This is a genomic window from Leptospira fluminis (assembly GCF_004771275.1).
In the GTDB taxonomy this organism is placed as follows: domain Bacteria; phylum Spirochaetota; class Leptospiria; order Leptospirales; family Leptospiraceae; genus Leptospira_B; species Leptospira_B fluminis.
In genome coordinates, this window is the sequence record NZ_RQEV01000018.1 from 56,171 (window position 1) to 113,841 (window position 57,671).

Genomic DNA, 57,671 nt, shown 5'->3' on the forward strand with positions numbered 1-57,671 from the left:
CGAGTTCGAGGCCGGTTTTCCTAAGGATAGCTTGGAAAGGCGACCTTGCCGCACAATCATTTTTCCTCAGGGAACCTCGGTCCGGATTTCCAAGGCGTGGATTTTCCTGGTTTTGACCGTGGATTCTAGGGTGGAAACGACAAGCCTGTGTTGTTCCAAAAGCGACTTTCCCCGAAAGGATTCGCAGGCGATCCGAACCCTCAGATGGGTTCCTTTCCGGCGACCTTCCGGATTTCCGGAGTGCCCCGCGTGTTCCGCGGAAAAATCCACCACTTCCAAAGCTAAGGGAGAGAATTTTTCCCGAAGTAGAAATTCCAGTTCTTCTTGCGTTTCTTTCATTTAAGTCCTCGTTCCGATTCCGCGGTTCAGTAAAAATACGGCTAAGCAATACAGTAAAATCGTTCCGAAGGCCAATAGACTCATGGCAAAAATCGGATCTATATCGCTCACTCCCAGAAAGCCGTAACGGAACGCATTTACCATGTACAGAATGGGATTGAACTTGGAGACGATCTGCCACGTTTCGGGGAGCATACGGATGGAATAGAAAATTCCTCCTAGATAGGTGAGCGGTGTCAGGATGAAAGTGGGAATGATGGTGACGTCGTCGAACTTCTTCGCGAACAAGGCGTTCAGGAATCCTCCCATGGAAAAAAGGAGGGCGGAAAGGGCCACAGTGATGAATACCGCCCACGGGTGGACGATTTTCAGATCGGTAAAAAATAGGGAAACGACGGTCACGATGACTCCCACGAGGATGCCACGGATCACTCCGCCGATGGAATATCCTAGTACGATCAAATGGGAAGGAGTGGGGGAGACGAGAAGTTCTTCTATGTTCCGTCCGAATTTCGCTCCGAAAAAAGAGGAAACCACGTTGTTATACGCGTTCAGAATCACCGACATCATTACGAGACCGGGAACGATGAACTGGATGTACGTGTGTTCCCCGATATTGCCGATCTGCGAGCCTACCAGTTTTCCGAAGATGAGAAAGTAGAGAGAGATGGTGATTCCCGGAGGGATCAGAGTCTGGATCCAGATCCGAAGGATCCGCACGGTCTCTTTACGCACTATCGTGGAAAACGCATTGAACTTTTCCCGGAATGTCATGAATTCTTCTCCACCAATTTCAGGAAGAGCTCTTCCAATCGATTCGCTTTGTTTCTCATGCTGGTGATTTTTATGCCTTCCTGGTCCAACAATCGGAACAGTTCGTTGATCGAATGGGTTTTATTGACCTCAACTTCGAGGGTCAAGTCGTCCACTTTCCTCAATAAAAAGCCGTTGAGTTTCGGAGGAACCGCTACCGCTTCCTGTAGATCGAGTATGAAGGTTTCCGTATCCAATTTTACCAGGAGTTCCTTAATGGAGGTGTTTTCCACAATGAGCCCCCTATCTATGATCGCTATTCTTTTGCAAAGCGTTTCCGCTTCCTCCAGGTAATGGGTGGTGAGTATGATGGTGATCCCCGATTCGTTCAGTTTGATCAGGAATTCCCAAAGGGATCTCCTGAACTCTATATCCACTCCCGCCGTAGGTTCGTCCAGGATCAGGATTTTTGGATTGTGAACCAAGGCCCTCGCGATCATTAGCCTTCTTTTCATTCCACCGGATAATCTTCCCGCTGACTCTTTTCGTTTTTCATAAAGTCCTAATTGTTTCAGATACTCGTGAGCCCTTTCAGTAGCGACGGATTTAGACAGGCCGTAATAGCCACCTTGGTTGATCACGATCTGTTCCACTTTTTCGAAGATATTGAAATTGAATTCCTGTGGTACGACTCCCAGGAAGGATTTGGCCAGAGGAAGATCCGTGTCGATGTCCGCACCGTAAATCCTGACTTTTCCCGAGGTTTTGTTCACCAGGGAACTCAGGATTCCAATGGTGGTGGATTTGCCCGCTCCGTTCGGGCCTAGGAGCGCGAAAAATTCGCCCTCTTCCACGGTTAAATCGATTCCTTGGAGAGCTTGGATTCCTCCCGAATAGGTTTTAACCAGATTTTCTATCTCTAATGCTTTTTTCATCCGTACGGAAATTGGCTCCTTTCATCATTCTACCCGGCGACGATCTTCTAGACGATTTTATGATGCTAATATCTCCCTGGCTTTTCTCGCCGCGTTCCTGGCGATTTCCGGAAGTGCGGGATGGATGTAGATCATTTTCAGAAGATCGTCCAAGGTGCCGCCCATAGTCATCAAAAGAATAAAAACATGAATTAGGTTCGAGGCTTCGTCCCCTAAAACGTGCGCGCCCAACAGCTTTCTGGATTTGCGATCCACTAGGATCTTTACGAATCCTTCTTCGGATCGTCGGGCCATTCCCGTGGCGCTGGCGGAATAAGGGTTGGTCGCCGAAATATAATCCGCTCCTTCCGAAATCAATTCCCGTTCGGTCTTGCCTACCGCCGCGACTTGGGGATGAGTGAAAACTGCGTGAGGAACGGGGGGATATTCCACGGGAATTCTTTTCTTGTCCACATACAAGGACTGGAAAAGGGATTCTCCCTCGAAATTCACGGAGTGTCTGAAAAAGTGTTTCCCGGTGATATCTCCCAAAGCGTACACTCCCTCCGCAGTCGTTTCCAGATATTCGTTCGTGAGAATGTACCCTTTCTCGTCCGTCCGGATTTGCGTATGATGTAGATCCAACCAATCCGTGTTCGGACGGACACCCGTGGCCACTAACAATGCGTCCCCTTCGAGTTCGAATTCCGAATGTTCCGCCTTGCAACGGAGACGGAATCGGCCCGAATCGTATTCCACTTTTTCCACCGTCGTTCCGAGACGCACGTCGTGTTTTTTCCGAAAACTTTTTTCGAACGCGTTGACGACGTCCTCGTCTTCGTGGGAAAGCATCCGGTTTCGAACTAGGAAGGTGGTTTCGGAGCCGAAGGAAGAGTAGGCAAAACCCAGTTCCAAGCCGATGTAACCCCCTCCGATGATCAGGAGTCGTTTCGGAAGTTCCGTTCTGCGCAAGGCTTCCCGGCTCGTCATAAACGGTGTACCTACAAGACCCGGTATGTCCGGTAGGAAAGGCCTGCAACCTCCCGCGAGAAAAATCCGGTCCGCAGTTAAAAATTCTCCGTTCGCTTGGATCACCTTGTTTTCTACGAAGCGACCCTCGAAAGGATAATAATCTATATTTGGATTTTTTTCGTATGCAGGGGCGATACTGTCCGAATCGGAATCCACCGTAGCCGAAATCCTCTGGACCAAGGATTTAAAATCCACTCGAAACGGACCCGGAATATCCAATTGAAATCTGTCGGCATCCGAAGCTAGGGCTAAGATCTCGGCGGGGTAGATGAGCATTTTGGAAGGAATGCACCCACGGTTCAGACAAGTGCCCCCGAGTCTGTCTTTTTCCAAAATTGCGACTTTATAGCCGAGTTTGGATGGAGGGGTCACTAATTTCGTACCACCTCCCGATCCGATTACGAGAATATCATATTTTTTCATTCGATTTGATTCGATCGGAGACGCCTCCGAGAAAAGGGAGAGCGGTTATCTTTTAGACCCTACCATTTGTCTCTTAGGGATCGTAAAGTCAGAAAAAGAGTTTTCTCGTCGGTAGGAAGATCCGTCTTTCCGGATCGATTTCGTATACCGGAAACTAGAGAAAGGGAAGGGTTCCTGCAGAGGAAGAAAGGATTGAATTCCCTTTCCTCTCCGAAGTCGGTCGTCCAAAATTCCTCGTTTTCCCGGAGACCTTCCGCTCGTTCCATAGCCGCCTTCGCTTTGGAATTCTCAGGATCCAGATGGAGGCTGAATCTAAGATTGTTCTTCAGATAATCGTGGCCCGGGTAAAGCCTGACCGTATCCGGCAGCGCATAAAAGATTTCGGAAACGGTTCGGTACAATACTTCGGGGTTTCCCCCGTTTTTGCAATTTCCCACTCCGCAATTGAAGATCGTATCTCCCGTAAAGACTGCGGTCGGAGTTTCGTTTTCGATCTGTAGAAGACAAATGTGAGCGAAGGTATGCCCCGGAGTATGCAGTACTTCCAAGTAAGAGAGTCCCGCCGGATCGGATAAAATCCTGTCTCCCGGAAGCAAGGGGCGGCTCGCGAAAGGAACGGAGTCCATTCCTTTGGGGTGGGTCAATACGACGGATCCGAATTCCCGGCAAAGCCCTTCGTTTCCGCTGGTATGGTCCCAGTGTTCATGCGTATTTACGATGAAGTTTAAACTCCAATGTTTATCCTTTAGCAGGGCGGAAATCTGTACAGAATCGAAAGGATCGATACAGACGGTCTCTCCCGAAGAAGTTTGCCGGATTACGTAGCTGAAATTTCTTAGCGGGCTGGCCGTGTAGATTTGGATGATTTCCAACATCTAAGGATTCAGGGAATAATATCCAGGTGTTTGTCTAGATTGGCGATTCTCAGGATGGTCATTACATCCCGACTCAGATTCCTTAATTTCAGACTTCCGTTCCTTTCGGTAACGTATTTTTGGGTATTGAAAATGGCTCCTATTCCGGAGGAGTCCAAATAAACGTCTCCCTTGAAATCCAGAATAATTTCTTTGCAACCTTCGTCGAATTGTTTGATAATCAATTCCTTTAACGAGAACGCATTTTTTAGGCTTACGTTACCCTGAATCTTAACGATACAAATTCCGTCCTCAAAGGACACATCTGTCTGAAAACCTTCCAATAGAAACGGCTCCGATTTTCTATTTATATGACCGTCCTCGAGATAGAAATTCTACCGAAACGCTTAGAAAATAAAAATTTCGAACGTTCGCTCGGGGAGGGAATCCGATCAATGAGAGTAATTTGTGGCAAAGGGGAGGTAAACTCTTTTTTTCCTTCCAAAATAGGGCAATTTCTCCGGCTGGAGAAAGAAGAAATGCTGGAAAAAACGGACAGGACGAGAAAATAGAGGTGGGCGTTTTCCATGACCAGTTTGCAAGGTTTTGGCCGATATTTGAATTGCGATGCGGATTAAATTTTGGGGAGTTCGGGGCTCCATTTCTTCCCCGGTAAAAGGCGATTTGATTCGGGCTAAGATTTTAAAAATCCTAAGTCTTGCTTCGCCTTCGGATCTTCAGAGTCCGGAAGCCATAGAAGACTTTTTGGATTCCTTGGCCTTGTCGAACTGGAGCACGTACGGAGGGAACACTACCTGCGTCGAAATCAGGGACAAGGAAGACAGACTCATCATTATCGACGGCGGTACGGGACTCCGGGAACTGGGAAATTCCATTCTGCACGAAGGCTATCTCCAGGGAAAGGGAAGCGCCGTTTGGATCTTTACCCATACCCATTGGGACCATATCCAGGGAATTCCTTTCTTCGTGCCTTTGTACACTCCGGGGAATAAATTCGAGTTCGTAAGCTCGGTGGAAAATCTGGAGAATCGGCTGAAATACCAGCATACGTTTACCCATTTTCCGGTTCCCTTCGAGGGCTTTCAGGCGGAAAAGACGTTTCGCCACGTACCTGAAGGAAGAGCCTTCCGTGCCACCGACTCAGTGACTTCCATTTCGAAGGCAGTGCGGCATCCAGGAGGAAGTTATTCTTATCGCTTCGAAGAAGACGGCAAATCCTTGATCTTCGCCTCCGACGCAGAATTCAATCTGGACGAGATGGAGAATATCGACGACTACTTGAATTATTTTAGAGGGGCGGACGTGCTCGTTTTTGATACCCAATATACGTTCGAGGAATCTTTGCAAAAAATCGATTGGGGACACAGCACCGCTTCGATGGCTACGGACATCGCTTTACGTGCGAACGTTAAAAAGTTGGTCATGTTTCACCATGATCCTTCCTATGACGACGAAAAGCTGGATGCAGTCTATTTACGAGCTATCAAATACAAGGAAATGTTCGATCCGGACAACCAGCTGGAGATCATTATGGCGAGGGAAGGTTTGGAGATTCAAATCTGAATCCGAGGATCTCGCCTAAAAATCGGAGGAAACGATGAGCGAATATATCATAGGTATCGATGCGGGTACCACGGGGATCCGTACGTTTTGTTTTAATCGGTCGGGCGGCGTGATTTCGAGCGCGTATTCGGAATTCAAACAGTACTTTCCGAAAGCAGGCTGGGTGGAACACGATCCGGAAGAAATTTGGGCTAAGACGGAAAAGCTCATCCTGCAAGCGATCCGAAAGGGAAAGTTGAAACCCGAAAATGCGGTCGCCATTGGAATCACGAACCAAAGAGAGACGACCGTACTTTTTGAAAAGGACACGGGGGCTCCGGTTTACAATGCCATAGTTTGGCAGTGCAGACGGACGGCGGAATTTTGCGGTAAATTGAAAAAAGAGGGTGTCGAGCCTACGTTCAGAAAAAAAACCGGACTCGTTGTGGACGCTTATTTTAGCGGAACCAAGATCCGTTGGATTTTGGAAAATGTAAAAGGAGTGAGAGCCAAGGCCGAAAAAGGGAAGGTATTATTCGGGACCATCGACACATACCTTTTGTATCGCTTGACCAACGGAAAATCACACAAAACGGATCATACGAATGCCAGCAGAACTCTAATCTTCAATATAGAAAAAAAGGAATGGGATAAGGAACTGCTAAAGATTCTGGACATTCCGGAAGCGATTTTGCCGGAGACCCACAATTCCAGCAATCTATTCGGAAGAACGGAGGGGGTCAAAGGACTCCCGGACGGAATTCCGATCTCTTCCCTAGTCGGAGACCAACAGGGTGCGTTGTTCGGACAATTGTGTACGGAACCGGGAGAGGCAAAGAACACGTACGGAACCGGATGCTTCCTTTTATTCAATACGGGAAACAAACTACAGATTTCTAAAAACAATTTGATCACCACTCTTGCTTGTGGTCCGGAAGGAAAAACCGTATACTGTCTGGAAGGTTCCATTTTTATCGGAGGTGCGGTCATCCAGTACCTGCGAGACAACCTGAAGTTTTTTAAAGAATCTAAACTTTCCGAAAAAATGGCCTCGTCCGTGACCAAAGAGGACGAAGTCGTTTTTGTACCTGCATTTGCCGGTTTGGGAGCGCCTTACTGGGATATGAACGCGAGAGGAGCGATTTTAGGTCTGACTCGGGATACGACTCAGGAGCAGATTGCCCGTGCCGCGTTAAAATCCATCGCTCTACAATCCTACGAATTAGTGGAGGCCATGGAAAACGATACCGGTTCCAAATTGAAAGTATTGAAGGTGGACGGAGGCGCGACGGCAAACCAGTGGTTGATGCAATACCAAGCGGACATTTTGGGTAAAAAAATCGTCCGTCCTTCGAATTTGGATACCACCGTTCTCGGAGCCGCCTATCTGGCCGGTCTGGAAAGAGGATTTTACTCCTCGGTATCGGACCTGAAGAAAAAGCAAAAAGCGAGTAAGGAATTTTCACCTAAGATGAGCGGGGCTCAGAGGGAAAAAGAGATCCGAGTTTGGAAGGAATCCGTTAAAAGAATTCTAACGGGAAACTGATTCAGTAATTATTGGAGAGTAGGGAAATTTCGAATGGATGTCGGTCCCCGGAAATTCCCCCTCCCACCACTAATTTCGTTTGGTCATAACGCGGAATCTCCACGATGCAGCGCTCCGGAATCCGGAATAATTCATAGGCGTCCCTCTCCTTTCGGGAGAGAAGGATATCGAATCTGAGGATTTCCAAAAACTTTACGGTGTAGAATAGCAGCTTGTCCTGGGTCACCGCATACAACTTGAGCCCATCGCCCCGAAAATTGAAATTGTATTTCTCCGCCGGGATCGACGAAAATCGAACTTCCCGCCTGAATCCGAATCCGGCTTGGGTTTCGTCCTCCTCTTCCCGATAAACCGGAAAGGTTCCTTCCTCGTAGTAGATCTTTTTGGAAAATCTTCTGAAGATCTCACGCTCCACGATTTCCGGAAATGATTCCCCGGGCTCTGGTTTTTTGGACGGTCCGTTCAATATCTGCTTCCAACGATTTTTGGAAACGTTCCTTTCCACCATTTTTCTGACCGGACCGGATAGTTCCGGAACGGAGAACTTTACGATTCTTTCATCTACGGAGTTTAAAACGGAATTTAAAAAAGGACCATGAATCAGGGGAAGAATTTCGATCGTAAATATGGTGTCGCGGAGAAAAACCGCGAATTCCGGCTCGTGAGAGAAGAGATTCGAAACGATGGTTTGTTCTTCCGCAGGAGTTCCCGCGTACAGGATTCGTAATAGACGGAAAAGGTAGTTTTTGTTTTTCGGATCGAAGTACAATTCCTCGATTCTTCGGGAAACGGACTCTTCGTCCAACTCCGGATTTACGATATCTCTCAAGGAAAGATAACGTGTTGCGACCATTTTGGTCCTGCTTTGTCGGAACAAAAGAAAATCGCCGGAAATCATGGGACCGATCTGAGTGGATTCCTGGGGAGAACGAAGGAATAGAATGGGAGGTTTTCCCTTCGCTTTGTACGGGTTTTTTTCGATTTTGAAGAGTGTTCCTTCCCAATTTTCTCTGGCACCTTCCGGGAACTTTCCGTCTTCTTTTCGGATTTCCCCGTCGTTATAGGACAGGTAGGAGGGACTGTTCATGGGACGGGTAGGGAAGTTTCTTCGTTCGTATTCGATTTCGTATAAAAAAGAGGGAATCAGGGCCGGTTGGGAGTATAGAAAAGGTAATTCTTCTATGGTTTCCCCGGGAAAATCGTAAAAAGGTCGGATCTTGGTTTTTACTCTCGCTACGGAATCCGAATTGCAAAGAAAGAAATGATAATTTTCCCCTTCTACATGGATCATTTCAAGAATGGGTTTATTCTTCCCTCAAGTCCGGATGCAAAACCGACAATCCGGGGGGTTCATGCGTCCTTTTGGAGAGCTTGCCGACGAGTCGGTTCTTAAATTTACTCCAATCGTACGTTTGCTTTAGTTCGGAGATTTCCTCCTCGAAGCCGTACTGGATGAAATCCACCACTTCCTGTTCCGTCATTCCAGTCAGAAGGGATGTGTCGGACACGACCCGTAGAACTTTACGAACATCCCGTTCGTTCCAAATTAGGACGGAAGTTAGTTTTTCGATCCATTCGCTATGACTCACGAATACATACTGCATGGGCGGGGGGCGAATTCAACCAGGAAAAAGAAATGCAAGTTAAAGTTTTCGTATCGCTAAAATACTCATATCATCGCGGATCCTACCCCCTCCGTACTGAGTGATTTCCTCGAAAAGAGTATCGATCAGTTTTTTGAGGTTGTTCTTCGGGGCGTTCTCCAGGAATTTATAAAGGTTTTCGCCGTAATAGCTGTTTTTCATCTTGCTCTTCTGCTCGAAGAGTCCGTCGGTAAAACTGAACAACACGTCTTCCTTTTCCATTTTCAGGCTTCGGCAAGGTCTGTCTTTTTTTCCCGGAGGGTTCATTACCGTGGATAGAAAGAACCCGTCGGTATCCAGGATCTCGTTCCTGTTTTCCTTGGAATTGAATAATACGGAACTAGGATGAATCCCCGACAGAAGGAAATTTCCGGAAGGGTCCGCCTTCATCAGCAGGAATGTGGCATACAGGCTTCGGTGAATGGTAGGAAAAGTTTTGGTTCTTTCCTCCAGATGCTCGTTGATTTTTCGTATGGCCTCGTCCGGCCGAGAACTACTGTGTATGACGTCCGACATTTGATTCATCACCATCATGCTGAACAGACCGGCGACATATCCGTGTCCGGAAGTGTCTCCGATGCCGAACCAATAGTTCCCTTCGGTGTCCCTCAGAAAATTGTAAAAATCGCCTCCGATCGGATTGTAGGTCAAACATCTTCCGTAGACTTCGAAGTGCTCGTCCTTAAAATCCAAGGGAAGGATGTAATTCTGCATCCTGCTGTCCCCTTTACGGAACCGCTTGATGATTTTTCCCGCCTCTTGTTCTTCGGGCAATATTCTCTCCGTGAGATATAAAGCGAAGGCCACATAGTTTAAAAAGAGAGTGAAGGCAATCGCCGCCAACGCGAGGACCGGAATGGAGATTAGAAAATTATAAAAATAAAAACCGAAGACGAAGCAGAACAGAAGGGAAAGGTTCAGGACTAGAATGATTTTCCATGCCCCCTTTAAGTATTGCTTAATTGTAAACGCCGCTCTCATCGTATTTTATAATATGCGTGGGTCTGGTATTCTTTCTTCGAGAAATTTTTTCTTGTTATCCGAAACGCCTCGTCTTCCGAGTATGGAACTCGGATTCCTTCCACAACGCCGAAGGGTTTTTCCTTGTATCCGGTTTCGTACAGCATAGGAACCAAGGATAAGGACTCCGCATCGTAGTGATACAATAACCTGTGGTTGCTCCTGGACGTTTTGGCGCCGGAGGTTTCCGGTTTTTTGCCTCTTTCCCATACGAATTCCTCCGTAACTAGGGATTCCGTCATGAGCAGGACCCAGTTTCCTTTGGTTTTGAATCTGCCTTTTCCCTCCACCCGCATCTGACGAAATTTATTTCCCTCTTCAATCTCCCGATTGTACGTTTTTCGAAACGTTTTTTCCGCATCTGAAAACTCGATGGATTCGGAATGGCTTTCTATGTAGTGTAAGGAAGTTAAAGGAGACATGCCCGGAATATTTTTTCGAAACGTTCCGGATAAAATCACGTCGGGCCCGGATTGCTTCTGAGCGGGAAGTTCCCGGATCCAGCTAGGAGGAAAACAGGCGATCAGACTAAAGCAGGCAAAAGACAGGAATAATCGTCGAAGGATTTGCATCTGTGATCCCGGTACGCCGGTGGAAAGGAGATCCGAACTTCGTTTCTTACGGGACGCCTAAGCCGGGGTACATATTGGAAAAACGCCCTGCCTAGGGCAAACCGAATCTCATTAAAATTGGAAGTAGATGAAGTCTCCTCCTCCGTCTCCGAAGATTCCCAGTAAAAGCAGGACCACCACGGAGAAAACGGGCAAAAGCGAGGTAAATCTAGAGCGAATCCTGTCACGCAAAGAAGGGTAATATTGCACTGCATTCCAAAAAAAGGCAAGAAGCACGAATAGAAACAATTCTTCCCAACGTGGAATCGGCTTCCCGGAAAAGAGATTCCCGAAACCTAAAAAGTACTCCTTCGTCAAACGTAAAGATTCCTTTCCCATCGCCGCGGTTCGGAAAAAAATTCCGGACAGGGAAAACAAATGAACAGTCAACGCGATCCTGAAAAAACGTCGGAGCCCTTTGGGTTCGGGTTGGTCTTTCGGATTTCCCGGAGACAAGAGTCTTTCCGCACCCAAAATGATCCCTAAATACGCGCCCCAAATGAGATATCCGAAATTCGCCCCGTGCCAAAGTCCTCCCAAGGTCATCGTTAGGAGGGAATTCCACTGGGTTTTCCAAACTCCACCTCGGCTTCCGCCCAAGGGAATGTACAGATAATCCTTGAGCCAAGTGGACAGGGTTACGTGCCAACGTCCCCAGAATTCACGAAATGAAGGGGAAAGGAAAGGACCGCGGAAGTTTTCCGGAATATCGTATCCCAAAAGAAAGGCCGAACCGCGGGCGATATCCGTATATCCGCTGAAATCGCAATACACTTGGCTGATGAATCCGAACAGGCCTAAATACAGGGCGCCCGCGTTGTAAGCGGACGGTTGCGTGTAAATCGGATTTACGATGACCGCAATATTATCCGCGAGCACCACTTTTTTGAATAGGCCGGATAATATGAGAAACACTCCCCATTTGATTCGATCGAAGTCGATCCAAGGCCTGTCGAGTTTTGGGAGAAAATCCGTGGTCCGCATGATCGGGCCGGCGATGAGTTGCGGAAAAAATAATATGAAGAGGAAGTAATCGGAGGCTTTGATTCGATCGGGTACGTGATTCCTATGGATGTCCACTTGTAACGCCACCAATTGGAACGTATAAAAGCTGATGGCAAGCGGGAGAGGTATATGAACCCCTTTCCCGAAATCGGAAAAGGCGGAACCTCCTTTGAATAAATCCAAAGTTTCCAGCAGGAAATAAAAATACTTAAAAAAAGCTAAATTCAGAAAGTTTAATGCTATGACCCAGAATAAGGTTCTGGAAGTGGATCGGCCTTGGGATTTCTCTCTCCATAGTCTTAGGGAAAAGAAGAAATTCACGGCTATGACCGTCAGAAAGTGAGCGGTGAACGCGAGGCCCGAATAAAAATAAAAGAGTAAGGAAGCTAGGAGCAAAAGGTCCTTTCTCCATTTTTGCGGAAAGGACCAATACAGCAGAAAAGTTACGGAAAATAGCGCGAGATACGGAAGGGAATTGAATAGCATGCGGGAAAGTTACCGAAAGTTCCGAACCGATTTCCTTTTCAAGGAGAGAACATATATAAAAAGCGGACCCGATTCGCCCCGAATCCGACTCGTTCCAATAGAGTGGGGGATTCGGGAGAGAATCCTTGGATATGATAGAACGTTTCCGGTTTTTCTTTTGCGTGGGAATAAAATACCACCCTCGGGTTTGCATTTCCGGGAGTCATTTTGTATCCGGGCAAACGCATCGTTACGGTGACTGCGTCTTCGAAATAGCCGATGCCATCCACTAATCCGTGTTTCATCGCTTGCGATGCCGTAAAGATCCGTCCGTCGGCCAACTTTTTGAGATCGCCTTCCTTCACTTTCTGCCTTCCTGTTTTTACGACTTCGAAGAAGCGATCGTACAGGTTGTCCACGATTCCTTGCAATAGTTTTCTCTGCTCGGAGGTGAGTTCTTCCAAGGGAGAGCCGACTGCCTTATTTTCCCCGGAACGTATGGACTGGTCCTTGATACCGATCTTATCCAGACCCTCTTTTACATTGATCCCTTGCATAATCACGCCGATAGATCCGGTTACCGTAGTAGGGTGAGCCAAGAGGTAATCCGAAGACATGGAAATATAATATGCTCCGGAAGCCGCCGTATCCATGAAAAGCGCCAGAACGGGGACATGTTTCTTTTTCTTAAATTCCAGGATTTCCCGATAAATGATATCGCTCGCGGTAACCGTTCCGCCGGGGGAATTGATTTTTAAGATGACCGCTCTGAGGTTCGGATCTTCCATCGCATAGGACAGTTGCAATTTGACCGAGGAAAGTACCGAATCCTTTTCTCCGGTAAATATATTTCCTTCTCTCGAGTCGTCCGAAATGATTCCTTCTATCGGCAGAACTAAAATCTTGTCCTTATCCCGACCGGAGACGGTCTTTTCCACGGGAACCAGCTGCCTCGTTTGCGGGAGAGTGATGCAGGAAAACGCAAATAGAAAGATCGTAAGAGGGAAGGATTTGGCAAGAATGCGAAGGGCAGTCATTTAGGACCTCAGGATGTCCATATTCGGAGACAAGACCTAGTCATCAATTCCTTTCCCAGTCCGGTTTCTCCCGCAAAAAATACGGGCAAAACTGTTTTTTTGTTTCCCAATCGGAAGTTCTCCCCAACTTCTTTCCGCGATGCTCAAATTTCGGACGGAAAACTCTTCGTTTACGACGGACGGGACGCATTGGATCGCTTGGGACTGGATCCACAGTAAAACTTCCAAAAAAATCGAAATCCTCGCTCCGTGGAAGGAAGAGCAGGCCCCTTTCGGTTCGGGTTGTTTTCTCATGTTTCCTTGGGTGAACCGACATGCATCTTCGGAATTGGTTTTCGGCGGAAAGAAGTTGGAACTTCCCGAAATCGTAAAGGATTCCAACGGATTTCCGGTGCACGGATTCATGCATTCCTTATCTAGAAAGGCCTTAAAGGTATTTCCTGGGGAGAGGGGGGCGGAATTTCGGGTTTTGATCCCGGATCATTGGGAAGATAGTCCGGCCGCTGCGGTCGCAGTTAGAGAGGAAATCATTTTAGAAGAGATCGGTTCCGGAGTACTACTCACGATCCGAATTAAATTCAATAATTTAAAAGCGAATCCGCTTCGATTCGCATTCGGTTATCATCCTTATTTCAAATTGGAAGGAAGTCCGGCGGATTGGAGGATCCATCTCCACTTGGACAAAAATCTGGAATTGGACGACAAACTGCTCCCGTACATTCCTTCCGTTTCGAATCAGATAGATTCGGTGACTGACGGACAGATCCGACCGATGGATCATTTGTTTTACGGAAAGGATCCGAGAGTTATATTAGAAAATTGCAAGGAAAAGTATTCGATCACGATCCTGAGTCCTCCCGGGCAAGAAAAGGAGATCCCTCTGGAATATTATCAAATCTACACGAGTCCCGATTTAAGTTCGATCGCAGTCGAGCCTTGCAGCGCTCCCGGAAATGCTCTCATTTCCGGTCAAGGATTAACCGAACTTAAAAGCTATTCCGAGCTTTCCGGAGAATTCAGAATTTTAGTGAAACCTACATGATTCCGCCTTATACAGGCTTTCTTCTTGACAAGAAAGGGGTCGTTTTCAGTCTAAGTTACAGGGAGATTCCGCATCCAAATGAGTAAACCTTTAATCGTACAAAGCGACAAGACCATGCTTCTCGAGGTGGATAACCCCGAATTCGAAGCTTGCCAGACCGTCGTTTCCAAATTTGCGGAACTGGAAAAGAGTCCCGAATACCTGCATACCTATCGAATTTCTCCGCTTTCCCTATGGAACGCCGCTTCGATCAAAATGACTGCTGACGAGATCGTGCAATGTCTGGAGCAGTATTCCAGGTACTCGGTCCCTAAAAACGTAATCAACGAGATCCGCGAACAGATTAGCCGTTACGGAAAAGTAAAATTGGTAAAGGAAGAAAACGGAGATCTTTGCATTATTTCTAATGAAAAGGGTTTTCTCCAGGAGATTTCCAACCACCGTGCGGTCCAACCGTATATCGAAAATACGATAGCCGATAAAATCTATATTAAAAAAGAATTTCGCGGGCATATCAAGCAGGCATTGATTAAAATCGGCTTCCCGGTCGAAGACCTCGCAGGTTATGACGAAGGGAATAAGTACGGTTTTAATCTCAGGCCCACCACCAAGTCGGGAAGAAAGTTCGGAATGCGAGACTACCAGCGCGCTTCGGTGGAGGTCTTTCATGCGGGGGGAGGCAACGAAGGAGGTTCCGGAGTCGTCGTTCTACCTTGCGGCGCCGGAAAGACCATCGTGGGAATCGGGGTCATGCAGATCGTAGGAGCGGAAACTCTGATTCTGGTTACGAATACGCTTTCCATCCGGCAGTGGAAAAACGAAATTTTGGATAAGACGGATATTCCTGAATCAGATATCGGAGAATATTCCGGAGAGGTGAAGGAGATCAAGCCCATCACCATCGCTACGTACAATATCCTTACACATCGGAAAAAGAAAGGAGGGGATTTTACCCATTTCCATCTGTTCAGCGCGAACAATTGGGGATTGATCGTCTACGACGAGGTGCACCTTCTTCCCGCTCCCGTTTTCCGTATGACTTCCGAATTGCAGGCGAAGAGAAGACTTGGCCTTACCGCCACTTTAGTGAGGGAAGACGGATTGGAAGAGGATGTGTTCAGTCTGATCGGACCCAAGAAATACGACGTCCCTTGGAAGGAATTGGAAAGTAAATCGTGGATCGCCGAAGCGAAGTGCAGAGAGATCCGGGTTTCCATGGACGACGATTTGAGGATGCGATATTCCATCGCCGACGACAGGGAGAAATTCCGTCTCGCTTCCGAAAATCCGGAAAAGATGAAGGCGATCGACCTGATCATGAAGAAGCATTCCGAGTCGCATTTGCTCGTAATCGGCCAATACATCAACCAGTTGGAAGAGATTTCCAAGACCTTTAAAATCCCTCTGATTACGGGTAAGACTCCTCTCGGAGAAAGACAGGAATTGTATGACGCCTTCCGGTCCGGCAGGATCAAATCCTTGGTGGTCAGTAAAGTCGCGAACTTTTCCATCGACTTACCTGACGCCAATATCGCGATACAGGTGTCCGGAACTTTCGGTTCGCGTCAGGAAGAAGCGCAACGATTGGGTCGTATTCTGAGACCGAAAGGAGAGGATAATACTGCGGTGTTTTATTCTCTGATTTCCCGAGATACGAACGAAGAAAGATTCGGCCAAAATAGGCAGCTCTTTTTGACCGAGCAAGGATACGAATACGAAATTTACACTCTCGACCAATTCCGCGAATCTTCGGAAGAGAAGGTCGGAGCTTAACCGGAAAGGGAAGGTTTCTTACGCTAATGTTGACTGAAACGAAAAGAGAGGAAGAAATGGACTGGATTGCTAGAAGGTTGGAAGTGATCGAACCTTCTCCGACCTTGGCCATTAGTGCCAAAGCCGCCGAATTGAAAAAGAAAGGGGAAGACATCGTCAGCTTCGGAGCCGGGGAACCGGATTTCGAAACGCCTACCCATATCCGGGAAGCCGCTAAAAACGCCATCGACAAGGGAATGACCCGTTACACCGCCGTTTCGGGCACGGTCGAATTGAAAGACGCAATTCTCACGAAGTTCAAACGGGATAACGGTTTAGAATATACCAGAAACCAAGTCATCGTCGGCACCGGCGGAAAGCAGGTCATATACAATTTCTTTCTAGCGACCTTGAACAGGGGAGACGAAGTCATCATTCCGGCGCCGTATTGGGTCAGCTACGCGGATATCGTACGGCTTGCGGACGGGGTCCCGGTCCTAGTCTCCGCGAGCAAAGAGAACGAGTTCCGGATTTCTCCCGCCGATTTGGAAAAGGCGATCTCTCCGAAAACAAAGGTTCTCATTCTGAATTCCCCTTCGAATCCTACCGGATCCGCGTATTCCAGAAAGGAGTTGGAAGCGTTAGGCGAAGTCGTTTTGAAACATAAGCTCCTGGTCATGAGCGACGATATCTACGAGAGAATCGTGTTTGACGGTTTCGAATTCTGCAATCTGGCGATGATTTCTCCCGAACTCAAGGAATTAACCTTTATCGTTAACGGAGTTTCGAAAGCATATTCTATGACCGGGTGGAGGATCGGTTACGGAGTCGGGCCTGTGGAAATCGTAAAGAACATGGATACGATCCAAAGCCAATCCACCTCCAATCCTTCTTCCATTTCCCAGGCGGCCGCGGAAGCCGCTTTGAAAGGGGACCAAGGTTGTGTGCTCGAAATGGCGCGTGCGTTCCAAAAAAGAAGGGATCTGATCGTGCGGCTCTTAAGAGAAATTCCAGGTGTGGAAGTGAATCTTCCCCAGGGAGCTTTTTACGTCTTCCCGTATCTCACCGGAGTATATGAAACGCAAGGTTTCAAAAAACTATCGGCCTCATCGGAGGAAAAGAGCAAAAGCAAATTGTTTTGCGCTCACCTTCTGGACAAATATAAGGTGGCTGCCGTTCCCGGAATCGCTTTCGGAGACGACGAAGCGTTACGTCTTTCCTATGCGATGAGCGAAAACGATATTCAAAAAGGTGTTTCTCGGATCGCCGAAATGGTGAGGGATTTCTCCCGATAGGTGCATGCGGAAACGCCACTGGATCCTTTTTATCCTGAGTTGGCTACTCTTCTCTCCGATTTTCGGAGAGTCTAAAAATGAATTTATCGTGCTGGAGCCGAGTACGTCCCTGTACCTGTTCCCGGATAAGAAATCCGAGGTGCTCAGAAAACTTTCCTTCGGTGAGATCCTAAATTCCGAAAACTTGAGGGAATCCAAATCCAAGTTTCGATTGCTGACGGACCGAGACGGCCTCAAAGGCTGGGCGGATTCCGGTTCATTGTTTCGAATCGGAAGCCGCGGAACATACAACGTAATTACGAAAGCGGTGGAAAGACTTTTGTACCAGGATTCCGGGGTCCCGGAATTGGAGTCCGTGTTCTCATATTTAACCGGAGTAGAAGAGGGAACGGTTTTTAGAGGAGACGAGTTCTTATTTTTAAAAATCCGTCGCTTGGTGGTATTACAAAAGTACCTGGAGAAATTACAATCCGCCGAAGTCAGGGCGAAGACGGGGAGCAAGCTAGAAGATCTTTTAAAAAAGTTCCCTTCGGAAATCGGAATCCGTACCAAAGAAGGAACTTGGACGGATTCCAACACGAATTCCAAAGAAGGGAGTCGATTTCGGGTTCGTCCAGAGGCTTTTTGGAGAATCGCCGAATCCAATCCGAATTCAAAACCGGGGGATTTTGCCGCTTATCTTGCCGTAAAAAATACTCCGGAAGTGAAATGCGGTCCGGATCCGATATGCGTCCTACAAGACGAGCAATCCAGGAGACTCAAGTATCTAGGGTTGAATCCCAACGGAAATTATTCCCAGATTTTTTCCTCTCAGATCGATAAACGCCTCCAGCATTACGTGAAAGACAGAGAAACGTTCCTTTGCGATACCAAACTTCCTAAAGCGGAAATCCTTTCTTCCTTCAGGAAGACTCTCCAGGAGTTGCCTTACCGCTACGGTAAAAAATTCCATTCCAAATGGAAGATCATCCAAGAGGAATGCGGCTCCAAGTGAGATTGGCATTTAAACTTTATCCTAAAAAGAAGGATTTTTCCTCTTCCCTTTCGGATCCGATTTTGATTCTTCACGGATTGTTCGGATCCTCCAAAAATTGGGTTACCGTATCCGAGTACTTGAGCGAACTCACCGACGTGTTTTCATTGGATCTGAGAAATCACGGAGATTCCCCTCACTCTCCGATTCATACGATAAAAGCCATGGCCGAAGACGTGCGGGAATTCTTAGAGGATCAGAATCTTTCTTCCGTGATCCTATTAGGACATTCGATGGGCGGGCTGACCGCTATGAAGGCGACCTTGGATATTCCGGGCAGAATTTCCCGTTTGATCGTGGAAGACGTGGCCCCCAGAGACTACGAATTCGCTTACGAGGGAGAACTTTCCGCCTTGAAAGTGGACGTTACGAACGCGAGGTCGAGGCAAGAAGTGGACTTCAAAATGACCGAGTTCGTCCCGGATCCGTTCATTCGAAATTTTTTATTAATGAATTTGGAACGTAGAGAAGAGGGCGGGTATAGATGGAAATTGAACGTCGGAGGAATCGAAAACTCCAAACGCATGTTCGATTCCCAATACACGGACGAGGATAGGAGATATGAAGGACCGACATCTTTCCTCATCGGAGGAATGTCGGAATATTTTCGGGATACCGATCGTTCTTTGGCATTGAAGTATTTTCCCAAAGCGGAATTTTACACGATACCCCAAGGGGATCACTACATGCATTTTACCCGCGCGGCGGAATTCAAAGAACTTGTGCTACGTATCCTCAGCTCGCCTTCTTTTTCTTAACCAAAAGGATTCCTGCTCCGAGTGCAAGAATCCAAAATAGGATCATGCCGATCGGGACCAAGATCGTGAATCCGAATTTATATATCGTCCCTAGGATTCCTGTTCCTAAAACGGCTCCTACCAAAGAAACGCTTAGACCCAAGTCTCCCGGATGAATTTTCGCCCGTAAGAAGGGAATCACTTCTGTCAAAAATACCGCAACCATGGATCCGACCGTAAAAGAGGAAATCTTCAATCCCAATTCGAGTAGTCCTTTGGTTTTTTCTTCCGGAAGGGAAAAGAAAAAATAAGAGCTGAGAAAGAGAAGAATTCCGAATAAAAAACTTCCTTTCTTTTCCCCCAAAGATTTCCAACCGAAGTCGACTTTCGCAGTCAAAGACAGGGAATTGATCGAGCTGGATAAGGTAGACATCGTAGACGCAAGAATGCCCGACAAGAGTAGACCGATCAGAGGGGAGGGAACTTCGTGGATTAGAAATTCGGAAAATACTTTGTCTTGGGGTAGGTTTTTTCCTCCGTATCTGAAATACAAAAGGGTCCCGATCGTCAGAAAGAGGAACATTTGAACGAATACGGCTAGGCCGGAAATCACCATCGCTTTTTGGGCGGCTTTTAAGTTTCTCGCAGCCAATGCTCTTTGGACGAACATCTGATCCGCGCCGTGAGTACCCAAACTTAAGAGTGCGCCTCCCAAAACGGCCCAAGGAAGAAAATACGTAGCTCTGGGATCCGTCCACTCTAGAAACTTCAATTTTTCAGAGTTCCATGCCGCCTGAAAAATATCCGGGATACTATCGGTTTCCGTCAGTAACAATGCGAGCGCGAATATTCCGCCGAAGATATAAACGAAGTATTGTAAAGTATCCACCCAGACGACGGAGCGGAATCCTCCTTGCATGGTGTAAGCCAACGTCACTGCGGTGATTAAAAAGAGCGAGATCGTCCCGATCGTGTGAGCAGAGAATTGCACGGAAGAAAATCTGGAGATTGCGACTTCCAATAAAATCGCGATAGGCAGAGTGGATGCGTAAAGTCGCACTCCGTCTCCCAAAATTCTAGTAACGGAGAAAAGAGCCGACATGGAACGCTGCGAATTCCGTCCGAATCGTTTTCCCACCCACTCGTACACAGACATGAAGTTACCGTGATAGGTAAGCGGTAAAAGAAATAGGGCTACGATGAGTCTGCCTAAAATGTATCCCAATACGACTTGCAGGAAGGTGAAATTCCCGGCGTACGCAATTCCTGGCACGGCCAGAAACGTAAGAGCAGAGGTTTCCGTCGCTACAATGGACAAGGAGAGAGGAATCCAAGAAAGGGTTCTTCCGGCTAGAAAGAATTCCTGGGCGTCGGGTTCCTTTCTACTTGTCTTCCAACCGGAATACAGAACGAGAGCGAAATAAACGAATACTACGAAAGCGTCCATCCAACCGAAATACATACGGGAAATCATCGTTTCCGCAGCGTTCGAATTGAAAAGAAGAAAAGCAAATGACGATCGAAGTGGCGACCGAAGAATGGCGATTGTCAGGTCGTCATGGGGTCCAGGTACAGATTACAGGTTCAAGTTCCGGGAACTTCCGCGAATCTCGGTTCGGGATTCGATTTGTTCGGCCTTGCTTTCAAAATCTATAATCGATTCGACTTCGAATTCGGATCCTCCGACTCTTTTTCCAGCAAGGTCAAAGGCATGGAAGTCCCGCCTTTTTCCGAAAAGGAAGATTTTGTGCTCTCTTCCTACCGCAATTATTTTTCGAATTTTCTTCCCGGGAAAAATCCGTTTCCTTATACGGTTCGCATGGAGTTGGATCTTCCTCTGAAAGGCGGATTGGGTTCCAGTGCGAGCGCAGTGGTCGCAGGATACGCGGCGGCAAGATTCGCGCACCAGACCTATTATCCGGACGTTTCCCTTCCCAATGAAGCGGACTTTTTGTACAAGCTAGCGTTGTTGGAAGGGCACCCGGACAATACGACGCCGGCCTATTTGGGCGGATTCGTGTTCTCTTATTTTGCGGAAGGCCGGCTTTTTTATTTTAAGAAAAAATTTCCGCAAGGAATCCATTGCTTTTTCCTCATCCCTCGATTCGAAATCGAAACGAACCATTCCCGGAAATGTTTACCGGACGCATATTCCGTTGAGGACGTGCTCTTTAACATGAGTCGTTTGGGAACATGGTGGGAATTTTTGGATTCGGGTAAACCCAAGCTGCTGGAAAGAGCTTTGGAAGATCGAATTCACACGCCCTATCGTATGAATTCCCAGTTTCCTTTGATGCCTTTGATCGACAAGGTTCGCAAAGAAGTGATCGGATTGTCTCTTTCCGGTAGCGGCCCTTCTGTACTTCTCTATTGTCAGAGAAAGAATTCGGAGAGGATCGCCGGAAAACTCGGTCCTTTGGTACGACAATTCACGGAAGAAACCGGGATCGCCTGTCAACTGGTCCGTATCGGGATCGATACGAACGGGGCTAGGATCCGATCCAGAAAACTATAACGTTTTCGAATCATTCCTCTTCGCTTCTTTCCTTCCCGAAGGAATAAATTCCCTTTTTGTCTCTGGAACGGAGAGCTAATCCGGGATGGATTTTTTGCACGGTGAAAATGAATTTCATTCTTTCCTTTCCCATCTTGTTGATGAAGAAGGCGCTAGTCAGTCCGATCTCGAAATATTGGGTCATCCTTTCCCGGTTGATCTTATCGGAAATACGGAAGAAAGCGGTTTGTCCGATGATTTCATGACTCTCTAATTTTTCCTCCGATTCCATCTTCGTAAAGAATTGCATTCTGGGAGGCTTAACCAGTACCGGTCCGTTCCGATGGATCAAAATATCGTAATCTTCGCTCTCCTTTCCCTTTTTTAGAACGAAAACGAGATGCTCGTCTTGGATGGATTTGCAGAGAGTGACGATATCTCCGTAGGATTGGCCCACGGTGAATTTATAATAGCGAGTGCTTTCCGGAACGACGATCTCCGCAAAGTCGCCTTCTTCCGGAGGCTCCATTTGTCCCGGGCGCATTTTGGCGGAGTAGGGGCGAAAGACTTCCCAATAAAAAAAGAAGGCCATGCCTACGAACGAGACGATTGCGAGGACGATTAGGAAAAGGTCCAGTTTGGGAGAGTACAATAATGCCGGAAAAAAAAACAAAGATCAGCCTTTTTGATCGATTTTACGGACCGGCTTTGATTCGTTCGTTTCCCTACTAAAACGGGAACTGACGATCATAGACAAAAGATCTTTCATTTGTTCCGGACTGATGACTTGACTCATTCTCTCCTCGGTGCTTACAGGCGAAGGCTTCATCACCAGCTCTTCCGGTTCGGGAAGTTTTCCCTTGCTACCGGATTCTATTTTCGAATTTCCCAACTCCACCGAGTCCAAAGATCGGATTTCCGTTCGATCCGTTTCTTTGGGTGGGGGAAACCATTGAGGGGAATATTTACCCCCGTTTTGTATTCCGTTAACGTTCATAAACCTAAACCTCCGTTTTCAGGTCCATTTTCCACGACTGCTCCGTCCAGTTCCGGATAGTCCTAAAGTCCTTCGGGAGAAGACTCCGTGATTGCCTGGAAAAAGGACCGATCACTCGAGATTTCCCTATATTGATCATCGGCTGGAAGAAAAAGGGCTTAATGATTTTTTGAATTTTCTCCCCTTGGGAGTTGTACTAGATTCCAAAAAATGCTACTGAGGAGCGGACCAGAGATGAAAAAAGAGTGAAAATCCGCCCCGAGACGGGATCGAATTTAATCGTTTGCCAGAGGGGTGACGGTTTCTAAACTGGTAGTCAGGGAAGTTTTTCCCAGGACAGGAGATTATGTCGGAAGAGAGTTCTCCCCGGTTTGCCACCCTTTTTTCTAAGCTGAACAAAACGTCCGTATTAGCGGGAGTCTTCGGAGTTTATGTCCTTCTTACAGTCTATCCTGTATTTAAATTTTTCTCTCCCGAGCAGTACGTTAAGATAGGACACCGTTATTATACGTTAAACGACGTGAAGGAATCTAATCCTTCCGTTTATCGAAAATACGCGTCGGACAATAACGATAGAATATACAGACTTTTTTCCCAATTCGCGAACGATAAGGTGTTAGAGTTAGAAGCGAAGGAAAGAGGGGTCTCCGTGGACGCACTGACAAAGTTCGCCGCGAATTACGAGCCTACGGAAGAGGAAAAAGTCGCCACTTATAACCAATACAAAGACAATATCCCCGCGTTAAAAGGGAAGTCCTACCAGCAGGTCCAAGGAGACATTTCCAGTTTCCTGAAAAGGGTCAAAGAGGACGAAGAACGCCAGTCATTTTACCAACAGCTCAGAAGCAAATACGATATAGACATTCGAGTACAGGAACTTCCACCTCCTTCTAGAATAGAAGTGGCTACCGGAAACAATCCCTCCCTCGGTCCTGCCGATGCAAAAGTGACGATCGTGGAATTTTCCGATTTCGAATGTCCTTTCTGCAAAAGAAGCCAGGATGTTACCAAGCAACTGAGGGAAAAATACCAGGGCAAAATTCGTTGGGTATTCCGCGACTTTCCTTTGCCCTTTCACCAAAATGCGATGTTTGCGCATGTGGCCGCCAATTGTGCGATTCCTCAAGGGAAATATTGGAATTATTTCTCCCAATTATTCGAAAATAGCGGGAATCTGGAAAGACAGAATGTAATCTCTCTCGCTCAAAAGAGCGGCTTAAATATGCCCGAGTTTCAGAAATGTATCGCGGACGAATCCAAACAAAAACTGGAAATCGAAGCGGATATAGCCGAGGGACAAAAATACGGAGTCAACGGAACTCCGGCATTTTTCATCAACGGGATCATGGTGGAAGGAGCCCAACCCATCGAGTCGTTTACGAAAATCATCGATCAAGAGTTGAAGAATTAATCTGAAGATATATAGGTAGGATAGCATTTTATGAGCAACACAGTCAAGGTAGCAGTTACCGGCGCCGCAGGGCAGATCGGTTATTCCCTTCTTTTTCGAATCGCTTCTGGACAAATGTTCGGAGCGGATACTCCGGTGGAAATCCAGATGTTGGAATTGGAGGCAGCTCTGCCGGCAGCCAAAGGTGTGATCATGGAATTGGAAGACTGCGCTTTTCCCCTACTGCAAAAAGTCAGCGTTTCTTCGGATCTGGATACCGCGTTTAAAAACGTGAATTGGGCGCTCTTGGTAGGTTCCGTTCCTAGAAAAGCTGGGATGGAAAGGGGAGACCTTTTGAAAATCAACGGCGGAATTTTCGTGAACCAAGGAAAGGCTTTAGAGAAGAACGCGGCCTCCGATGTGAAGGTCCTAGTCGTCGGAAATCCTTGCAATACGAACTGCCTCATCGCTATGAATAACGCGAAAGGAATTCCTTCGGATCGTTGGTTTGCGATGACCAAATTGGACGAGAACCGTGCCAAGTCTCAGTTGGCTTCCAAAGCCGGAGTTCCCGTAAAAGATGTGACGAACCTGGGAATCTGGGGAAATCACTCTTCCACCCAGTATCCCGATTTTTATAACGCAAAAATCGGCGGAAAGACCGCTACCGACGTGATCAAGGATCATGATTGGCTCAAAGGCGACTTTATTAAGAACGTACAGCAGAGAGGTGCGGAAATTATCAAAGCTCGCGGGGCTTCCTCTGCGGCGTCCGCTGCAAACGGAGTCGTAGATACTGTCCGACAAATCATCACTCCTACTCCCGCAGGAGATTGGTTCAGCGTGGCGGTGACTTCCGACGGTTCCTACGGTGCGGATGCAGGATTGATCTTCGGGTTTCCCGTGAAATCAGACGGTAAGAAGGTGGAAATCGTTAAGAATCTGGAACTGAACGATTTCGCAAAAGAGAAGTTCAAGATCACTCACGACGAACTAAAATCCGAGCGGGAAGAAGTAAAAGGAATGCTCTAATTCCTTTCCGATCAAAGAAGTGCGGGAACCGAAGACCATCCAACCCCCGTTTTACGGTGAGTTACCTGCCTTCTTTGATAGGCTGGAAGCCACGAATCGAATCCGGTCTTTGGAACCCCCGACCGGAATCGATCTTTGCTCCAACGATTACCTGGGGCTCTCCGGACATCCTGTCTTACTGGACTCTCTCAAAGAAGGCATAGAAATTTACGGCGCAGGTTCTACGGCCAGCAGGCTGGTTCGGGGCCACCGGGAAGTATTCGAGCGTCTGGAACGAGAGTTTTCCTCTTGGCTAAAAGCTCCGGCCTCCCTTTTTTTCTCAAACGGATATTCGGCAAATCTAGGAGCTCTGTCCTGTATCTGCGATCCTTCCTACGTCGTATTTGCCGATCGAAAGAATCATGCTTCTTTAATGGACGGAATCCGTCTTTCGGGAGCAAAAAAAGTCTATTTCCGACATCTCGACCTCTTGCATTTGGAAGAGTTACTGGAAAAACATTCCGGTTCCAAGAATAAAATCATCGTATGCGAAACCGTTTTCAGTATGGACGGCGACGTCGCTCCGATCCCTGAGCTGTTGCGTTTGAAAGAAAAATACGGCGCCTTATTGTATCTGGACGAGGCGCATGCAATAGGTGTTTTCGGACCCGAGGGGTCCGGTTGCGCCCGAGAACAATTGTCGGAAGCGGAAATAGGGAAGGTCGATTTTCGGATGTCCACGTTCGGCAAGGCATTGGGATTGGAAGGCGCGATGGTGTCCTGTTCGGAGGATGCGAGACGTTATTTAATGCATTGCGCTCGGACCTTCGTTTTTTCCACGGGATCCTTACCCGCTATTGCCCACGCAGGATTGGTCGCTATCGGACTCGCGCGATCCATGGAAGAAGACCGCAGGCGGATCTTAGAGTTTGCCGGAATTTTGCGGGAAGCGATTCGATCTGCAGGTTATTCTTTCGGGGATTCAGTTACGCAGATCGTCCCGATTTTATTAAGCGACGAATCCCACTCTCTGGAATTTGCCGAAATGTTTCTCCGGTCCGGTTTTCAGGCAAAGGCAATCCGACCTCCGACGGTGGATGTTTCCAGAATTCGAGTCTCTGTGAACGCAAAATTGCGTAAGGCGGACCTGGACCGCTTTATAGGAATTCTTAAGGGGAGATAAGTTGGCGGTATTCGTAACGGCCACCGGGACGGACGTAGGAAAGACTCTGTTTTGTTCCCTGTTTTTAGCAAAATACGCTGAAGCCTTGGGAGTAAAATATTTCAAGCCGATCCAGACGGGAGAAGATTCGGAACGAGTCAAGATCATGAATCTGACGGGTCTGAACGAGAAATTTTTTTTGAAGAACTATTACACGTTCGAGATTCCGGCTTCTCCTCATTTGTCTTCGGAATTAGCGAACGTTCAGGTGGAAACCGAGGAATTATCTAGACATCTCTTCAGTATCCGCTCAGAAAAAATTCTAATCGAAGGAGCCGGAGGGCTTTACGTTCCGTTGAAAAGGTATTATTATAATATCGATTTGATCGCACAATCCCAATTGCCGGTCGTTCTTGTGGCATCCACCGGATTGGGCACGATCAATCATACTCTTCTTTCCATAGAGGCTATGAAGCGGGCTTCCATCAAATGTCACGGCGTATTTTTTATCGGTCCTGAAAATCCGCTTCGCTCCGACAATATCCGTACCGTAATCGAGGCGAGCGAGATCGGCCTATTAGGAACGTTTTTATTGCCGGACAGAAGGTTGGCTCGCCAGGAATTCCTGCATAGGGTGGAGCAAGAGTTCGATCCAAAAGGAATTCTACCGGAGATTCTGTTTCCTTGATTTGGCATCCTTATACATCCCAGTTGGGCGCCGACCCTCCTTTGAAAATCGTTTCCGCTACAGGGGAATTCCTATATGACGAAACCGGAAAGGATTACGTGGACGGAATCTCTTCCTGGTGGGTGAGCATACACGGTCACAATCATCCTAAATTAGTGCAGGCCTTGAAGGACCAAGTGGACCAGTTAGATCACGTCTTGCTCGCCGGTTTTACGCATCCTCCTGCATTGGAACTCGCTCACGAGCTGCTCCAATTCACGAATTGGAAATTCCGCAAAGTTGTGTATTCGGATAACGGTTCTACCGCTTTGGAAATCATGCTGAAAATCGCCTGGCAGTATTTTCGAAATCGGGGAGATACGAAACGAAAAGTTTTTATAAAATTTTCGTCCTCCTATCACGGAGATACCATCGGTGCGATGAGCGTGGGGGGAGATTCCGTTTTTAATCGGGTGTTTCAGTCCCTGCTTTTTTCCACCAAGGATTTTGTTACTCCGGCCTGCCATGATTGTCCGGTCGGAAAAAATCCGAGAACCTGTTCGGAAGACTGTCTGGACGAGTTGGAAGCCTATCTTTCCCTTCACTCCGACGAAGTAGTCGGAGTCGTCCTCGAGCCTTTGATCGCCGGTGCGGGTGGAATGCTTTTTCACAAACCCGAGGTTTTAAAGAAACTAAGAGATCTCACGCAACGGTACGGGATTTTGCTTCTTTTAGACGAAGTATTCACCGGTTTCGGAAGAACGGGACGCAAATTCGCGTACGAAACCGCCGATATCGTGCCGGATATGATCGCTTTGGCAAAAGGGTTAACTGCGGGAATTTTACCGTTCGCCGTCACTCTCGTTCGGGAAGAGGTTTATAAGGAATTTCTTTCCGAGGAGCCGCTAAAGACCTTATATCATGGACACACGATGACCGGGTATCCTTCCGGGTGTGCGGTAGCCTTGGCCTCCTTGAAAATTTTCCAAGAGGAAAATCGGCTGGATGATGTGAAACGGGTGGAACTAGGCTTAGAGGAAGGGTGGTCGAGGATTCGGGCGGAGTTTCCGGAAAAGCTTAGGAATGTTCGGGTATTGGGTGCAGTGGGAGTGGGAGAGTTGGAAACCGGGCAAGAAAAGCCCGGATACATCTATTCCTATGCTAGAGAATTCAAACGGATTTGTCTGGAAAACGGAGTCATTCTGCGACCCCTCGGAAATGTGATCTATGTGACCCCTCCCTATACGATTTCTAAAGAATCGTTGGACCGAATCTTCGGAGCCATCCGAATCGCACTTTCCTCGTATCATGTGCCTTCTTGACATTTCTTCTGGACAGGAATATCGATTGCCAATTGCCCAGGGTCCTAGAAACTATCGGGAGAATGCAAACCGTAACCCAAAAACCAGGTACAGTGGAAGAAAAAGTACTTTCCGAAGTGCCTAGTCTTATCAGTCGCGAGGGGGCTCTCTCCATTTTAGAGGGAAAAATTCCCCTCACGGAATGTTTGGATCAGGCGTATCGAGCCAGAGAACAATATTTCGGGCGATCGGTTCGAATTCATATCTTGGACAATATTAAAAACGGCCACTGTCCGGAGGATTGCGGCTATTGCGCTCAGCGCAAAAATGCGAATTCCGGCGTACAGGAATATCCTTTAAAATCGGAAGAAGAAATCTTCCAGGACGCAGTTCTGGCGAAAGAGAACGGAGCATACCGTTTTTGTATGGTTACCTCCGGGACGGGACCGAACCAAAGCACGACCGAAAAATTGGCTCGAACCATAGAAAGGATACACAAGGAACTCGGTTTAAAAGTCTGCCTTTCTGCGGGATTGTTGGATCGAGAAAAGGCCGCAATCCTGAAGCAAGCGGGATTGGATAGATACAACCATAATCTAAATACTTCCAAGTCTCATTATCCCGAAATCTGCGAAACCCATACCTACGAGCAAAGAGTGGAAACGATTTCGCATCTTTCGGAGGCGGGAATCGGAATGTGTTCGGGAGTAATCGTGGGAATGGGCGAATCTCTAAAGGATATCGTCGATGTGGTTTTCGACATCAAGGCTCTGCGCGTGATTTCCATTCCGGTCAACTTCTTTATTCCGGTAGCAGGTCATGCCGTTCGACATCCCCAACCTTTAACTCCCGAGTTTTGTCTGAGAGTGTTGATCGCTTTCCGTTTGGTGAATCCGGACTCCGAAGTCCGGATTGCAGCCGGAAGAGAAGGGCATCTCAGAAGCCTGCAAAGCATGGCTTTATTCGCGGCTAATTCGCTGTTTGCCAGCGGATATCTGAACGTGAAAGGGTCCGACGCGCTGGAAACCGTCAAACTGATTTTAGACGCTGGATTCCTGCCCGAATTTTCCTCCGGAAAAGGCGCGGAGGTGGATTGGGAAAGCATTTTAGGAAATGATTATCTTTACTCTGCGGAGAATTTTCCCGAACTTTACAAATTCAGGAAAAAACCGTAGAAAAATTTCGAAGGTCGTAGTAATGAAATCCAGGATGTTTTTACGGAATCCGGTTCGGAGAGGAAAGATGGAAATCGTTCGTTTTCGGAACGGAAATTCGTAATGGATTGAAACTCTCGGTAGGATAAAAATCCTGGATATAACGGAGAGATTGTCGGATGAAATATAAGATCGAGATCAATAAACTAAAAAACGGCTATATTGAAGCCAAATTGATCGATACAGTTTCCAACAACCCCATCGAATTCCGTATATGTGATACGGAAGAATATCTGCAGGCGCAGATCGCCGATTGGCACAAGCGCTTCCATATGAAGGACAACGAATAACTGAGAGTCCTCAGGAAATTTTGTCTTGGCGTATGACAATTTTCGTTCGCGTTTGCTTTTTCTTACTTCTTCTTCCCTCCTGCGCTAGTCTTAGAAATGCGAAGATTGTGGATTATTACCATCCGAATTTCGAATGCGTAGGAAATCTAGGCTCCAGAGATCCGGATTTCTGGACGCTCTATCAGGCAAAATACCGGGAAGCGATCGAGTTTTATTCCAAAGAGAATACAAGGATTAAGACGGCCCAGATCGTTTTTGTAGGGAACAGCCTGATGGCGGGCTTCCCACCGGGACTCTTGCAGGAGGAATTTCCCGGCTCCGTCAACCGAGGGATTCCGGGGGACATGACCGAGCTTCTTTTGGGCAGACTCGAAAGCACCGTATTTCCTCTGAAGCCTTCCTACATTATTCTGGAAATCGGGGGAAACGATATCCGAGAAGGGAAGTGTTTGGATTATATAGAATCGAAGCAAAGGGAGATCGTTTCTCGGATCCGGACGGTCTTGCCGAATGCGAAAGTGATTTTATTGGGAATCCCTCCCGTACTGAGCGGGCAAGTGAATTCCGTGTCGCCGATCGTAAACTCCGCCTTGGCGAGAATCGCCGCAGGAAGTCCGAATTTTAGTTATCTGGATATATGGCCGTATTTTCGAACGAAGGGACTTCCGTTCCTGCGCGAAGAATTGGCTTTAGAATACGAAGGAAAGACGGATAAGATTCACGTAAACGAAAACGCGTATAAGATCTGGGCCAAGCAGATCAAGCCCCTATTGAAATAACGTTCCAGTGTTACTATTCTTTACAGAACCGTCCGCAAATGCGAAAGAGGAAATCCGAAATGCTCTTATCCGCTTAGGCTCCGACCAAGGACGTTTCGAAAATACGAATATTTCCGTTCCGAGCGGATGGAAATGTTTCCTGACCGATTCTCTCGTCCTTTCTTCCCGCGAAGACCTGGTTCGGCTCCGCAGCGAACTTTCCCGATTTAGAATCGACGTTCTGTCGGTAAAAAGCCGCATCGTAGGACAATCCCTTTTTTGCTTCGATATGGATTCCACCCTGATTCGCGAGGAAGTGATCGACGAGTTGGCGCGTTTTGCGGGAGTTTACGAGGAGGTTTCCTTAGTCACCAGGGAAGCCATGGAAGGAAATTTGAATTTCCAGGACGCGTTAAGGAAACGTTGTTCGTATTTGAAGGATTTGCCGGTGACAGCCTTGACGGACCTGTATTCCAGACTTTCGTTAAACGAAGGTGTTTCGGACCTTCTTCAGAGGCTGAGAGGAAAAGGCACAAAGACGGCCGTTTTCAGCGGAGGATTTCAGGACATTCTGGAAAGATTCCGGACGGAGCATCCTATCGACGAGGTCCGCGCCAATTTTTTGGAAAGGAAGGACGGGAAGCTAACCGGAAATGTTTCCGGAAGGATCGTGGATAAGGACGTAAAAAAGGAATCCCTGGTCGAACTTAGGGAAAAATTCCGGATCGAAAAGGAAAACGTGATAGCCGTAGGCGACGGCGCTAATGACCAATTAATGTTAAGCGAAGCTGGGATCGGAATAGGGTTTCACGCTAAGGAAGGCTTGAAAAACACGATCATGAATTGGGTCGATTTTGCGCCCATGGATGTACTGCTCTATCTATTCGAGAGCTAAACTAGAGTAGCAAAGCGGACGATCAATCCTGATCGCTTTTTTTCCGAGCATTCAATTTTCTTTTCCATTCGTCCAACAACCGGAGGGCTTCTATCGGAGTCATAGAGTCTAAGGGTAGAGAGGAAATCTCGTTTTTCCATTCCTTCCAAAACGTTTGTTCGGGAGAGGAAGGTTGAAAATCCTGGAATAGGGAAGGTTCCCTGGTTTGGATTCGAATTTCCTTTTTCCTGGATTCGAGGTCGGAAAGAATTTCGCCGGCGCGTTTTACCACGGTTTCGGGAACACCCGCCAATTGAGCCACGTAGATTCCGAAGGACTTTTTCGCCTTTCCCGGTTTTACTTTCTTTAGAAAAAGCACCTTATCGTCTTTTTCTAAAGTTTCCATATGTATATTCCAAATCCCAGGAAGCCTAGAGAGTTCCGTAAGTTCGTGGTAATGTGTCGCAAATACCGTCTTAGGTCTCCGGGGCATTTCCGAAAGGAATTCCAAAATCGCCCAGGCTATACTCATTCCGTCGTAGGTGGAAGTCCCTCTTCCCACTTCATCGAACAATAACAGGGATTGAGAAGTGCAGTTTCTCAGGATATGCGCGGTTTCCTTCATCTCCACAAAGAAGGTGGATTCCCCCGCAGTAAGATTGTCTCCCGCTCCGATTCTGGTAAACAGTTTGTCCACGATAGGCAGCTCCGCCTTGGTCGCGGAGACGCAGGAACCGATCTGGAATAGGATCTGGTTGAGGGCGATTTGTCGCATGAACGTGGATTTTCCGGCCATATTCGGTCCAGTCAGAATTGCGATCGCGTTGTCGCCCGTATCCAATTGCACATCGTTCGGAACGAATTTAGACCCTACCGGTAAGGCGGCCTCCACAACGGGATGTCTGGAATCCTTCATGAAACTGCCGGAATTCTGGCTGAATTTGGCTCTGGTCCAGCCGTAATTCTCTTCGGCCTTTATTAGAGAAAGTTGAAAATCCAAATCTCCGAATTCCTCGGACAATTCCAAAAGCTCGTTCGTGAATCTTAATACTTCGGCAGTCATTTTTTCGAATTCGGTTCTTTCCAGAATCCGGATCGTGTCGTCCGATTCTAAAATGGCTCTTTCTATTTCCTCCAAACGCGAATTCGTAAACCTTTCAGTGGTGACTAAAGTCTGTTTTTTTAAATACTCTTTGGGAGCCTGCTCGGCTTGATTTCTGGAAATCTCTATGAAATATCCCACGATTTTGTTGTATTTGATTTTGAGGGTGGAAAGTCCCGTGCTTTTCTTTTCGGAAGCCTCCAATTCCAAGATCCAATCCATTCCTTTGGAACCGGCTTCCCGCGCGCGATCCAATTCGGGAAGGAATTCGTCCTTTAGAAATTTACCGTTTCCTAATATTACGGGTAGTTCTTCCGTATGAAGTCTTTCCCGAATGTAGGTCTCCAGATCGGTCAGCTTCGCTATCGGATACCGGATGGGATAGCCGATCGCATGCAACGTTTCTTTCAAGGAAAAAGCCGTTTCGATTGCCGTCAGGATCGTCCTAAAATCCCGGGGCGCCGACTTATTGTTCCGGAATCGGGTCAGGATTCTTTCCAAGTCTCCCAAATCCTTTAAGGATTGTAGGATCGGTTGGGAAGGAATTTTCCGGAGTAAATCCTGTTTTTCCCATCTGGATTCCAACACGGCAAGATCCGTTTCCGGAAAAAGGATCCTCTGTTTTAGGAGTCTTTTCCCTTTTGCAGTATGACAGAAATTTAATACGGAAAAGAGTGTATGGTTTTTTCCGTATTCGTTTTCCGTCAATTCCAGATTGAGAATCGTTTCCCGATCCATTTCGAGAAACGATCCGGCGTTTAAAACCTTTGCCTCCCTTAAGGTTAGGGAACCGTCCCGGTAGTTCTCTCGAACGTAATATTCGAGGCAATTTCTGACGGAATGGAAAGGATCTTTGACTTCGTTGCCGCCTTCTGCGGAAGCGGGAAGAACGGTGAAGTTTTTCTCTCCTAATCTTTCCCAACCGAGAATTCTTTCTTTGTCCTTTTCCAAAACGCAGATTTCGCTGGGTTGGAATTTTTCCAGTTCGGCCGATAGGCCCTCGGGATCGGAAACCGAGATCGCGAACTGCAACACTTCTCCCGTCGATACGTCCGCCATACCGACGAATACGAGGGCCGTTTTCGGGAGGATCATGCAGAGATAATTGCTTCTATACCCAGAAAGTAGGTTTTCTTCGATAACCGTGCCCGGGGTGATGATCCGGACCACCTCCCGAGTCATCAACTTGGGGTTGGAATCGTCCGGTTTGGATTGTTCGCAGATCGCGATCTTCTTTCCCGCCGAGAGAAGTTTTGCGATATAAGCGTCCTTGCTATGGTACGGAATTCCGCACATCGGTACGGAGTTTTGTCTTTTTGTGAGAGCGATGTCCAGGATCGCGGAAGCGATTTTCGCGTCCTCCAGAAACATTTCGTAGAAATCTCCCATTCGAAAGAAAAGGACGGAGTCTTTGAATTTCGCCTTGATGTCCATATATTGACGCATCATAGGCGTGTCCAGTGCCGCGGAAAAATCCGCCTCTATCCGTTCAGTCGACATGAGCTTGCTTTGCGTTTCGGATGAATGAAACGATCGAATTCCGGTCCTTGATTCCGGGAGAGGATTCCACTCCGCTCGCCACATCCACCCCGAACGGGGAGATTTCCCGAACGGCTCGGGCTACGGTTTCCGGCTTTAGTCCTCCGGCCAAAAAGAAAGGACGTTTGACCCCTCGAACATATTCCCAGGGAAAGGATTCCCCGGTTCCTCCTCCCGCACCGGTAACATAGCTGTCTAGAATCAGCAGATCGGAATCCAAAGAGGAAAGCGCTTCGTCGGAGACGGGTTTTTGCACTCGGTAGGAAAGGATTCTGGAATTTCTTTGTCCGTACAAGGGGGAAGCGTTTCCGGGAACCAGATTGTCGTCGCTTACGTACTGCAAATAGTCGTACGGAAGGGAACCTAATACGGATTCGACGAAAGAGAGGGAATTTCGGTAGAACAAAAAAACGACCTTAGGTCGGAGAAACTTCGGAACCCCGTTTTCCAGGACAGAGAGTAGGGAAGCAGCGTGGGAAGGAGAAATGTTTCGGACGCTAAGGGGGGAAAAATTCAAACCGATAAAGTCGGCCCCCTCGTCCACACAAAGCTTCATCGTATCGGAGTCCCGTATTCCGCAAATCTTTACTTTTACTTTTTCCGTCATTCCTATGTTCGTCCGCGAAAAACTTTTCCGAGGTCGGTTTCCCGCTCGAATTATTTTCCCTCTTTTCTATACAAGACTAGAACCTCCTGACGTCAAGTATGATCGATCACCGCTTCTATCTGGAAGATAAACGAAGTTTAAGAATTCTCGTCTTGGGGAATCGGGAACTGTCCGATTATTCCCCGGATCCCGAATTTATCCGCTCCCGAGTTTCTCATTTCAGCGAAATTCCGGAGGAGAGAATTTTTCTTCTAGATCAGGTTCATGGAACCGACGTCGTAGATTCGGATCGGATCCAGGCCGGGGCAGTTCCGCAGGGAGATGCCTTATACACTACGGAACCCCGAAAAGTGCTGGTTATCAAAACGGCCGACTGTATGCCCGTCTTCTTTTGGAACGGAAATCCGGCCTTGGTAGGAATCGTACATTCCGGCTGGAAAGGAACCTTGGCAGGAGTAGCGGAAACGGCAATCCGAGAGACTACCCGAAAATACGGGTTCGATCCCCAATCCCTTCAATTTTATATCGGGCCTTATGCAACGGGAAAGCAGTACGAGGTGGGGGAAGATGTGGCGTCTCAGTTTAGGAAGGAATGTCCTACGGCTTTGAAACAGCTTCCGACAGAGGGAAAGTTTCTATTGGAACAGAAAGTATTCCTATTGAATCGGCTGAAAAATTTGGGAGTAGAAGCCTTTCTGGAAACCTCCGGAGCCTGCACGATGACGGCAAACTCCAGGTATTTCAGTCACAGAAGAGGCGACACCGCAAGAAATCTGAATTGTATTTGGCTGGAATAATTCCTAGATCTTGATCGTCTTGCGGACGGTCGCATTCGCTTTTTCCAGGATCTTTTCCCGTTTGATGGGTTTGACCACATAATCCATTACGCCGCTATCAGATAGGTTCTTGATGACTGCGGGAGTGTTTTCGTCGGTTACGACCATGATTCTAGGAAGAACTCCTAATTCCTTGATTTCGTAAAATGCCGCGAACCCGTCCATCACGGGAAGATGAAGATCCAAAGTAATGAGATCGACCTTTTTGTTTTCTTTGTATAAGTCGACCAATTCCTTTCCCGTTTCCGCGAAGGCAACGACTTCATAACCTTCGGATTCCAGAATCTGAGCCAATTGCTTTGCCTGGAATTTGGAATTTTCCGCTACGATTACCTGGTAAGGTCTGCCGGAAGGGGCGATTCCACCTTTCATCTTATCACCGTCCTAAACAAATTGCAAAATTCACAATGCGTTTTCGATTTCTTTTCCGATTTCTTCCGTTCCGAGAATTTTCGCTCCCGGTTCAGCGATGTCGCGGGTTCTTTTTCCTTCAGAGATGACTTTTCGCACAGCGCTTTCGATTTTAGCCGCTTCCGGCTCCATAGAAAACGAGTAGCGAAGCATCAGTGCGGCGCTAAGGATCTGCGCAATCGGGTTCGCAATTCCCTTGCCTGCGATGTCCGGTGCCGAACCTCCGGAGGGTTCGTATAGACCGAATCCGCTTTCGGAGAGCGAAGCCGAGGGAAGCATTCCTATGGAGCCCGTAATGATGGATGCCTCGTCCGACAGGATATCTCCAAACATATTTTCGCAAAGGATCACGTCGAACTGTTTCGGATTTACGATCAATTGCATCGCTGCGTTATCCACGTATAGATGAGCTAGTTGGACGTCCGAAAATTCCTTTTTATGCAAATCGATTACGACTTCTTTCCAAAAAACGGAAGTTGTCAATACGTTCGCTTTATCAATACTAGTGACTTTATTGTTTCTTTTTCGCGCCGCTTCAAAGGCGACTCTTGCGGCTCTTTCGATCTCACGACGGGAATAACGCATCGTGTCATAGGCGAACTCTTCCTCACCGGAACCTTCTCGACCTTTGGGTTGTCCGAAATAGATTCCCGAAGTAAGTTCCCGTAGGATCAGTATGTCCAGACCTTCCCCTATGATCTCCGCTTTGATCGGAGAAGCGTTTTTCAATTCGGGGTAAATGATTGCAGGTCTCAGATTGGCGAATAGATCGAAATGCTTACGTAGCGGAAGTAAGGCTCCTCGTTCCGGCTGTTTTTCCGGAGGAAGAGATTCCCATTTAGGACCTCCCACGCTTCCGAATAGGATGGCGTCGGATGCTTCGCAAAGTTTTAAGGTTTCCGGGGGAAGCGGGCCTCCCGTTTTATCGATCGCGATTCCGCCTACCCAGGCTTCATTGAATTCGAATTCCGATTCTTTTTTTGCTAAGGCTTTCTTTAAGACCGACACTGCCACTTTCATGACTTCGGGCCCGATTCCGTCTCCGGCCAATACGGCGACTTTTTTCATTCTTTCTATTTTCCTTTTTTATTTCTGTTCTCTTTGAAATTCCGAGAGAACTCCCTCTAGAATATCCAAGCCGTCGTTCAGATATTTCGAAGAAATCGTAAGCGGGGGCATGATCCTGATCACGGTGTCTCCGGTAGCGTTTACGATCAGGCCTTTTTCTAGACATTTTTCCGCTATGGGTCGGGCCGGGACGCTTACCTCTATCCCGATATGCAGACCTTTCCCTCGGACTTCCTTGATGATTTTCAGATTTTGCTGCAATTGTCTCAAGCGGCTAAAAGCGATGTCCGAGCAGGAATTCACGTTGGATAAAATATCTCTGGTCTGGATGATTCGAATCGTTTCGTAAGCGATCATGGCTCCCAGATGGTTGCCGCCGAACGTGGTTCCGTGGGTTCCTTTGGCCAAAACGCTTTCGTATTTTTCGGCGACGATCATGGCACCTATCGGAAATCCGGATCCGAGTCCTTTCGCTAAGGTCATCACGTCCGGGGAGAATCCCAGAGTTTCGAACGCGAACAAGGTTCCGGTCCTTCCGAATCCGGTTTGGATTTCGTCGAGAACCAATAGCGCTTCGTTTTCGGCGGTGAGTTCCCGGGCGAGGTTTAGGTAGCCGTGGGTTAGGGGAATGATACCGCTTTCTCCCAAGATCGGCTCCGCGATAAACGCGACCACTCTTCCCGCGTACCGTTCGAAGGCGGCGACCAATTCGTCCTCGCTGTTCGGATTCACGAATTCGATTCCGTCGAGGAGCCGACCGAAACCGGTGTGCATTTTCTTTTGACCGGTTAAACTGATTCCTGATACGGATCTACCATGGAAACTTTTTTGCAGGGAAATAATGATGGGATCCGCGATATGTTTTTGTTCCGCGTATGCCCGTACAAGTTTAAATGCTGCTTCCGTTGCCTCCGTTCCGGAGTTACAGAGAAAAACTTTACCCGGAAAGGAATTTTGGATTAGGATTTCGGCTAACTTCGTCGCTTCCTCCGAATAGAACCAATTCGAGGTATGCATGAGCTTATCGATCTGCAGACGAATCGCTTCGATGATGTCGGGATCGCTATGTCCTAGATTGGTCACGGCGACACCGCTTAGGAAGTCGATGTACTGTTTGTTGTTCTGGTCGAAAAGTAGTTCGTTCACTCCGTATCGAAACGCGATCGGATACCGGTTGACCAGGTCGAGAACGTACTTGTCGTTTAATTCCTTGGTTTTTTGAAAATCTGTCGCCGTTTCTTTCATGAAAGTCCTGCCAATCTTAAGAATTCGATTTCCGTTTGCTTCAATTCCTCCTGGAGACTCGCCGTCAAACCGGGGATTTCGCTTTTGTTCCGCGGAGAGGCCAGACTCTTAAACGAGGAGTAGATCTTGATTTTCGGTTCTGTGCCCGAAGGACGAAGGGTAAGTTTGGCGGATCCTTCCAATTCCAATTGGATGACGTCGGAAGAAGGGAGTCCGGAAAATGCGGACTTGGATGAGGAACCTTTAGCGATCTTGTTTTTGAAATCCAGCAAACCCAAAACCTTACGTTTTCCTATTGTCTTTCCGACCAAATCCCTGTCTCTTAATAACTGAAGGGAATCCTGAATTTTCTTTTTTCCGGCCAGTCCTTCCAGATTCAGGGATTTTAAACTTTCTTGGTAGAGTCCGTATTTCAGATAGATTTCTTCCATATAATCGTTCAGATCCTTTTTTTCCGCTAGGACTTCCAGTAAGAGGAGGGCGGAAGAAAGACTGTCCTTATCCCGTACGAAATGTACGGGGAGATACCCGTAGGATTCCTCTCCGCCGAAGAGAAAATACTGGGTCTTGCTTGCGTCCAGTTTGCCCATCACTTCCGCTATGTATTTGAATCCTGTCAGAACGTTCTTCAGTGCGATTTTGTTTTTTTTCGCGATTTCGGATTGCAAATCGGTGGTAACGATCGTCTTTACTAAGACCGGTTTCTTTCCTTTCTTCTTTTTAGAGGAAACTTTTTCGGAGAGGTAGGCGGCAAGGATGGAGCCGATTTGATTTCCGTTCAGAAGCGTATAGGTTCCTGCGGAATTGCGGACTCCGATTCCCAGTCGATCCGCATCGGGATCCGTGGCGATGAAAGCCTGGGCCCCCGATTTCTCCGATAATTTCCTGCTCATCTCCAGGGCTTCCGGTTCCTCCGGATTCGGATATTTTACCGTCGGAAATTCTCCGTCCGGATCTTTTTGTTCCGGTACCAGGGTCACTTGTTTGTATCCGAAGGAATGTAACAAAGCCTTCATGTATTTCCCGCCCGTACCGTGCAGAGGAGAGTAGACCAATTTCAAAGAGGCCCTTTCTTTTGCGGTGACCAGATCGGATTGGATTCCCGCTTTTTTCAATTCCTTGAGATAGGATGCAAAGCAGGCGGGCTCGACCTTTTTTACGAATTTCTTATATTGAGGATCCTTTGCGGAAAGAATCCTTACTTCTTTCCAGTCCTCTATCGCCTCGATTAAACCTATGATTTTCTTATCGTCGGGCGGAACCAACTGTTCTCCCTTGGAGAGATAGGCTTTGAACCCGTTATACTCCGGCGGATTATGGGAGGCCGTCAAAACGACTCCGCCCGTAGCCTTATAGTAGCGGACCGCGTAAGAAAGTAAGGGGGTGGGCGCCACCTCCGGAAAGAGATGTACTTTGATTCCGAAAGAAGCCGCGATTCCCGCAGTTACTTCCGCGAATTCTCGGGATCTTCTACGCGAATCGTAGGCGATGACCAAACTCGGTTTTTTGGATTTTTTGACCAGATATCTGGCAAAGCCCAAAGCGGCACGACCTACGGTATACTCGTTCATCCGGCCGATTCCGTTTCCGATCCTTCCCCGGATTCCGCCTGTGCCGAATTCCAAGGGAACGGTAAAGGATTCGATTTCTAGTCCCTTTTCTCCCTTTTTGAATTTTTCCAGAACTGAGACCGCTTCCTTCCGCGCAGCGGGCGAAAACGGTTCTTCCGTCCAGGCTTCGATATAAGCGATTTCACGATTCATCAATTGTATCCTTTCTAGTCTATTTTCATAAAAATCTGGTTTCCCCCTGGTTCAACCCGTTTTTTGGGCCGATTCTATAAGTATGGAATCAACCGAATTTTCGAGAGAGCAACATAGGGAGTTGGATTCTCTCCGCGCAGTGCTCAGGAATATAGGGGTCGTTCTTTTTCTACTTTCCGGAGCTTTGGCTTTCGGAACCTTATTTACGGAAGGTTCCGGAAGAGTCGTCGTATCCGCAAGTATCGCGGTATTGACTTTTATCCTAGGCATACTGTCCTACAGCGCCTCCGTTTCGTTTCGCAGGACTTTAGCGTTGGAGGGGAAGGATCCGGAACAATTGTTGTACGCTCTCAAGGACCTGCGCCTTTTTTTGCTCTGGTTCGGTTGGATCATCGTCGGTCTTTTCTTATTTTCATTTTTCGGGGCCTTTGCCATTCTTCTTTCTTAAAGGGGAGATTCTTAAGGCAAAATGCTCCGGGATTTTTTTATCGAAGATAGGTTGGAGAGATTCCGAACCTCCGCCTTCTGCAATTTGGGAGAGAGCGGAATTCGAAACCAGAATCTTTCCGAGCTTTCCTCCTATCTAGGATTGGATCTGAGGGAGTTAGGCGGGCTTTCCCTTGCGGACTCCCCCAACAGCGGTCGACCGGACTTGAGAGAAGAAATCGCTTCCTTGTATCCGGGAGCGTCCGCCGATCAAGTTTTGGTGACTACCGGTACGGGGGAAGCCTTGTTTTTAGCGTTCTCCCTTTTGTTGGAAAAAGGGGATATGCTTTCCCTATTTTGGCCCGCCTTCCAAGCATTATATGAAGTTCCTCTCTTTCGGGGGGCAAGATTGAATCCGGTTTCCCTTCTGGATCGGATGGAGACGGGAGAATTCGGATTCGGAGAAAAAAATCTGAGGAACCTCTTCGAGGAGAAACCGAAGTTGGTCGTACTCAACCATCCCCACAATCCTTCCGGAATGTCCACTACGAGAACCGATCGGGAAGTTCTGCAAAAACTCCTGCAAGACTTCCAAGAAACTTGGGTTTTGTTCGACGAACACTATCGCTTTTTGGACGGAGATTCGGAGTTGGGTTGGACAGGATTCGGTCTATCGGAGCGGTCTCTAGTTACCGGATCCGTTACGAAGTGCTTCGGAGTGATGGGATTACGGATCGGTTGGCTTGTCGGTCCGAAAGATTTCATCGCGAAGGCAAGATCCATGAAGGATTATCTCACTCACACGGTTTCTCCCATCTCGGAATTTCTGACCTTGGCTTTGTTAAGAAAAAGGAATGCGATGCAGGCTTCGATCCGAAAAAATCTGAAAACCAATATTACCCTTTTTTCCGGGAGCGTTTCCGATTTGGCAGGGATCGATTTTTTTCGAGCTCCCGAAGGAGGGATCGTAGGATTTCCGAAATTGGATCCGAGACTTTCTTCCGGTTCGTACGCGGATCTTCTTTGGAACCAAGCAGGAATCTTCGTCCTCCCGGGCTCGGATTTCGAAACGGAAGGCTATATCCGAGTAGGCTTCGGGGAAACTCCGGAGAGATTTCGAGATGGATTGGATCGCTGGAGTGCCATAGGATCCGAGACGATCGCGCGTTTGTACAAATAAGCTTCGGTAAGACCGGATCGGGGAAATTCCGGCAAGAGACGGAGGTTTTCTTTTCCGAAAAAGAAATGGGGAGCGGAAAGATCGGCGCGGGTTTCAGGACCTTGGCTTGCCGGTTTCCAGCTCCAGGAAAGATCCCGGATCCGGATCGTGAGTACCTGGCCTTGGATCGTCCAATCGGTTTCTCCGTTGCGAAACGGAAGTCCGATCCGGAGTCTCGGATCTTCTTCTCGTAAGGTGCTCGGATGGATCCATACTCCTAGGGGAAATAGACGCAAATCTTCCGGATCTACGTTCTCTTGCGAATGATGTCCGTAGACCCATATTTCGGATCTTCGAACGATATTAGGACTGGAAAAGAAATCCTCATACAGATTGCCGAGCTGGTGACTGAGCACTCTCATCGAATAGATCCTCACTTTCCATTTTCCGGGGGGGCCGAAAGGAAGAACGGACGCGGGCAAGCAATCTTGGAAGGTGGAACGTGGAATTTCACATTCCCAAACGACCAGTGGAGAGAGGGTTAAAGTGGAAATCTGGGGAAACCAAATTTCCCAAAAGTACGGTCTGCTTCGGAAAAGAGGTTTTCGTTTCCGGCTTGGCGGTTTTGCAATTTCGGCTTCTTCTCCCGACGGAGAAAAAGCTCTGGAGATAGGATCCAAATCGGAAGGTTTGGTTTTGCCGAATAAGATTCTGCTCAAGAACCAAGGGGCCGCCCTCCGGACGGTCCGTGTCCTGATGATTCGTTTCGCATTCGGAAATACCTTTTCTTCTTGTGTTTCCCAATAGGAAAACGGGGGAGAGTTTTCCATCCACTCGGGTCGGTCGGATTTTTGTGAGGAACCGATCGGAACCGTATTTTCGGAAATCGTGCTCTCGGATCTGTAAGTTTCGATTTTTTTATGGAGTCTGATGGATCCCGCACGAAATTTGGTTTTGATTATAAAGAAGATCCGCTCCAGGTTAGAGAGAAATTTCTGGCTCAGGCCGGAAATGGAATTCATGCGGAAAAGGATATCCGAGATCGTTTTTCCGGCAAGCTTTAGTTCGATACGGAAGATCCGAAAGATACCTAGAAATAGAATGAAGGATGGCTTATGGGAAGGGCAGCGTTCGAGAATGAGGAATTTTTACATTCCGTGGATGCGTTTCATCTCCGCGTTTTGGCGGAGATCAATTATCCGCAGGCATTGTTTCGCGATGCGAAAATCAAGGATACGATCTGTATTTTCGGATCCGCTCGTATCTTAAGCGGAGAGGAATTTTCAGCCCGAGAAAAACTAAAAAACAAGCTGACTCCCAAGGAATTGAAGCTCCATGAAAAACAGGGGGAGCTTGTACGTTACTATGAAGAAGCGAGGGAGACTGCTCGACTTATCACTCTTTGGGGGAAGGAAATTTCTTCCGACGTCCGTAGGATGGCAGTATGTACCGGCGGCGGACCAGGAATTATGGAAGCTGCCAACCGAGGGGCGATGGAGGGAGGGGGACCCAGCCTTGGGCTAAACATCCGTCTTCCTTTCGAACAGACGATCAACGCGTTTGCGGATCCGAAGATCAGTATAGAATTCCATTATTTCTTTATGAGGAAACTCTGGTTCCTTCGCCTTTCCAAGGGAATCGTAGTCTTTCCGGGAGGATTCGGGACAGTAGACGAACTTTTTGAAACCTTGACTCTGATCCAAACCGGCAGAAACAACCTAAGAATTCCGGTGATTCTGTATGGGCGGGAATATTGGGATAAGGTGTTTCACATAGAGCCCATGAAGGAATACGGTCTGATCGATCCGGACGACGTTTCTCTAATCACGTACTGCGATCACCCTGCCGACGTGCTGGAAGTTCTGAAACGGAAGGTTCCCTTTGACGATTGAGCTTTCCGGCTTCCTCCGTACGGATGTTGACGAAAATGAATCGACTTGTATCCTTTTCTTGACAGCTTCCTCTTACGGAAAATTATGGTCGCAATATGGCCAGAAAGTGTGTCGTGACAGGGAAAGGAACGATAGCCGGGAACAACGTATCCCACTCTCACCTGAAAACCCGTAGAACTTGGAAAATCAATCTCATCAAAAAGAGGATTTTTTTGGAGGACGAAAACCGCTGGGTGACCGTACGTATTTCTACCCGCGCGCTTCGCACTCTTCGTAAAAAAGGAATCAAGGCCGCAATCAAAGATAACGGCGGTTCTCTGCAAGCTCTTGCCCCCAAAAAACACGTCGGAATCCAAAAACAGGCAACCAAAGCCTGAGTTTGTCCCCACACCTCAGTATATTTCCCGGATGCACTCCCTCTTGCAGGGAGAATTCGGGGATGTCCGTTCTCCGTTAGAATACCAAAAAGATTACGAATTTGCGATTTCGGTGATTCTATCCGCGCAATGCACGGATGCAAGGGTCAACGAAGTAACTCCTCGGTTATTTTCCGCTTTTCCCACGTTAGAATCGATCGCTAACGCTCCTTCGGAACGTATCGAAGAGATCATCTACCCGACGGGTTTTTATAAAAATAAGGCAAAGTCTATTCTGGGATTTGCCAATCGACTCCTAAACGAAACCAAGGGAGTGCTTCCCAAATCCATTTCCGAGCTGATCCGTTTTCCGGGAATCGGTAGAAAAACCGCGAATGTGGTACTCAACGAGCTCTACGGAATTTCGGAAGGGTTTGTGGTGGATACTCACGTAAAACGGGTTTCTCGGAAACTAGGACTGACTGCGGAAACGGATCCGGTAAAAGTGGAAAAGGATCTCATGAAAATCGTTCCGGCCCGGTTTTGGATGGATCTTTCCTTGTATTTTATCTTTTTGGGTCGACGATACTGCAAAGCGCATCGAACGTTTTGCGAGGAGTGCGTTCTCGGAGAGATTTGTCCTTCCAGCGATCGGGTCCGGCGAAAAACCGACCCTAGGAGTGTAAAATGAATTTGGAAGTTTTTTTGGACCAAAAACTGGAAGGGATGGAACTCAGCACACAACATATCGTGATGTCCCGGGATTTAAACCAGCATGGATTTCTATTCGGAGGTCAGATGTTGGCCTGGATAGACGAGGGTTGTGCCATGTATGTTATGGAAAAAATCCGTTATTCGAATATCGTTACGGTCAGCATGGATGACGTGGTATTTAAAAGTCCCGGTTTGTCCGGAGATATCATTCAGATTTTTTCCAAGATAGAAAAGATCGGGAAAAGCTCGATTACGATCCGTAACGCTTCCATTTCCAAAAGTCAAAAACGTAAGGAAGTCCGCGAAATCATCGATTGCAGGATCACTTACGTTTGTCTGGACGATTCGGGTAAGCCTTTTCCGTACTTTACCCAATTCGATTCCCACAAACTTCTTTCCCACTGAAACATGTCTTCTAAGTTTCCAGTTTCCCCGGAAAAGGATGCCGCGCTTTCGGCGAGAATGGATTCATTAGGAATTTCGGAATCCGATCTGGAAGAGGCTTTCGTCAGGAGCGGAGGGAAGGGCGGCCAGAACGTTAATAAAGTATCCACAGCCGTACGTCTTTTTCATAAACCCACGGGTACGGAAGTGAAATGTTCCGTACATAGAACGCAAGGGTTAAATCGTTACAAAGCCAGAATTTTGTTATGCGAACGAGTGGAGGAGGAAAAAAGAAACTTGGCCAAAATAGAGGACCCGGAGCACGCCAAAATTCGAAAAGCGAAGGCGGACCGAGCCAGGCGAGCAAAGCGGAAGGCGGCTTCCAAATCCGCATCTAGCGCGCTTAGACGGGAAAAAAATCCGGGAGAGGACTGGAAAGAGGAGTACGGGGAGGATTGGGAAGTCCAATAAGAAAGGATCCATGGCCGAAGTCTTAAATCACAACCTAATCGTGGAAAAATTGAAGAACCTTACCGGTTCTCCCGGATGCTATCTCTGGAAGAACGGTGAAGGGGAGATCATCTACGTAGGAAAGGCCAAAAACCTGGATAAGCGGATCCGCAGTTATTTGAAAGAAAATCATACGGATTTAAAGACCCGCTTTCTTCGGAACGAAATCGCGGATTTGGATTGGATCGCCACATCCACGGAAAAAGAGGCTCTCATCCTGGAAGCCACTTTGATTAAGAAGCATACTCCCAGATATAACGTCCGTTTAAAGGACGATAAAAAATATCCGTACATCTGCGTTTCCCTTTCAGAGCCTTATCCCATGGTATCCGTGACCAGGAAGTTGAAAGATAACGGAGACCGCTACTTCGGCCCTTATACGGACGTAAAGACGACCAGAGAAACGCTGGACGTGGTGCTTAGGATCTTTCCCATCCGGAAAACGAAACAGGTCTTGCCATTGCCCAAGCCCCGCAGACCCTGCTTGAATTTCCAAATGAAGCGCTGTCTCGGTCCCTGCCAGGGAAACATCCCCGTAGAGGAATACAAATTAGTGGTGGACCAGGTTATCCAATTCTTGGAGGGAAAAAAGGACGGCCTCGTGTCCGAACTTACCCGACGGATGGACGAGTTTTCCGCAAAATTGGAATACGAAATTGCGGGTCGTTACAGGGACATGCTTCTGAAGCTCCAATCCTTCCGCCAAAAGCAAACGGTAGTCAGTCTGGACGGCGGAGACGAAGACGTAATCGCTTTCGCCAAAAAGGAGGACGAGGGACAGGTCGTGTTGATGGAAGTTCGGGGAGGGCGTTTGGAGTCCAAGAAATCCTTTCCGATCCAAGGGATGGCGAACTCCTCGGAAGACGAGATCCTTTCCTCTTTCTTCCGCGATTATTATATGAGCGCCGCCCTAGTCCCTTCGCATATCGTCGTTCCTTCCGCCCTAAAGGACGAGGCGGAAACCGTTCTGGATTTTCTGCAGGAAAAGACCGGCTTTCGCCCTAAATTGCGTTTTCCTAAAGCGGGTGAAAAGAAATCCCTTTTGAAAATAGCGGAAAAAAACGCAGAGCTAGGCCTGACGGAACGTTTACTTGCGACGCAATACCGGGATCAAACCGCGGCTTTGAAGGAAATCCAAGAGATGTTCCAGCTGAAGGAGCCGCCTCATATCATCGAGTGTTATGACATTTCCCATTTCCAAGGATCCTTCCCCGTCGCCAGCGGGGTCATCTTTGTGGAAGGAAAACCCTTTAAGCAAGGATATAGAAAGTACAATATCCGAGGATACGAAGGGATCAACGACCCCGGGATGATGCACGAAGCGATTTCTCGTCGTCTCCAGAGAATCCTGAACGAAGACGGGATTCTACCCGATCTCGTCGTAATCGACGGAGGCCCGACGCAACTAGGCAAAGCTTGCGAGGCTGCGGTGGAAGCGGGAGTGCCGGATCTTCCTATGGTAGGTCTCGCTAAAAAGAGGGAGGAAATCTATTTTCCGGGACAATCCGAACCCTATACCTTCGACATGAATTCTCCGGGAATGAAATTGCTACGTCATGTCCGCGACGAGGCGCATAGATTCGGAGTAGAACACCATCGCACCAGACGGAATCGGGAGGCTCTGCGGAGTCTGATCGAAGATGTTCCCGATATCGGTTTAAAAAGGAGCAAGTTATTGCTCCGTTCGTTTACGGGGCAAAAAAGAATCGAGGAAGCCACCGTAGAGGAATTGAAGAAGGTTCCCGGAATCGGAGAGGCACTTGCGGAAAAAATTTTCCGTCATTTTCATTCGGAAACCGTTCCGACCGAATCGGAGTGACTTTTTAAAATTTTTCGTTCCTAAGATCGCATTCTTCTCACCTGCCGATCCAAGCAGGTGGAAAGAATGCAAAAAAGAATCATCCGTATTTTCTCGAGCTCCTTTCGGTTCTGGCTCGTCGCCCTTCCTTTCCTTTATTGCAAGATCTCCGAAAAGGAACGGCTTTGGTTCGAACTTCCCGTTCAGAATCCTTTCCATTTCGATTACGATCCGGAGCTGAGAGAAAACCCGAAAAGCCTATCCGTTCGGATCGTACCCTTAGATTCTAAAACCTGTTTGCAATCTGGAGAAGTTCCCGGATTTGCGATCACGTTTTGTCTGTCGGATGAAGATCGGTCCGCAAGCAACACTTGGGAAAATTCGATCGAAGCGTGGAAGCGACGGGAGATGTCCGCGGAACGGACGGTTTATGACTCCGTAGATCGGAACGTTTCCGCGAGCATAGGAATGCTTCCAATCAACGAAATCCGAAAGAGGATCTCGAAGAGTGGATTCGGAATTTTAGGAAGCGGCGAATTCAAAAAAAATTCCTCGGACGGCGCGTTTTGGGATAGGAGAAGATACGTTAGAAAATTCCACGAACCTGGCTTCAGTCTTTTCCGTTTGGAGGGAAACGAATGGTTATGGGTATTTCCTCCAAGCGAGTCTTCCGGGACGTATCTTACTCTTAAGATCCTACTCCCGCCCGGGTTGGATTCCGACTGGGCGAGTCGTTTGGGATCCGTCGCTTCTACGAACGAAAGAATTCTCGCGAATTGTAAAGCGGATTTGCCGGAGATTTCCGAGATTTTCGGAGAGACCGAATCCGTATCCGGAAGGTGGATCGAACTTCATAATCCTTATCCCTATCCGATATGCGAATCGGGATTGGAATTCGTACTATTCGGCAATCGGGTTTCTCTTCCTACCTCCGTCGGATTTTTCGCTCCCGGCGAATCCAAGGTCTATGCGGAAGAATCGTCTATTCTGGAAAAAATTCCTTTAACGGGAATCCGCTGGGGAGACTTGAAACGAAGCGGGACCTTACAGCTCGTAAAAGAAGGAAACGTTTCCGAGCGAGCCCTTCCGGGTGGAGGGTATCGTTTCGGAGAAGAATCGTACTCCTGGAAGAGGAACGGTTTTTCGGACTGCGTCTCCACGGAGCGAACGATTTTTTTACCCGAGTCCTATTGTATGGATCCGGGAAGACCGAGCGAAGGATTCGCTTCCGGCGATCGGAAAGTCGATCTCTGCGACGCGAGAGAGTTTCGAATAGAGGAAATTAATTTTCTGGGAGCTTATCGTGACGGGAAGTTGCGTTCGGATTATAAATTTATAGACTTAGAATATACGGGCCTTTCGAAATGCGACCCTTCCGATCTAGAGCTTTCTTTCGGCTCCACGAATTTACCGATCTCCGCGCGAGGCATTTTGCAACCACCGGGGACGATTTTGACCGTAGGTGCCCTTCCTTTCCTGTTCGGGAGACTTGAGCTTTCTTACCGAAATCTTTCGAACTTAAAAGGGACTGATTCGGTACGGATCAGAAACAGGATCTCAGGAAACGAAAAAAATCTTTGGAACGGGGAGTTTAGAGGACCGGAGTTGGTGTATGATCGCGTGGCCCTCGAAATTCCGGGAATTGCGACCTCTTCCCTTTTGGTCAGGGAGGAAAAGGTATACATACCGAAATCGGAACTTCCTCCGGACGGACTCCATCTTAGCCATCGATTCTTTCCAGGAAGGAAAACCGAATTCGGCTTTTCCGGATCGGCAGCGCTTTCGGAAGTTTCTTGGGCCGGTTCTTATAGAGGAAACGAACCTATATCCGCCGACCGTTTTTTGGAAGTTTGGTCGGATGACCCTGGGATTTCCTCCGCCGTATTGCAGATTCAAACGAGTGGAGGAGGAAATTCGAATGTTCTTTTCCCTTTGGAGAAAGGTTGGTCTCTTTTATCCTCCGGAAAACTGACCTGCTTTCCGAATTCGGTTTCTTGGACGGAGTCGAACTTTTCTCTTCCACAAACGGGCGGGAATGTGCTCCGTCTTTTAGATCCGATCCGTGGAGCGGTTTGGGGAGAGTTTCGGTATACATCCGCAGGTCCTGGAAAAAACGACACTAGAGGAAAAATCAGAAGATCCGCCTTTTTTCTTTCGGAACAAGGCGGAATCGGAATTTGGAAAGATTCGGATTTGCCTAATTTTCCCGGAAGATCGGAAGCCTGCGAAGGAACGCATGCCAGTCCGGGAGCACCGAATGTCTTTCCCGGCGAGGCCGGATGAAAGTCCGCTTCCTAGTATTCCTTTACCTGATCTGCCCATCAATTCTCGTCGCCGAAGTCGTATCGGACGAAGCCAGGATCAGAATCAGCACGTTCGGATTTAAGACCCAAGGCAAAAGAAATACTCTCGAAAAAAATCAGACCCAGACAGAACGGTTCGGCGGAATCGCTCTGCCGTTCTGGATCCAGTTTCGAGCCGGTACCGAAAGAGAAGACTGGAAGGCAAATCTGGAGTTGGACGCCGTCTCTACTGGAGAAGATAAACTTAGGATCCTTCCCGGAAAAGAAGCGTATCTCGCATTGTATTCGAAGGGACTTTATTGGGGATTCGGTAGAAAATCTGACCCGAATTCTCTTCCAGGTTGGTTCCATTGGAATGACGGTGTAGAAGGTTTCTTTGTGGAAACGAAGAGATCCGAACGTTATCGAATCCGTTTCGACGCGCTGGACTTCTACCGCGGATTTCCGTTGGCGGAGAACAGATGGCTTATCTGGCAAGGGAAAGATTCGTATTTACCAGCTTCCGCCAGGAAAGAATTAGGAACAGTATCGCAGAGTAGCGAGTCTCTTTCGCAAACGAAACTCAGATACAGAACCGGAATAGGATTATGGGGAAAGGAAAATTCGGGAGTATTTTATAATTTACAAATTCGTTATTTATCTTTAGGAAACTGGGGAAGATTCGGAGAAGAAACATCGGAAGCTAGAGCTTTTTCTTCGTTAGGAGATAAGGATTATCTTTCTCATATGAAAGCCGGCCTAGGTTATTTCCTGGAATCTTTTTATGTTTTAGGGGAAGGCTTGGCGTCACGGGGTCTGGACAAAACGGCTACACATCCCCAGAGAGCGCAAAAGAGCCTTCCGATCAGCGGGGAGGCGCTACGAATAGAGACAGGTGTTTTCGGGATCGGATGGTGCGTTTCTTTGTACGGTTTTCTCCCGAACGGGGACCGTAGGAGTAAAAACGGAGAGATACTGGAATTGGGGTTCGTAGGAATGGGCACTTCTCCTCTACCGAATCCTCTCTTAAATCAGGTATGGGGTTGGGTGCCGGGAGCTTGGATTACGGGCGCAGGGCTGGAAAAGGATTCCACCTGGATTCCGAGCAAACGACCGTCAGGAATCTTCGGGACCCAAGGATCTTTCAAATTCGGAAACCTGCGTTTGGAGGTCCGATCCAGCTATATCCAATTTCTATCCGATAGAGGGGCATCGAGCGGAGCATGGTCGATTTCTCCGAAAGGTTTTTCCAATTCGTTTATTAGAGAAGGAGGGTTCACGATCGGATGGGCTAAGAGAGAAGGGAATATTCCGGACCTTCAATTGGATCTGGGAGGGATCGAATCCGATCGTAATACGGGAATCAAACAATGGTATTTACTCTTTAAATTCGGTTGGGAGTTTTCATGCGTTCCAAAGTAATTCTAGTTTCTTTAATTTCCTTCGGATGCGCGTATTCCGAAACCGATCCCGCTTTTTTGGGGGAGTTTCTGGACAGCGATTTTCCAAAGGCGTTCTTTTCCTTTCCGGGAAGGTTTACGCCGGTTGGAAAAAAGCGAACGGTAAGAGACGAGATATTAAGGTTGATCCGAAATTCTAAGAAATCGGTTTATTTTCACGTATATTCTTTCGAGGATTCCGAGATCGAGACGGAAATTTCCTTTGCGATAAAAAGAGGGGTAAGAACGGAAGTTTTAGGAGAATTCGGAAAATCCTATCCTGATTCCTTCTCCCCTTTTTTACGTTATTGGAAAGGAACGGGATTGCAACATACAAAGGTGCTCGTCGTGGACGAGAAAGTGGTATTTGTCGGAACCGGAAATTTCACCCATTACGGTTTGGAAAGGGATCATAACGGATACATAGAATTCGTTTTGAAGGATTCGGAAAAGGATTCTTTTTTCTCATTTTTACGGGAAGAATATCCGTTTCCGAAACTACGCTTGGGCCCTTTGGAATTCAGAAATTCTCCCGGGCAAGGAAAGCTGATCCAATTCCTTCTTACGGAATCCGTCCGAAAGGCTAGAGATAAGATAGAGGTTCTGATTTTCGATCATTACGACTCCGTCTTAAGTTCCGAATTTTCGGGATTCGATCGAAGAGGCGGACGTTTGGATATGGTTAACGATCGTCCCGCCGATCCGGAAGCGTTTCATTTGGCAAGATTACCGAACGCAAATGTATGGGAAGACGGAAATGAGGACCGTCTAGACGACGCAAGTTTCGGAAAAGGCGGGCTGCTGCATCATAAAACCATGTTGATCGACTCTTCTATACTTCTTACCGGATCCTATAATTATTCAGTCAGCGCCCGAGATTCCAATCGGGAGATTCTCATTAGGACGGAAGATCCACACTTGGTTTCGGAATTTCAAAAAGAGGAGATCCGCATACGGAACTTCGGCCTTCCTCTGCTTCCTATCGAAAAATCTACGGACGTCCGACTCCGGAGCGTGGATCAAACTCGGATCTGCGTTCTCGACTCGGATGGAGCCGAACTTTTCGGGGATCTTGGGAGCGGTTTTTTTCGATGGAAACCGTATTATAAATTTAAGATCGGACAAGTCTGTAAGGAATGGAAGGATTTCGAGGATGTCAGCGTCCGTTTATTCGGTGGAAAGTCGGAATTTCCAGCCGAGTCCTCCGATTTTCTACCGTTTACGATCTCGGACCGTGCAGGGAATGTCTTGTTTTCGAAATCCGGTTCGCTTTTAGGGGAGGAATTTCTTTCGCTTTTAGCGAAGCCGATCTTGTTTTTGCGTCCCGGGTCTTTTGCGGAAAACGATTTTAGCTGGTCTTGGGAAGATTCCGACAGAGATTTGCTAAAAAAACTTTCTCTTCCTTCCTTACCGAGGTCCGCGTGGATTCTTTCCAGAGGAAAATTACCCGTCAAGAGCATGGTCCTGCCCCACGGGACTTCGTTTCGGACGCTCGATTCAATTCCGGCTAACGCAGTCGTACTGTTAGATTCCGGAAATTTCGCACTTCTGTTCTGCACAAAATCGGAAACTTCTAAACTGACCTGGATGGAAGAGCTGGCCGCATCGGCGTATGAGATTTCCCGCCCGGCTTCCGTTCCCAACGAATTTCTCCCGTGGATCGAGCGTTCCGACGAAAAATTTTTTGCCGATTTCAACCGACCGTTTTTAAGTAGAAACGGTCTTTGTGTTTCCGGAATCCGATAGCGAAGTTTCCATTCTAACAAAGGTACCGAGTATGAGCCAGAACAGGATGACCACTTCGTCATCCTGGAAATAACATTGAAACAATCCTGAGACGAAAAATCCGAAGATTCCGTAATACAGAATTAGATTTTCGAAGGGTTGTTTGGAAGAGAGCAGGGAATATCCGAAAATTCCGGCAATGCCTAAATACAAAAGCAAGGCGGGAAGTCCGAAAACGGCCGCGAAATGGAAATAATCGTTATGAGCGTGCCCACGTTGGGTAACTTCGTAAAAGTAAGAAAGTTCCGGATATTTCTCGGAGTGCTCTTTTCGAACGATGTCTATGGATCGATTGTAATTTCCCGGACCTACCCCTATCCAAGGATGTTCTTGAACCAAAGGAAAAGTGGAATCCCAGATAAAAGTTCTACCGGAATCGGTATGCTTCTCTTTTCCGAAAATCGGACCGAGGACTTTTTTCCCCGCTGGACTCAACGCGAGACCCAGGCCTAAAATAGCGGCCAAAAGAAAAAAGGCGATTCCTCCCTTGACGAGGTAAGAATTCGGCAATTCCTTTCGGATCCAGAACAAGTGGATGGTCGCGATTAGAATGGAAACGGAAGCCCCGATCAGGCTGGAGCGGGCCTGGTTCAGCAGTAGGACAAAGACGTAAAGCGCAAGTAGAATTCCACTCTGCAACAGACGCTTCCTATCGGAATACTCTAGATCCTTGAGACACCGAAATACGGCAAATCCCGAAAAAAATTGGAGCAAACCTCCGAAGGTCAAATGGGTGTTCATGAGACCTATCGTAACGTACATAGGGATCTTTGCGAACGACCCTAAAGGATGAGTATATTTATAAGCGGTGGAATCCCTATAAAGATCGGTGACCAGACGGGACAAACGAACAGGAGAAAAACCTCCGGCGACGCCGGTCACAATCAAAACTAGAAATAAGAGGAACATTCCGTTCCGGACCTTTGGTAGGTCCTCTTCCCGCAAAAACCAAACCGTTAAAAAGCCGAAAAACAGGAAGAAGTCCTTTAATTCGCTATCGAAGGCTCTTTTCGGATATCCGAAGTCTTGGCCCGAAAGCAGATGCAGGAAAAAGTCCGAAAAATACCATAAAAAGAGCAGGAGGGATGCGTAGAAAAGCGGGTGGTGCGGAAACCATCCGGAAAGCGGCCGATTCCGAACCGTATCCGAAAACCCGAAGCCGAAGGAAAGTACTAGAAAGGCTTGGCTGAGACTTACGGAAATTCCGATCGTAAAAAACGTGGCGAGCAGGCAGAATAGATGTGCCTTACTTAAAAAACCTTTCATGAGAAAAAACGTCCGTTACAGATTGCCAATTCCCGAATCCCTGTAAATTCGATTATTTTTCCCGACATAAAGTAGAATGGAGTGGAAAAATCCCCGATTGCAAAGAGATTGGTTCCCCGTCAGGACTACAATGAAGATCCTCTATTTTTCGGATACATTTCTTCCCAAAATCGACGGAGTAGCGATTTCCATGAAAAATTTCGCGGAATTGCTTGCAGAAAGAGGACATGAGTTCGTGGTCTGCTGCCCAAGGTACGGAGAAGGCGACTTCGATCAGATGGGAGAAAAGATCCGGATCGAAAGATTTCGCAGCGGATATTTGCCCAGTTATCCGGACATAAAAGTGGTCCTTCCTTCTCCCGCAAAGATCAAACGGATCATCAAGGAATTCCAGCCGGATTTGGTGCACATCCATACTCCAGGTCTTTTGGGACTATACGGAATCAACGCGACCGAACGGTACGGTATTCCTAGTATCGGAACCTATCATACTCTTATGTCCGAGCAGGATATGTATCTTTCCCTGTACAGGCTTCTCAAGCTGGATAAACTTTTCATGAAGGTAGGGAAGTTAAATAAAAAGCTGCGGATCAAGGATTTGATAAAATTCGAGAAATTCGACAGATTCAATATCCGCAAAAAAATCATTCTAAAGATCACGAACAATCTGTACGATCGCTGCGATCTCATTATCTCTCCTTCCCATCTGATTAAAAAACAATTAGAGGAATTCGGACTCAAAAAACCCGTGGCTGTGATTTCCAACGGATTGGACTTGTCCCAGTTCAAGGGACAATCCAAAAAATTGGAAAGCGATTCTCCTAAATTATTACATGTGGGTAGGATTTCGTACGAAAAAAACTGCGATGTGATTATCAATGCCTTTAAGATCATCAAAGAACAGCTTCCCGGCGCGAGTCTGACGATTATCGGAGACGGGCCTGCCTTGGGTTCCCTGAAATTGCAGGCGGAAAAATTGGGAATCGGCGATTCCGTCATCTTTAAAGGTTTTATCGATAGGGAAAAACTTCCGGAAGAATATCCGAATTACGATCTATTTTTAACCGCCTCCACAATGGAAACCCAAGGGTTGGTGATCCTAGAGTCCATCGCTTGCGGCCTTCCTGCAGTGGGAGTGGATTCTTTTGCGATTCCGGAATTGGTTCACGATGGAAAGAACGGTTTTATCGCCAAGCCTTTCGACGTGAAAGGAATCGCGGAAAAAGCGGTCTCGATTCTAAAAGATCCGGAATTATATTCCGGTTTTTCCATCGAATCGATTCGGATCGCGCAGAGCCACGAAATCAGAGCTTGTGTGGATAGAATGGAAGAGGCCTACAAAGCTGTGGCGGATCAAAAGGGGAAGAAGAAAAGTAGGTCCTTATTGAATATGATCTTTTCCCTGGATCCTTTCGGGATTTTCGGATAGAAAGTCCGGACTTAGAAGAGCGTATTGATGTTGATGATAACGTTGATACGCTTGATCACGTCTTCCGGCGTAATCCATTCCATGCAAGCGAAGTCCTTTCGGAAGCAGGTGGTATTTCCGTATATGCTACACGGGCGGCAGGAAAGGTCCTCGATCTGAAGGACTCCCGTGTCTTCCTGTCCGAAGGGTGCAAATCCGGAATAGGGGTGGGTGGTGCCGAACAAGGCCACTACCGGACGTTTTAACAATGCGGCAATGTGGATATTGGAAGAATCCATTCCGATGATTACGTCCATACGCTCCATGATTCCCAATTCGCCGCGGATCCCTAGTTTTCCTCCGGAAACGATCGTCATGGATTGGTCGCCATTTCTCCATTCTTCCATCAAAGAAGCTTCCTGAGAGGATCCGAATAAAAATATCCTTATATTCGGAAATTCCTCCTTTAACAACTTCAGTAGAGCGATACTTTTCTCGTGCGGCCATTCTTTCAACTTGTGTCCGGCGAACGGAGCATACCCGACCCAAAGACCTTCTTTCTTGTCTATCTTTCTGGAGTTCAAGAAATCCTTTGCGAAGATTTTGGATTCCGGGTCCACATTGATCCAAGGACCCTTTCTTACCGAAGCGGGATATCCGGCCTTTTCAAAGACTTTTAAGTACCGATCCACGGTATGAGGGAGTTTCCGCAGTACTTTCCTGTTTTTTCTGATCTGCCTAAGCTTTTCCCTTCTTCCCTTAACGATCTGGAATACGGGAACTCCTCTGAATCGGAAAAAAAGACTGATGAACCGGGATCGAAGACTAGAGTGAAGGTCCACGATTTTCTCGTATGGGCCGAGTTTATTCAATTCTCGGAACAGTCGGTAAAGTCCCTTGATTCCCTTATATTTCTTGAGATTGATCCCTATCACATGAACGTTCGGGATATTGTAGAAAAAAGGAGCGTAATTCCCTCTCGTAACGACGGTTAATTGTATATTCGTATATTTTGATACGATGGCTATTAAAGCCGGAGCCATCAAGGCGACATCCCCCATAGCGGAGAATCGAAGGACGAGAAGATTCATGCTTTATGGGAATACAGAGAAGGGTTGAGATTCTGGTCGTTGTACATTTTCATCTGTCGATACACTTTGTAAAACTTTTCCCCTTTTTTCAGATCCTCTAAAATTTGGTCCAAGCAGAGGGAAAGATCCTTTCTTTGCTCCAGCAGGACGTCCAACTTGGTCTGACATTTTTGGACATGCTCCGAAGATACGTCGTTTCGACGGGTTTGCTCTTCCATATGATATATCTTGAGTTCCAGAATGCTCATGCGATCAATGAGCCATGCAGGGGTCTCCGAGTTCATACGAGCTCCCGGTTTGAGCGGAATACCTTGGAACAAGGCTGAAATCCGGTCGTCTATGGACTCCACCAGATCGGTTCTTTCCTGGTTCAGGGAGTCGATCTGTCTTTTGAATTGGACCAACTTGGAATCCGGGAGGTCAGGTCTCCGGATCTCGTCCTCCACATGCCATTGGACCGTGTCGATTTGGTTCTTTTTATAAAGTAAGTGCTCTAAATCGGAAGAAGGATAAGGATTTGCCGATAAAGACTCGTTTGTATGCCAATCCTGGACGGATTTTCGAAAAATCGAGACCACGGAAGCCGAATCTAACTTCATCTGAGCTAGAATTTCCCCTTAAATCCAGAAATCAAGAGATTTCCACGTAAAACGGCCTCGCTTTTCAATTCCGTTTCGAATCCGTTACGAGATAGACTTTACAAATCGGAAGGTGCCTATTAGGATTTGCCGGAAATGAACCGGTTCGTACCTCCCGAAGCCTTGCAATTTCTTGCCTCCATCTCGTTATTTAAAAATCTCCCCCGCAAACTGTTGGTGCAAATCTATAAGCATATCGAGGAACGGAACGTCTACAATCACGACGTAATCTATTATAAAGGAGAGATATCCAAGGAATTATACCTAATCCGACACGGGGAAGTGATGGTCACCTTGGGAGAAACCGGACAAACGGTTCGTTATTTGGGGGAAGGGGATATCTTCGCGGAAAACAGCGTTTTGACCCGATCCGTCCACTCGGGCTCGGCGCAGGCGGTTTTGGACACTCTTTTGTACGTTTTAGACGGGGAATACTTTCTTCGTTTAGCGGCAAAAGAGAAAATTCTGTCCCAAAATCTGATGAGACTGATGGGAATCAGAATGCGGGAAGTGATGGAAGGTCCCGTCAAACCGCTTTCGACTTCCAGGAGATTGGTCTGCCATATTCCGTTGGAGGAAATCGAGGATTTTAAACATCATTTGGATCTCATCGTCGACGCCGGGAGAAAATCGCACGGAGGCAACGTAGCCCTATTCAAGATGGATATTTTTAAGGAAAAATCCGTTTCGGAAATGATCCGTATGATATCCCAGCTTAGAAAGAAATCCC

The 57,671-nt window shown here is 47.5% G+C and carries 56 protein-coding genes (1 of these 56 cut by a window edge); 31 read left to right on the top strand and 25 right to left on the bottom strand.

All coding sequences use genetic code 11. The features are described 5' to 3' along the window. Positions 1–66 precede the first annotated feature (66 nt). From EHO61_RS16685 to EHO61_RS16710, 6 genes are read right to left on the bottom strand one after another with little or no spacing between them, the layout of a single operon-like run. Positions 67–339 carry a BolA family protein gene (locus tag EHO61_RS16685; protein ID WP_135814702.1) on the bottom strand — a complete coding sequence of 91 codons (273 nt, stop codon included), beginning with the start codon at positions 337–339 and terminating at the stop codon, positions 67–69. Continuing rightward, positions 340–1,113: an ABC transporter permease gene (locus EHO61_RS16690; RefSeq protein ID WP_135814703.1), complete on the bottom strand. Its 774-nt coding sequence runs from the start codon at positions 1,111–1,113 to the stop codon at positions 340–342. Beyond that, positions 1,110–2,027 carry an ABC transporter ATP-binding protein gene (locus EHO61_RS16695; protein ID WP_135814704.1) on the bottom strand — a complete coding sequence of 306 codons (918 nt, stop codon included), beginning with the start codon at positions 2,025–2,027 and terminating at the stop codon, positions 1,110–1,112. Before EHO61_RS16695 ends, EHO61_RS16690 begins: the two co-directional genes overlap by 4 nt. A gap of 57 nt (positions 2,028–2,084) precedes the next feature. Next, positions 2,085–3,461 (bottom strand): dihydrolipoyl dehydrogenase, encoded by a 1,377-nt coding sequence (locus EHO61_RS16700; protein ID WP_135814705.1) that lies wholly within the window; start codon positions 3,459–3,461, stop codon positions 2,085–2,087. Positions 3,462–3,520: 59 nt separating this feature from the next. Further along, on the bottom strand, positions 3,521–4,336 hold the full coding sequence (locus EHO61_RS16705) for a hydroxyacylglutathione hydrolase (RefSeq protein WP_135814706.1): 816 nt from the start codon (positions 4,334–4,336) through the stop codon (positions 3,521–3,523). Positions 4,337–4,344: 8 nt separating this feature from the next. Beyond that, on the bottom strand, positions 4,345–4,659 hold the full coding sequence (locus tag EHO61_RS16710) for an STAS domain-containing protein (RefSeq protein WP_135766199.1): 315 nt from the start codon (positions 4,657–4,659) through the stop codon (positions 4,345–4,347). A gap of 283 nt (positions 4,660–4,942) precedes the next feature. On the opposite strand from EHO61_RS16710, the gene EHO61_RS16715 reads away from it, so the two are divergent. After that, a complete protein-coding gene (locus EHO61_RS16715; protein WP_135814707.1) occupies positions 4,943–5,899 on the top strand; it encodes an MBL fold metallo-hydrolase in 957 nt (318 codons plus the stop codon). Between the two features lie 34 nt (positions 5,900–5,933). Next, positions 5,934–7,424: a glycerol kinase GlpK gene (gene glpK / locus EHO61_RS16720; RefSeq protein WP_135814708.1), complete on the top strand. Its 1,491-nt coding sequence runs from the start codon at positions 5,934–5,936 to the stop codon at positions 7,422–7,424. A gap of 1 nt (position 7,425) precedes the next feature. On the opposite strand, the gene EHO61_RS16725 is transcribed toward glpK, so the two are convergent. From EHO61_RS16725 to sppA, 6 genes are all read right to left on the bottom strand, one after another. Then, positions 7,426–8,715 (bottom strand): hypothetical protein, encoded by a 1,290-nt coding sequence (locus tag EHO61_RS16725; RefSeq protein ID WP_135814709.1) that lies wholly within the window; start codon positions 8,713–8,715, stop codon positions 7,426–7,428. A 13-nt stretch (positions 8,716–8,728) separates the two neighbouring features. After that, positions 8,729–9,028 (bottom strand): hypothetical protein, encoded by a 300-nt coding sequence (locus EHO61_RS16730; RefSeq protein WP_210415360.1) that lies wholly within the window; start codon positions 9,026–9,028, stop codon positions 8,729–8,731. A 39-nt stretch (positions 9,029–9,067) separates the two neighbouring features. Further along, a complete protein-coding gene (locus EHO61_RS16735; RefSeq protein WP_135814710.1) occupies positions 9,068–10,048 on the bottom strand; it encodes a PP2C family protein-serine/threonine phosphatase in 981 nt (326 codons plus the stop codon). Beyond that, positions 10,045–10,659: a hypothetical protein gene (locus EHO61_RS16740; RefSeq protein WP_135814711.1), complete on the bottom strand. Its 615-nt coding sequence runs from the start codon at positions 10,657–10,659 to the stop codon at positions 10,045–10,047. Before EHO61_RS16740 ends, EHO61_RS16735 begins: the two co-directional genes overlap by 4 nt. A 111-nt stretch (positions 10,660–10,770) precedes the next feature. Further along, positions 10,771–12,189 (bottom strand): MBOAT family O-acyltransferase, encoded by a 1,419-nt coding sequence (locus tag EHO61_RS16745; protein ID WP_135814712.1) that lies wholly within the window; start codon positions 12,187–12,189, stop codon positions 10,771–10,773. Positions 12,190–12,227: 38 nt separating this feature from the next. Next, the gene (gene sppA / locus EHO61_RS16750; protein ID WP_135814779.1) at positions 12,228–13,115 is read right to left on the bottom strand and encodes a signal peptide peptidase SppA; all 888 of its coding nucleotides are present in this window, start codon (positions 13,113–13,115) and stop codon (positions 12,228–12,230) included. A 229-nt stretch (positions 13,116–13,344) separates the two neighbouring features. Between sppA and EHO61_RS16755 the strand changes: the two genes are divergently transcribed. From EHO61_RS16755 to EHO61_RS16775, 5 genes are all read left to right on the top strand, one after another. Beyond that, entirely contained in the window at positions 13,345–14,247 is a 903-nt protein-coding gene (locus EHO61_RS16755; protein ID WP_135814713.1) for an aldose epimerase family protein, read from the top strand. Between the two features lie 78 nt (positions 14,248–14,325). Further along, positions 14,326–16,020 (top strand): DNA repair helicase XPB, encoded by a 1,695-nt coding sequence (locus EHO61_RS16760; RefSeq protein WP_135814714.1) that lies wholly within the window; start codon positions 14,326–14,328, stop codon positions 16,018–16,020. Positions 16,021–16,076: 56 nt separating this feature from the next. Continuing rightward, positions 16,077–17,294 carry a pyridoxal phosphate-dependent aminotransferase gene (locus EHO61_RS16765; protein WP_135814715.1) on the top strand — a complete coding sequence of 406 codons (1,218 nt, stop codon included), beginning with the start codon at positions 16,077–16,079 and terminating at the stop codon, positions 17,292–17,294. A gap of 4 nt (positions 17,295–17,298) precedes the next feature. Then, positions 17,299–18,288, top strand: a complete 990-nt coding sequence (locus EHO61_RS16770) for an SH3 domain-containing protein (RefSeq protein WP_135814716.1) — start codon at positions 17,299–17,301, stop codon at positions 18,286–18,288. Then, positions 18,273–19,085 (top strand): alpha/beta fold hydrolase, encoded by an 813-nt coding sequence (locus EHO61_RS16775; protein ID WP_135814717.1) that lies wholly within the window; start codon positions 18,273–18,275, stop codon positions 19,083–19,085. The genes EHO61_RS16770 and EHO61_RS16775 overlap by 16 nt, the downstream gene beginning before the upstream one ends. Here EHO61_RS16775 and EHO61_RS16780 read toward each other — a convergent pair. Continuing rightward, positions 19,063–20,526 (bottom strand): sodium:solute symporter family transporter, encoded by a 1,464-nt coding sequence (locus EHO61_RS16780; RefSeq protein ID WP_135814780.1) that lies wholly within the window; start codon positions 20,524–20,526, stop codon positions 19,063–19,065. The two genes, EHO61_RS16775 and EHO61_RS16780, sit on opposite strands and share 23 nt — an antisense overlap. A gap of 96 nt (positions 20,527–20,622) precedes the next feature. On the opposite strand from EHO61_RS16780, the gene thrB reads away from it, so the two are divergent. Then, positions 20,623–21,579, top strand: a complete 957-nt coding sequence (gene thrB / locus EHO61_RS16785; RefSeq protein WP_135814718.1) for a homoserine kinase — start codon at positions 20,623–20,625, stop codon at positions 21,577–21,579. A 10-nt stretch (positions 21,580–21,589) separates the two neighbouring features. On the opposite strand, the gene EHO61_RS16790 is transcribed toward thrB, so the two are convergent. Next, positions 21,590–22,231, bottom strand: a complete 642-nt coding sequence (locus tag EHO61_RS16790) for a hypothetical protein (RefSeq protein ID WP_135814719.1) — start codon at positions 22,229–22,231, stop codon at positions 21,590–21,592. 3 nt (positions 22,232–22,234) lie between these two features. Beyond that, positions 22,235–22,555, bottom strand: coding sequence for a hypothetical protein (locus EHO61_RS16795; RefSeq protein WP_135814720.1), 321 nt, complete (start codon positions 22,553–22,555; stop codon positions 22,235–22,237). A gap of 346 nt (positions 22,556–22,901) precedes the next feature. On the opposite strand from EHO61_RS16795, the gene EHO61_RS16800 reads away from it, so the two are divergent. From EHO61_RS16800 to serB, 9 genes are all read left to right on the top strand, one after another. Further along, entirely contained in the window at positions 22,902–23,966 is a 1,065-nt protein-coding gene (locus EHO61_RS16800) for a DsbA family protein (RefSeq protein ID WP_135814721.1), read from the top strand. A 30-nt stretch (positions 23,967–23,996) separates the two neighbouring features. Then, on the top strand, positions 23,997–24,977 hold the full coding sequence (locus EHO61_RS16805) for a malate dehydrogenase (RefSeq protein ID WP_135814722.1): 981 nt from the start codon (positions 23,997–23,999) through the stop codon (positions 24,975–24,977). Positions 24,978–24,996: 19 nt separating this feature from the next. Then, positions 24,997–26,139 carry an aminotransferase class I/II-fold pyridoxal phosphate-dependent enzyme gene (locus EHO61_RS16810; protein WP_135814723.1) on the top strand — a complete coding sequence of 381 codons (1,143 nt, stop codon included), beginning with the start codon at positions 24,997–24,999 and terminating at the stop codon, positions 26,137–26,139. A gap of 1 nt (position 26,140) precedes the next feature. Further along, entirely contained in the window at positions 26,141–26,806 is a 666-nt protein-coding gene (gene bioD / locus EHO61_RS16815; protein ID WP_135814724.1) for a dethiobiotin synthase, read from the top strand. Beyond that, a complete protein-coding gene (gene bioA / locus EHO61_RS16820; protein WP_135814725.1) occupies positions 26,803–28,107 on the top strand; it encodes an adenosylmethionine--8-amino-7-oxononanoate transaminase in 1,305 nt (434 codons plus the stop codon). The genes bioD and bioA overlap by 4 nt, the downstream gene beginning before the upstream one ends. Positions 28,108–28,169: 62 nt before the next feature. Then, entirely contained in the window at positions 28,170–29,261 is a 1,092-nt protein-coding gene (gene bioB, locus EHO61_RS16825; protein WP_135814726.1) for a biotin synthase BioB, read from the top strand. Positions 29,262–29,419: 158 nt separating this feature from the next. Next, positions 29,420–29,590 carry a hypothetical protein gene (locus EHO61_RS17275; RefSeq protein ID WP_167880118.1) on the top strand — a complete coding sequence of 57 codons (171 nt, stop codon included), beginning with the start codon at positions 29,420–29,422 and terminating at the stop codon, positions 29,588–29,590. Between the two features lie 32 nt (positions 29,591–29,622). Continuing rightward, positions 29,623–30,369, top strand: a complete 747-nt coding sequence (locus EHO61_RS16830) for a GDSL-type esterase/lipase family protein (protein ID WP_135814727.1) — start codon at positions 29,623–29,625, stop codon at positions 30,367–30,369. A 7-nt stretch (positions 30,370–30,376) separates the two neighbouring features. Then, positions 30,377–31,243: a phosphoserine phosphatase SerB gene (serB, locus tag EHO61_RS16835; RefSeq protein ID WP_167884898.1), complete on the top strand. Its 867-nt coding sequence runs from the start codon at positions 30,377–30,379 to the stop codon at positions 31,241–31,243. 22 nt (positions 31,244–31,265) lie between these two features. On the opposite strand, the gene mutS is transcribed toward serB, so the two are convergent. Together mutS and EHO61_RS16845 are read right to left on the bottom strand one after the other, a co-directional pair. Further along, a complete protein-coding gene (gene mutS, locus EHO61_RS16840) occupies positions 31,266–33,824 on the bottom strand; it encodes a DNA mismatch repair protein MutS (protein ID WP_135814728.1) in 2,559 nt (852 codons plus the stop codon). After that, a complete protein-coding gene (locus tag EHO61_RS16845) occupies positions 33,814–34,470 on the bottom strand; it encodes a phosphoribosylanthranilate isomerase (RefSeq protein WP_135766176.1) in 657 nt (218 codons plus the stop codon). Before EHO61_RS16845 ends, mutS begins: the two co-directional genes overlap by 11 nt. A 98-nt stretch (positions 34,471–34,568) precedes the next feature. Here EHO61_RS16845 and pgeF point away from each other — a divergent pair, with 98 nt between their 5' ends. After that, positions 34,569–35,267: a peptidoglycan editing factor PgeF gene (gene pgeF / locus EHO61_RS16850; protein WP_135766175.1), complete on the top strand. Its 699-nt coding sequence runs from the start codon at positions 34,569–34,571 to the stop codon at positions 35,265–35,267. A gap of 3 nt (positions 35,268–35,270) precedes the next feature. Here the strand turns inward: pgeF and EHO61_RS16855 are convergent, their stop codons facing one another. Genes EHO61_RS16855 through EHO61_RS16870 form a run of 4 tightly spaced genes read right to left on the bottom strand, consistent with a single transcriptional unit; the run spans position 35,271 to position 39,793 of the window. Next, on the bottom strand, positions 35,271–35,678 hold the full coding sequence (locus EHO61_RS16855) for a response regulator (RefSeq protein ID WP_135766174.1): 408 nt from the start codon (positions 35,676–35,678) through the stop codon (positions 35,271–35,273). Positions 35,679–35,708: 30 nt separating this feature from the next. Further along, on the bottom strand, positions 35,709–36,785 hold the full coding sequence (gene leuB / locus EHO61_RS16860) for a 3-isopropylmalate dehydrogenase (RefSeq protein ID WP_135766173.1): 1,077 nt from the start codon (positions 36,783–36,785) through the stop codon (positions 35,709–35,711). Positions 36,786–36,803: 18 nt separating this feature from the next. Further along, positions 36,804–38,030 carry an aspartate aminotransferase family protein gene (locus EHO61_RS16865; protein ID WP_135766172.1) on the bottom strand — a complete coding sequence of 409 codons (1,227 nt, stop codon included), beginning with the start codon at positions 38,028–38,030 and terminating at the stop codon, positions 36,804–36,806. Continuing rightward, complete coding sequence (locus EHO61_RS16870; protein WP_135814729.1) at positions 38,027–39,793, bottom strand: phospho-sugar mutase; 1,767 nt, start codon at positions 39,791–39,793, stop codon at positions 38,027–38,029. Before EHO61_RS16870 ends, EHO61_RS16865 begins: the two co-directional genes overlap by 4 nt. Positions 39,794–39,875: 82 nt before the next feature. On the opposite strand from EHO61_RS16870, the gene EHO61_RS16875 reads away from it, so the two are divergent. Together EHO61_RS16875 and EHO61_RS16880 are read left to right on the top strand one after the other, a co-directional pair. After that, positions 39,876–40,241 (top strand): Rossmann-fold NAD(P)-binding domain-containing protein, encoded by a 366-nt coding sequence (locus tag EHO61_RS16875; protein ID WP_135814730.1) that lies wholly within the window; start codon positions 39,876–39,878, stop codon positions 40,239–40,241. 21 nt (positions 40,242–40,262) lie between these two features. Beyond that, positions 40,263–41,399, top strand: a complete 1,137-nt coding sequence (locus EHO61_RS16880; RefSeq protein WP_135814731.1) for a pyridoxal phosphate-dependent aminotransferase — start codon at positions 40,263–40,265, stop codon at positions 41,397–41,399. On the opposite strand, the gene EHO61_RS16885 is transcribed toward EHO61_RS16880, so the two are convergent. Then, on the bottom strand, positions 41,297–42,400 hold the full coding sequence (locus EHO61_RS16885; protein ID WP_135814732.1) for a hypothetical protein: 1,104 nt from the start codon (positions 42,398–42,400) through the stop codon (positions 41,297–41,299). The genes EHO61_RS16880 and EHO61_RS16885 overlap by 103 nt on opposite strands. Before the next feature lie 93 nt (positions 42,401–42,493). Between EHO61_RS16885 and EHO61_RS16890 the strand changes: the two genes are divergently transcribed. From EHO61_RS16890 to EHO61_RS16930, 9 genes are all read left to right on the top strand, one after another. Continuing rightward, entirely contained in the window at positions 42,494–43,270 is a 777-nt protein-coding gene (locus EHO61_RS16890) for an LOG family protein (RefSeq protein ID WP_135814733.1), read from the top strand. A 95-nt stretch (positions 43,271–43,365) separates the two neighbouring features. Beyond that, positions 43,366–43,647, top strand: coding sequence for a 50S ribosomal protein L28 (gene rpmB, locus EHO61_RS16895; RefSeq protein ID WP_135766166.1), 282 nt, complete (start codon positions 43,366–43,368; stop codon positions 43,645–43,647). Further along, positions 43,598–44,317 carry an endonuclease III domain-containing protein gene (locus EHO61_RS16900; RefSeq protein WP_135814734.1) on the top strand — a complete coding sequence of 240 codons (720 nt, stop codon included), beginning with the start codon at positions 43,598–43,600 and terminating at the stop codon, positions 44,315–44,317. The genes rpmB and EHO61_RS16900 overlap by 50 nt, the downstream gene beginning before the upstream one ends. Positions 44,318–44,319: 2 nt before the next feature. After that, positions 44,320–44,745: an acyl-CoA thioesterase gene (locus EHO61_RS16905; RefSeq protein ID WP_135766494.1), complete on the top strand. Its 426-nt coding sequence runs from the start codon at positions 44,320–44,322 to the stop codon at positions 44,743–44,745. 3 nt (positions 44,746–44,748) lie between these two features. After that, a complete protein-coding gene (locus EHO61_RS16910; RefSeq protein ID WP_135814735.1) occupies positions 44,749–45,195 on the top strand; it encodes a peptide chain release factor family protein in 447 nt (148 codons plus the stop codon). A 10-nt stretch (positions 45,196–45,205) separates the two neighbouring features. Continuing rightward, on the top strand, positions 45,206–47,053 hold the full coding sequence (gene uvrC, locus EHO61_RS16915) for an excinuclease ABC subunit UvrC (RefSeq protein ID WP_135814736.1): 1,848 nt from the start codon (positions 45,206–45,208) through the stop codon (positions 47,051–47,053). A gap of 66 nt (positions 47,054–47,119) precedes the next feature. After that, positions 47,120–49,315: an LIC11755 family lipoprotein gene (locus EHO61_RS16920; protein ID WP_135814737.1), complete on the top strand. Its 2,196-nt coding sequence runs from the start codon at positions 47,120–47,122 to the stop codon at positions 49,313–49,315. Further along, positions 49,312–50,736, top strand: a complete 1,425-nt coding sequence (locus EHO61_RS16925) for an LA_2168 family protein (RefSeq protein WP_135814738.1) — start codon at positions 49,312–49,314, stop codon at positions 50,734–50,736. The genes EHO61_RS16920 and EHO61_RS16925 overlap by 4 nt, the downstream gene beginning before the upstream one ends. Next, the gene (locus tag EHO61_RS16930; RefSeq protein WP_135814739.1) at positions 50,721–52,499 is read left to right on the top strand and encodes a phospholipase D-like domain-containing protein; all 1,779 of its coding nucleotides are present in this window, start codon (positions 50,721–50,723) and stop codon (positions 52,497–52,499) included. Before EHO61_RS16925 ends, EHO61_RS16930 begins: the two co-directional genes overlap by 16 nt. On the opposite strand, the gene EHO61_RS16935 is transcribed toward EHO61_RS16930, so the two are convergent. Then, a complete protein-coding gene (locus EHO61_RS16935) occupies positions 52,461–53,804 on the bottom strand; it encodes an O-antigen ligase family protein (protein ID WP_135814740.1) in 1,344 nt (447 codons plus the stop codon). The two genes, EHO61_RS16930 and EHO61_RS16935, sit on opposite strands and share 39 nt — an antisense overlap. A 130-nt stretch (positions 53,805–53,934) precedes the next feature. On the opposite strand from EHO61_RS16935, the gene EHO61_RS16940 reads away from it, so the two are divergent. Next, positions 53,935–55,233: a glycosyltransferase gene (locus tag EHO61_RS16940; RefSeq protein ID WP_135814741.1), complete on the top strand. Its 1,299-nt coding sequence runs from the start codon at positions 53,935–53,937 to the stop codon at positions 55,231–55,233. Between the two features lie 11 nt (positions 55,234–55,244). Here EHO61_RS16940 and EHO61_RS16945 read toward each other — a convergent pair whose 3' ends face one another. Together EHO61_RS16945 and EHO61_RS16950 are read right to left on the bottom strand one after the other, a co-directional pair. Beyond that, on the bottom strand, positions 55,245–56,303 hold the full coding sequence (locus tag EHO61_RS16945; protein ID WP_135814742.1) for a glycosyltransferase family 9 protein: 1,059 nt from the start codon (positions 56,301–56,303) through the stop codon (positions 55,245–55,247). Next, on the bottom strand, positions 56,300–56,902 hold the full coding sequence (locus EHO61_RS16950; protein WP_135814743.1) for a DUF4254 domain-containing protein: 603 nt from the start codon (positions 56,900–56,902) through the stop codon (positions 56,300–56,302). Before EHO61_RS16950 ends, EHO61_RS16945 begins: the two co-directional genes overlap by 4 nt. Positions 56,903–57,037: 135 nt before the next feature. Here EHO61_RS16950 and EHO61_RS16955 point away from each other — a divergent pair, with 135 nt between their 5' ends. After that, positions 57,038–57,671, top strand: the 5' portion of a protein-coding gene (locus tag EHO61_RS16955; RefSeq protein WP_135814744.1) for a patatin-like phospholipase family protein. Its footprint extends 1,136 nt past the window's final position; 634 of the gene's 1,770 nt are visible here — the first part of the coding sequence; the start codon lies at positions 57,038–57,040; its stop codon lies beyond the right edge, outside the window.

Coding starts and splice junctions, on each gene's coding strand:
- EHO61_RS16685 (WP_135814702.1), bottom strand. CDS start 339: ATGAAAGAAACGCAAGAAGAACTGGAATTTCTACTTCGGGAAAAATTC.
- EHO61_RS16690 (WP_135814703.1), bottom strand. CDS start 1,113: ATGACATTCCGGGAAAAGTTCAATGCGTTTTCCACGATAGTGCGTAAA.
- EHO61_RS16695 (WP_135814704.1), bottom strand. CDS start 2,027: ATGAAAAAAGCATTAGAGATAGAAAATCTGGTTAAAACCTATTCGGGA.
- EHO61_RS16700 (WP_135814705.1), bottom strand. CDS start 3,461: ATGAAAAAATATGATATTCTCGTAATCGGATCGGGAGGTGGTACGAAA.
- EHO61_RS16705 (WP_135814706.1), bottom strand. CDS start 4,336: ATGTTGGAAATCATCCAAATCTACACGGCCAGCCCGCTAAGAAATTTC.
- EHO61_RS16715 (WP_135814707.1), top strand. CDS start 4,943: ATGCGGATTAAATTTTGGGGAGTTCGGGGCTCCATTTCTTCCCCGGTA.
- glpK (WP_135814708.1), top strand. CDS start 5,934: ATGAGCGAATATATCATAGGTATCGATGCGGGTACCACGGGGATCCGT.
- EHO61_RS16725 (WP_135814709.1), bottom strand. CDS start 8,715: ATGATCCATGTAGAAGGGGAAAATTATCATTTCTTTCTTTGCAATTCG.
- EHO61_RS16730 (WP_210415360.1), bottom strand. CDS start 9,028: ATGCAGTATGTATTCGTGAGTCATAGCGAATGGATCGAAAAACTAACT.
- EHO61_RS16735 (WP_135814710.1), bottom strand. CDS start 10,048: ATGAGAGCGGCGTTTACAATTAAGCAATACTTAAAGGGGGCATGGAAA.
- EHO61_RS16740 (WP_135814711.1), bottom strand. CDS start 10,659: ATGCAAATCCTTCGACGATTATTCCTGTCTTTTGCCTGCTTTAGTCTG.
- EHO61_RS16745 (WP_135814712.1), bottom strand. CDS start 12,189: ATGCTATTCAATTCCCTTCCGTATCTCGCGCTATTTTCCGTAACTTTT.
- EHO61_RS16755 (WP_135814713.1), top strand. CDS start 13,345: ATGCTCAAATTTCGGACGGAAAACTCTTCGTTTACGACGGACGGGACG.
- EHO61_RS16760 (WP_135814714.1), top strand. CDS start 14,326: ATGAGTAAACCTTTAATCGTACAAAGCGACAAGACCATGCTTCTCGAG.
- EHO61_RS16765 (WP_135814715.1), top strand. CDS start 16,077: ATGGACTGGATTGCTAGAAGGTTGGAAGTGATCGAACCTTCTCCGACC.
- EHO61_RS16770 (WP_135814716.1), top strand. CDS start 17,299: ATGCGGAAACGCCACTGGATCCTTTTTATCCTGAGTTGGCTACTCTTC.
- EHO61_RS16775 (WP_135814717.1), top strand. CDS start 18,273: ATGCGGCTCCAAGTGAGATTGGCATTTAAACTTTATCCTAAAAAGAAG.
- EHO61_RS16780 (WP_135814780.1), bottom strand. CDS start 20,526: ATGTATTTCGGTTGGATGGACGCTTTCGTAGTATTCGTTTATTTCGCT.
- thrB (WP_135814718.1), top strand. CDS start 20,623: ATGGGGTCCAGGTACAGATTACAGGTTCAAGTTCCGGGAACTTCCGCG.
- EHO61_RS16795 (WP_135814720.1), bottom strand. CDS start 22,555: ATGAACGTTAACGGAATACAAAACGGGGGTAAATATTCCCCTCAATGG.
- EHO61_RS16800 (WP_135814721.1), top strand. CDS start 22,902: ATGTCGGAAGAGAGTTCTCCCCGGTTTGCCACCCTTTTTTCTAAGCTG.
- EHO61_RS16805 (WP_135814722.1), top strand. CDS start 23,997: ATGAGCAACACAGTCAAGGTAGCAGTTACCGGCGCCGCAGGGCAGATC.
- bioB (WP_135814726.1), top strand. CDS start 28,170: ATGCAAACCGTAACCCAAAAACCAGGTACAGTGGAAGAAAAAGTACTT.
- EHO61_RS17275 (WP_167880118.1), top strand. CDS start 29,420: ATGAAATATAAGATCGAGATCAATAAACTAAAAAACGGCTATATTGAA.
- EHO61_RS16830 (WP_135814727.1), top strand. CDS start 29,623: ATGACAATTTTCGTTCGCGTTTGCTTTTTCTTACTTCTTCTTCCCTCC.
- mutS (WP_135814728.1), bottom strand. CDS start 33,824: ATGTCGACTGAACGGATAGAGGCGGATTTTTCCGCGGCACTGGACACG.
- EHO61_RS16845 (WP_135766176.1), bottom strand. CDS start 34,470: ATGACGGAAAAAGTAAAAGTAAAGATTTGCGGAATACGGGACTCCGAT.
- pgeF (WP_135766175.1), top strand. CDS start 34,569: ATGATCGATCACCGCTTCTATCTGGAAGATAAACGAAGTTTAAGAATT.
- EHO61_RS16855 (WP_135766174.1), bottom strand. CDS start 35,678: ATGAAAGGTGGAATCGCCCCTTCCGGCAGACCTTACCAGGTAATCGTA.
- leuB (WP_135766173.1), bottom strand. CDS start 36,785: ATGAAAAAAGTCGCCGTATTGGCCGGAGACGGAATCGGGCCCGAAGTC.
- EHO61_RS16865 (WP_135766172.1), bottom strand. CDS start 38,030: ATGAAAGAAACGGCGACAGATTTTCAAAAAACCAAGGAATTAAACGAC.
- EHO61_RS16870 (WP_135814729.1), bottom strand. CDS start 39,793: ATGAATCGTGAAATCGCTTATATCGAAGCCTGGACGGAAGAACCGTTT.
- EHO61_RS16875 (WP_135814730.1), top strand. CDS start 39,876: ATGGAATCAACCGAATTTTCGAGAGAGCAACATAGGGAGTTGGATTCT.
- EHO61_RS16880 (WP_135814731.1), top strand. CDS start 40,263: ATGCTCCGGGATTTTTTTATCGAAGATAGGTTGGAGAGATTCCGAACC.
- EHO61_RS16885 (WP_135814732.1), bottom strand. CDS start 42,400: ATGAATTCCATTTCCGGCCTGAGCCAGAAATTTCTCTCTAACCTGGAG.
- EHO61_RS16890 (WP_135814733.1), top strand. CDS start 42,494: ATGGGAAGGGCAGCGTTCGAGAATGAGGAATTTTTACATTCCGTGGAT.
- rpmB (WP_135766166.1), top strand. CDS start 43,366: ATGGCCAGAAAGTGTGTCGTGACAGGGAAAGGAACGATAGCCGGGAAC.
- EHO61_RS16910 (WP_135814735.1), top strand. CDS start 44,749: ATGTCTTCTAAGTTTCCAGTTTCCCCGGAAAAGGATGCCGCGCTTTCG.
- uvrC (WP_135814736.1), top strand. CDS start 45,206: ATGGCCGAAGTCTTAAATCACAACCTAATCGTGGAAAAATTGAAGAAC.
- EHO61_RS16920 (WP_135814737.1), top strand. CDS start 47,120: ATGCAAAAAAGAATCATCCGTATTTTCTCGAGCTCCTTTCGGTTCTGG.
- EHO61_RS16925 (WP_135814738.1), top strand. CDS start 49,312: ATGAAAGTCCGCTTCCTAGTATTCCTTTACCTGATCTGCCCATCAATT.
- EHO61_RS16930 (WP_135814739.1), top strand. CDS start 50,721: ATGCGTTCCAAAGTAATTCTAGTTTCTTTAATTTCCTTCGGATGCGCG.
- EHO61_RS16935 (WP_135814740.1), bottom strand. CDS start 53,804: ATGAAAGGTTTTTTAAGTAAGGCACATCTATTCTGCCTGCTCGCCACG.
- EHO61_RS16940 (WP_135814741.1), top strand. CDS start 53,935: ATGAAGATCCTCTATTTTTCGGATACATTTCTTCCCAAAATCGACGGA.
- EHO61_RS16945 (WP_135814742.1), bottom strand. CDS start 56,303: ATGAATCTTCTCGTCCTTCGATTCTCCGCTATGGGGGATGTCGCCTTG.
- EHO61_RS16950 (WP_135814743.1), bottom strand. CDS start 56,902: ATGAAGTTAGATTCGGCTTCCGTGGTCTCGATTTTTCGAAAATCCGTC.